Raw genomic sequence first — 57,671 nt, forward strand, 5'->3', positions numbered from 1 at the left:
TGACACCCATAATCCGGCAACAGGTGAGGTACTGGCGAAGGTCGCCAAAGCCTCGAAGGAGGATGTCGACCGCGCCGTTACTGCCGCGCGCAAGGCGTTTGATACAGGCAAATGGCCAAAGCTGACACCAGCCAGAAGGGCCCGGGTCCTAAATAAAATCGCCCAAATCATGAGGGAGCGTTTTAATGAATTAGTCGAGGCAGAGGTGTTGAATACAGGCAAAACCGTGGCAGCGGCCCAGGGGCAAATTAATCAGGCGATTGAGGACTTTGAGTTTTATGCCGGTGCCATCACCACTTTCGGCGGCCGCACGAATCCGGTTCCAAATGGATTTTTCAACTATACATTGAAGGAGCCTGTTGGTGTCTGTGCGCAAATTGTTCCATGGAACTACCCTTTAATGATGGCGGCATGGAAAGTAGCTCCTGCATTAGCTGCGGGGTGTACAATCGTGTTAAAACCGGCCAGCTATACTCCGATCACCGCCTTTATGCTCGCCGATATTTGCCATGAGGCAGGTGTACCTGCGGGTGTCGTGAATGTCGTGACGGGCAGCGGCGCGGAAATCGGACCTTATTTAACCGAACATCCAGGAGTAGATAAGGTAGCATTCACCGGTGAAACGGAAACCGGGAAGGACATCATGGCCAGGGCTTCTGGAACGTTGAAGCGTGTAACCTTGGAATTGGGAGGCAAATCGCCAAGCATTGTGTTTGCTGACTGCGATTTGGAGGCGGCGGTGATTGGGTCAATTTATGGAATCTTCTATAATACAGGTCAATCCTGCGAAGCACGTTCAAGGATTTTTGTACAGGAATCTATTTATGATGAATTTGTTGTCAAGCTGATTGAAAAAGCCAGAAAGCTTAAAGTAGGAGATCCCTTCCATAAGGATACCCATATGGGAGCGCTTATTTCGAAAAGCCATGAGGAAACGGTCGATGGCTATGTGAAGCTTGCTGTTGAAGAAGGAGGAGAGATTCTCTTTGGCGGCAAACGTCCTGAAGGACCGGAATTTGAAAAAGGCTACTGGTATGAGCCTACTATCATCGGTAATGTGTCAAACGATATGAGGATTGCGCAAGAAGAAGTATTTGGACCGGTAGTTGTCGTAATGAAATTCACCGATGAAGCAGAAGCGCTCGAACTCGCTAATGACTCCATTTTTGGGCTGGGTTCTGCTGTTTGGACGACCGACAATGGCAAAGCCCACCGAATCGCCGCTGGACTTCGAGCCGGAATCGTAATGGTCAACAGTCCGATTTCCGCCTTCCCGGGAACACCTTTTGGAGGGTATAAACAATCAGGCTATGGCAGGGAATTATCCCTGGAAACCCTTGAGTTATACAGCGAAACAAAGAGTGTTGTATCCTACATTGGCACTAAACCATTGAATATTTTTGGGATTTAAAATTATCAAAATCTTCAAATAATAGGAGGAAAAAACATGTCGCAAGTAGAATTAAGCACTAACACATTGACAGTGAAAAAGGAGAATGGAATCGCGGAAATCCATCTTCATGTAAATAAAACAAATGCCTATGATTTGGAATTTTACAAAGAACTGAACGCGGCAATTGATGATATCCGCTTTGATCAAGATATAAAAGTAGCAGTCTTGATGAGTGATATGCCTAAGTTTTTCTCGGCGGGTGCCAATATCAATTTCCTGAAGGCAGCAGAGCCGCGATTCAAAACACAATTTTGTTTATTCTGTAATGAAACCCTTGACAAAATCGCCCGCTCTCCACAGGTTTGGATTGCTTGTTTGGAAGGGCATACCGTCGGCGGAGGCCTGGAAATGGCATTGGCTTGTGACCTCCGTTTCATGGGCGACCAGGCTGGAAGAATTGGACTTCCGGAAGTCTCGCTTGGTGTGCTGGCCGGTACGGGAGGAACGCAGAGACTAGCCCGGCAGGTCGGACATTCAAAGGCGCTAGACCTGAATATCACTGGGGAAACCTTAACACCGCAAGAAGCCCTGCAAATTAAATTAGTTGATCGAGTATATCCTCAAGAAGAGACACGTGAAAAAACATTGGCCTACGCAAGAAAGATTGCAGAAAGCGCCACTTATGCCATCTCCAATATTAAGCTGTCTATCATGAATGGCAAGGAAATGCCATTAAATGCCGCCATCCGTTACGAAGGCGAACTACAAAATTTATTGTTCCGTTCCCAGGATGCAAAAGAAGGATTATCGGCATTCATTGAAAAACGACCACCGAAATGGACAGGTCAGTAATATAGAGCAGGAGCAGGACTGGTTCAGACAGCAAACGAGCCAGCCCTGTTTCCCCCTGTCAAAAGAAACGAAAGAAGAATTGACTCCACCTAGATTTTGGCTGCAGGATTGGTCCGGATAGACAAGTTTACTAATCTATTGGAGGATAAAAATGCTAAAATCAACTGAACAATTAAAAGGGATAAAGGACTACTATAACAGTGTCGACTATATTGTCGAAGAAAATGTAAGGAGGGGCCTTGGCAGTAAGGTTGCCATCTATAGTGGAGATGAGCAGGTTACATACGAGGAACTCTTGAAAAAAATCAATAAATTTGGAAACGCTCTCAAAGATTTGGGGATTGAACGGGAAAATCGCATTCTCCAAGTCCTAGATGATACGCCCGAATTTATTGCTTCATTTTATGGAGCGATAAAAGCCGGCGCCGTACCGATCCCTGTGAACCCGTCCATGAAGCCGCAGGATTATGAGTATTTCTTAAACCATAGCCGGGCAAAAGTTCTGCTGGTCGAAGAGCATGTCTGGAATACCATCAAGGACAATAGAGAGCGATTTATTTTCTTGAAGCATGTCATCGTGGTTTCAGAAACAGGATACCACAAGCCGGATGGAATGGATTATGTTGAATTTGTAGAGCCGGCTTCAACAGAACTGAAGGCTGCTCTGACTACATCGGAAGATCCCGCTTTTTGGCTTTACAGTTCAGGCAGTACAGGAAATCCAAAGGGTGTTGTTCATATCCAGCGCAGCATGGAAGTGGCCTATAAAAATTATGCTAAAAATATTCTCCAGATTAATGAAAATGACCGGACATTTTCCGCTTCGAAGCTTTATTTTGCCTATGGACTTGGCAATGGCAATTATTTTCCTTTAAGTGCCGGCGGCTCTACTGTTTTATTAAAGGAGCGGCCAACACCGGAGCTTATTTTTCAAACGATTGAAAAACAAAAGCCGACCATCTTTTTTGGTGTTCCGACATTGTACGGAGCTCTAATTCAATATGTAGAAAAAACAGGGGTCATTCCTGACCTATCATCTGTCAGGGTTTGTGTTTCCGCCGGAGAAGCCCTGCCGGCAAAATTTATTCAGCGTTGGAAGGAACTGTTTAATGTCGATATTCTCGATGGCATTGGATCGACCGAGGCATTGCATATTTTTCTATCCAATCAAATGGGTGAGGTAAAAGCGGGCAGTACAGGGAAGGTTGTTCCAGGATACAAAGCGAAAATTGTCAATGAGGAATCAAGGCCTGTCGGTGTAAATGAAATTGGCGACCTTGTGATATCCGGAGACAGCGTAAGCATCGGATATTTTTGTAATTTAGCAGAGAATCACCATAAATTTCATGGTGAATGGATGTATACCGGGGATAAATACTATCAGGATGAAGAGGGGTATTTCTGGTATTGCGGCCGCTCGGATGACATGCTTAAGGTGGGGGGGATTTGGGTTTCGCCGATAGAAATTGAGTCAACCCTCATCCGGCATGAGCAGGTAGTGGAAGTTGCGGTTGTCGAAGCGAAAAATAATAACAATCTGGTTCACCCGAAAGCGTTTATTGTTCTGAAGGAGGGTGTCGAACCAACAGACGCTTTAAAGGAAGAGCTTAAGCTATTCGTAAAACAAACGTTGGCGGCTTATAAATATCCCCGCGAAATTGAATTTATTTCAGAATTGCCTAAAACAACCACTGGGAAGGTACAGCGATTTAGGTTGAAACAGGTATAAATTTTATAAAGCTTAACGCAATAGGAATGTGTATACGGACTAAATACAGATCGATAATCTGGTTAATCCCTTTTAACATTCACAATGATCAAAGACAAAAAGGTAAAGGCGGCCAAATTGGCCGCCTTAGCTTATTTTTAGCTGATCGCAAGATGGTGGTAGGCAATATCCATGTTTTTCTTCAGCTCTTCAGGGCGGTCGTGGTAGACAATCCTGCCTTTGTTGATAATGTAGACATCGTCGGCAATACTTAAGGCTGTTGCGATGTTCTGCTCCACCAGGAGCATCGACATTCCGGTTTCTTTCAGTTTGACAATAACCTCCATTACCTCGCCGACCATTAATGGAGACAGTCCTTCTGTCGGTTCGTCCAGAAGGAGGATTTTCGGGTTGCGCATCAAGGCTCTGCCAATCGACAGCATCGATTGTTCGCCGCCGCTTAAATTCCCGGCATGTGATTTTTCCCGTTCTTTTAACCGAGGGAACAGCTTATAAACCTTTTCGAGGTCCCAGCCGCCTTGCTCCTGATTGGCAAACACCGTTAAATTTTCTTTGACGGATAAATTTGTAAAGATTCTTCTTCCTTGCGGGACAATACCGATTCCTTTCCTAGCAATCTGATGGCTTTTAAGATTGATCACATTTTCTCCCTCGAAGGAAATCTCTCCTTCTTTTTTCGTAACAAACCCGATGATGGAGTGAATGGCCGTGGTTTTCCCCATTCCGTTTCTTCCAAGCAGAACCGCTGCACTTCCTTTTTTCACCTCAAGATTGACACCTTGAAGGATATGGCTTGCTCCGTAGTAGCTATGAACATCTTTCAGGCTAAGCATTGGCGATTACCTCCTTGCCCATATAGATTTCTTTTACCTCCGGATTTTCCCTCACTTGTTCCGGGCTGCCATCGGCAATTAAAGTTCCGGCATGCAGAACAATGACCCTATCGGTATTGCCGAATAGCACATCCACATCATGCTCAATCATCATGATCGTCACTTCAACTGGCAGCTTATTAATCAATGAAATAATCTGGTCCGTCTCCACCTGTGACATGCCTGCTGTAGGTTCATCCAATAAAAGCAGCTTCGGGTTCCCGGCAATGGCCATAATCATTTCGATCTGGCGCTGTACTCCATACGATAAGTCCTTTACCTTCGTTTGGCTGTATTCTTCAAGTCCCCATTCATGCAGGAGGCTGCCTGCATGTTCAAACAGGAGCTGATAATTTCCCGGTGTTGCCTGTTTCCACCACTGCGTGTGCTTTTGGTTGATTCGCTGTAAAACGAGTAATATATTTTCTCTTACCGTTAAACCCATCATTAAATTATTTTTCTGAAATGTGCGGACGATGCCTTTTTGTGTCCGTTTATAATTTGGCATAGAATTGATACGATCCCCATAATAGTGAATCGTTCCTCCGGAGGGCTCAAGATCTCCGGCAATCATATTGAAAAGGGTCGACTTGCCGGCGCCGTTGGGGCCAATTAAGCCGACCCGTTCTCCCGCCGTTACATCCAGGCTCACGTGTTCAATGACTTTTATGCCGCCAAAATGTTTTGAAAGACCTTTGAGTGATAGAATTTTATCCTTCTCCATTGAATTCACCTATCCATCCATTTTAGTTTCCTGTTTGATTGGCTTTATGATTGGCTCGTCGGCATCCACTTCCAGTTTCTTCGGCTGAACAAAGAATTTCTTTAATGCATTTAAAATGCCAACCATTCCATCAGGTGCAAAGATGACAAAGATAATGAATACTGCTCCGATAATCATCATCCAATTTTCCATGTAGGAGCTGATGAGCGTTTCCAAAATGACAATAAAGGCAGCGCCAATGACAGGTCCCCATAATGTACCGGCCCCTCCGATTAAGACCATAATTAAAACAGATCCCGAGGCGGTCCAATAAACCTCTGCCGGTGAAATAAATCCATTGAAAATAACATATAAACTGCCGGAAAGTCCGCCAAGTGTACCGGCAATGATAAAGCTGATATTTTTATAAAGGGCGGTATTGTAGCCGATTGATTTCATTCGTTCTTCATTTTCCTTGATTCCGATCAAAACCGAACCTAACGGGGAATGCAGAAACCTGTTGATGAAGACTAATACAATCGTAAATACGACTAGGATAAAGTAGTAAACCCATACTTGATTGGAAAGAACGATATTTGCACCCAAGTCAATCGGAGCAATCCCGGTTAATCCGTTTGACCCGCCAGTGACGGTCCTCCATTGGTAGATAATCGAATAAACGATTTGCGAACATGCCAAAGTAAGCATAAGGAAATAAAAACCATTTGCTTTGGTCGAAAACAGACCAATGATGACCGCCAGTAGAAATGCCGCCAACAGGCCGGCCGCAATGCTCAGGAATGTGTTTGTACTTACATGTATTGCCGCGAGCCCGGCTGCATAGGCACCGGAACCAAAGAAAGCGGCATGGCCCAATGACACCATGCCAGTTTGCCCGACAAGGATATTTAAACTGAGGGCAAAAACGCCAAGAATGAAAATCTCCGTCAGCAAATTAACGTAAAATATGCTTAAAAAGAAAGGCACAAATACCATGATTAAAAACAGCAGCGGTCCTTTTACAGGCAGATTCCTCATCTATACTCTCCTTCCAATCAGACCTTGCGGGCGAACAACGAGCACGACTGCCATTAATGCAAAGGTAATAATCAAGCTAAGTTCCGGTACAAGGTAGCGGCTAAAGGTTTCCACAAATCCGACCAGGAGGCTGGCAATAAGGGTGCCTGACACCGAACCGAGTCCGCCTACTACGAGCACGACCAGTGATAGGATGAGGATTTGGAATTCCATTCCTGGAAACGCCCCAAGTATCGGTGACCCAATGACCCCGCCTACACCGGCAAACAGGCTTCCCAGGACAAATACGAACGTAAAGACAAGGTGAATGTTAACGCCGAGCCCTGCTGCCATTTCCTTATCCGACAAACCGGCCCTGATGACGGCACCCCATTTCGTTTTTTCTTGGAAAAACCACAGAAATATGGCAATTGCCAAGCCAATTACAATGAGAGCGATACGGTAGGCAGGAACAGAATACCCGGCAAGTTGAATCGACATATTCAGTGCTGGCGGCGGGTCAACTACTAACATGTTTTTTCCCCACAGGATCGCGAATAGATCGTGAAAAATGTAGGCAAGCCCAAAAGTTAAGAGCACCTGTGAAAGGTGACCCAGTTTATAGGTCGGGCGCAGTATAATCGTTTCCAGCATATACCCAAGTACGGCAATGATGAGTGGAACTGCCGCCAAGGCAGCCCAGAACGGCAAACCCGCCTTCATGATGAGCGAGTAGCCAAGATAAGAACCGAGAAGATAGAAGGAACCATGGGCAAGATTTAAAACTCCTAAGATTCCAAATACAATCGTGATTCCACAAGTAATAATAAATAGTAGAAATCCGTAACTGAACCCATTGATCAGTTGGAGCAGCAGGGTACTCATGTGTAACCTCCTTCAATTAGTGGTCATCCCAATCTTGAAAAGAAAGAGGCAATGAATTGATTGCCTCTTTCCATAGACATATAACAAGACATCATACTAGATATGAATATAGCTAACTATTTTAGTTGAGCGCTTACTTTCCGGGATCTACAACCTGCTCAATTGTATCAATCACCTTATTTTCTGTTTTTCCGTTGACAACGCTTGTTTTCACGATATAAAGGTTTTGAATCACGTTATGTGTTTCTTTATCAAAACTAATTGGACCCCTTGGACTTGTAATTTTGATAGAGGACATGGCATCCACAACTTTGGCGGAGTCGGAAATATCTCCATTTAGTTTCTTGATTGTTTCTGCGATAATCATCGCCGCATCGTATCCTTCTGCTGATTCAATACTAGGACGGCTGTTGTATTTCTTCTCATAGGCTTTGATAAACGCTTTATTTTCTGGTGTACTTATGCTGTAGTCCCAGAAAATCGAGGCGGTGATGCCATCTGGCGACATCCCTTGCTGCGGACGGACATCCTCAGCCGTAAGCCAGCCGGAGCCTATTAACGGAATTTTCCCTTTTAATCCGTATTGGTTGTATTGTTGGACAAACCTTACCGCGTCACTTCCCGCATAGAAAGCATATATGCCGTCAATGTCATCACGGTTCATTTTTGCAAGATAGGAGGAATAGTCATTGTTTCCAAGGGGCGGGTAAACCTCTTCGACAACCTTTCCGCCAGCTGCTGTATAGGCTGCTTTAAATGCCTCGGCCACTTCATGGCCGAATGCATAGTCAGCGGCAGTGACATAGATCTTTTTCCCGATATTTTTATAAGCCCATTCACCCATTGAATGGCCAATTTGCCAAGAACTGAATGAGGACCGCCAAATATAATCGCTTCTCTTGGCTCGTGTTAAATCGTTGCCTCCGGCATGTGAATTAATATAAGGAAGTTTTCGTTTATCCACTTCATCACGGATGGCGTAGGCAACGGCAGTGCTTACCGTTCCTGTTAAAATATTAATTTGGTCTTGGTCGGTTAATTTTCTGAGTTTTCTCAGTCCAACTTGAGGATCCGATTCATCATCTTCCTGGACAATTTCAATCTTTTTCCCGGCAACCTCCCAATTCTGCTGTTCAAAATACAATTTCATTCCATTTAGGAGATTCTCACCCAAAGAAGCATACACACCACTTGTTGGAAGGAGAGCGCCGATTTTGATGGTTCCTTTCTCTTCCGTGTTAGTTTTGGTATCTTTATCTTTTTCTTTTGTGGTTGTGTTAATGGCACCAGAGCTGCACGCGGAAAGTAATAGAACTAAGGCGATTAGTAAAAAAGCGTTTCTTTTAAAACTTTTCATTAACAGACCCCCCGTTTTTTTGGTGACGCTTTCAATACTCAAAAAACCATTCTCCCTTAAGATTTTGAATATTTCAAATATTATTATAGTGTCAATGTTACTAATTTACAATACATATTTTAAAAGTTAGTTACAAAAACATAATATAAATTCTGTTCTTGAAAATTCATAAAGCAAAAGTGTAATATATTGAGATTCCGAGAAATGTGGAGGAAATTTACATAAATAATGCGCTTTGATAGCGGATGCTGTTACAAATGGAATTTGAGAAGGAAGGGTAGATAAGTTATTTTATATTACGTTTTAATTTCGTTTGATAATAAAACGATTATGTATGTGGTGAATTGCAGTATTTGATAATAGAAAAAACCCCCCAAAAAGTTTTTGAGGAGTTTTTAACATCAATATTGATTAATAGGTTAGAAGATTGATCCTGCATGTATTCCAATCAATGTTTACTTATTTAAAACACAAAACGCAACACCATGATAGAGATGATTCCAGCTAAAACAGTTCCTAACAAACTGCGTGTAATAATGGCAATAAGAAAAGTGGGCAGCGCGGCGATTAGTTCAAGGTTATCTGTCAAAGGTGCCAATTTTCCGTTTGGCATGAGCAATTCTTGCCCCACTAAGGCTGCCATAACGGCAATCGGAACGTAGCTCAACCAGCGCATGGCCCATTCTGGCAGTTCTACACGACTTAAGATCGCAATGGGAAGCACTCTTGGAATGAATGTGACAAGGGCTGAGCCAAAAATAATTAAAAAGATAGACCATCTTACTTCCATTTTTCCACCGCCATCCCTATGGTTGAGGCAATGATTGTCGCCACAATAACCCCTACGCTTCCAGATGTCACTAAACTTACCCCTACCACAATCGCAACAGCACTAAGTGCAACAAGAACATCCTTCATCCATTTCCTTCGGCTGAACATCTGTAGGACAAGAAGGCCAATAAACATGCCCGGCAAGGCAAAATCAAGTCCGAATTTTTCCGGATCCGAAATCCACTCTCCGAAAAATGCTCCTGCAAGATTGGCAAGGAACCAATTTAAATAAGCCGTTATATTTAGGCCGTGCATCCATTTTTCGCTGAGCATTTTCTTACTTGCTGCTTCATTCATTGCTACACCAAATGTTTCATCTGTAAGTAAAGAACCGATTAATACATTCTTGAAGGGTGTAAGATGACGGAAATAAGGCGATATAGCCGCGCTCATCAACAGATGGCGGAGGTTAATAAAGAAAATAGTAAAGATAATCGCTAGCGCGGGACTATTAGCCCCAATCATCGCGGCAGCAATAAATTGACCAGAACCCGCATATAAAAGCAAGGAGATCAGCCCAATTTCAACAATCGAGAGTCCTGCGGTTTTTTCCACAACACCGGCCGCAAATCCAATGCTTAAGTAACCAAGTACAGTGGGCAGACAATCCCGTACACCGGCAAGGAAGCTGCTTTCTTCCCGCAAAATAGTGTTTTCACTAATGTTCATCATCCTTCACCCCCTGGTAAAAAATTATTTGTATAAAGATTACTTTACCATCCTGATTGTATGGCTTCAATGATATAATTGTATGCAATACAATTTTTCGAGGAGGGGGAATGATATGCCAGTTAATTCATTTGAAGATTACCCTATGTCGTGGAAGCCAGATAAAAAACAGCTTGTCACTCCATTGTATCAATCGATTGCTAGTTTGCTTGAATATGATATTCTCAATGGTTATCTCGCACCCAATACGAAGCTTCCTCCTCAGCGAGAACTGGCAGATTATCTTGATGTTAACCTCAGCACTGTCACAAGGGCCTTTAAAATCTGCGAAGTGAAAGGATTAATCTATGCCGTTACTGGAAGGGGAACCTTTGTTACTCCCAATATAAAAAATGCTATTTTCATGGCAGATAGTGACGAGAATAAGAATGTTATAGAGATGGGAATCATCAAGCCCCTTGATCACACAAACTCATTCGTCGCACAAGCGATTAAAAGCATTGCGGCTAAAGATTATCTGGAAAATTTATTAGATTACAGGCACCCGTTGGGAATGCCTTATCATCGAATGGCAGCCAAAAAGTGGATGCAGCGTTTTAACATGGATGTATCCATTGAAAATATTGCCATCACTTCAGGGGGGCAAAATTCGTTTTCGCTGATTTTGATGGCCTTGTTTCATCCGGGAGATAAAATTGCGGTAGATATCTATACATATCCTAATTTTATGGAATTAGCCAAGATGTTGAAAATTCAATTAATCCCTATTGAGGGGGATGAGCTAGGTATAAATCCGGAGAGATTAGATGCCGTCTGCAAAACAAATTCATTGCAGGGAATATATTTGAGTCCCTCCTGCAATAATCCTACAGCTGTCACAATGAATATGAATCGCAGAAAGGAAATAGCAGAGGTCATCAATAAACACGGGCTTATTTTAATAGAGGATGACGTATACTCTTTCCTGGCACCGGATGGCTATTTCCCTATTTCACATTTTGTGCCGGAAAAGTTTGTCTATATCCTGAGTATTGCTAAATCACTCAGCTCCGGCATTCGAGTTGCATTTGTCGCATACGCCAATCAGTTTACTGAAAAAATCACCTATGGAATCTTTAATCTGAACGTAAAAACATCGGCCTTAAATGCAGAAATTGTAACAGAATTAATTAATACAGGGGCTGCTGAACAAATCGTTAAGAAAAAGCGAAAAATTTCTCAAGAACGGAACCAGATATACCAGAAGTATTTTCAAATCAATCATCAATACGAAAACCCTATTAGTTATTTTCGCTGGATACCATTGCATAAAGAATGGCAGCTAAACCAGTTTGAGCATTTTGCTTTAACCCGGGGGATCCATGTTTATCATTCACATCGTTTCTTGGTCAAAAAAGAGGAATCTCCCCAATTTATTCGTATTTCACTAACATCTCCTAAAGACTCCGACGAATTGGAGAAAGGGCTTTGCATCCTAAAAAGATTTTTGCTGGAGTCGGATGAAGTTATGTACTAGAACAAGGTTTCATATAGAAACCTAGGGATTTAGATATTTCCGGGTAATTTACTAGTAATAATAAGGTGGCCTGAATAATGCGTATATCATATGATGAAATGAAAGGTGAGTTCAAAAGAGTTCTCATAAAAAGGGGAGTTGATACGAGAACTGCGGAAACCGCAGCATCCATAATAGCTGACAACAGCTGTGATGGGGTGTACTCTCATGGCTTAAACAGGTTTCCTTCCATTGTTAAAGCGATAGAAGACGGAGTTATTAAGCCGGGGATGCGGCCTGTGAAACTGAACAGTATCGGGGCCCTTGAACAATGGGATGGGCAGTTAGGTTTCGGTCCTATCAATGCGTCCATTGCCATGGACAGGGCTGTTGAATTGGCGAAAGATTATGGTTTAGGCTGTGTTGCACTAAAGAATACAACCCACTGGCTTCGTGGAGGCACCTACGGATTAAGAGCTGCCAACGCAGGGTGTATCGGGATTTGCATGACAAATACATTTCCTAATATGCCGCCATGGGGTGGTAATGAAGACCGTATCGGCAACAATCCTTTAATCATCTCGGTTCCCCATAAAGGTGGAAGACACTTGCTTTTGGATATGGCACAGTCTCAATTCTCATATGGTAAACTTCAAACCTATTCGTTAGCCGGAAAGAAATTGCCGGTTGTGGGAGGTTATACGGAGGATGGGGATCTTTCGGATGACCCGGATGCTATTATAAATGGAGGTAAAGTCCTTCCTGCAGGTTTTTGGAAGGGATCCGGTCTCTCCATAGCGATTGATATGGTCGTTTCCGCACTATCAGTTGGCAGATCTACTTTCGATTTGCGGATGGAACGACAGGATTCAGGAATTTCACAGGTATTTATCGCTATAAATCCTTCGCAATATGCAGGGGAGGAATATGCTGATTCATACATAGAAAAGATGTCTGCCTATATTAAAACCTCAACAAAGATGGCTGGTGCTACGGATATCCTTTATCCAGGCGAAAGGACCGCGAAGGAGCGTGCGGACAACCTTAGAGACGGTATTCCGGTAAATCAGAATATATGGGAAACAGTACTGAAATTGTAATTTCGCAAGTTTTAGTTTATCAAACTAGTCAGTCAAAACAAATTTGGTTAGCCATGCAATTAGAATATTGTATGGCTTTTTTGTGCGTGTTATTTAGACAGTGATGGAATTATTTAACTGGCTAAAATCCATGGAGTAGATGATATACATCCGGGGTTATGCTTCTCGTGAGCGCCGGAAAAGTGTCGTCCCGGTAAAAATAAGGGGTCTATTCTTCCCGTGAGCACCGGAAAAATATCGCCCCGGTAAAAATAAGGGGGTCTATTCTTCCCGTGAGTACCAGAAAAGTGTCGCCCCGGTAAAAATAAGGGGTCTATTCTTCCCGTGAGCACCGGAAAGTTGCCACCCCGGTAAAAATAAGGGGGTCTATTCTTCCCGTGAGCACCAGAAAAGTGCCACCCCGGTAAAAATAAGGGGTCTATTCTTCCCGAGAGCACCAGAAAAGTGTCGTCCCGGTAAAAATAAGGGGTCTATTCTTCCTTTGAGCACCGGAAAAGTGTAGTCCCGGTGAAAATAAGGGGTCTATTCTTCCCGATAGTACCGGAAAAGTAGTGACCCGGTAAAAATAAGGGGTCTATTCTTCCCGTGAGCACCGGAAAAGTGGCACCCCGGTAAAAATAAGGGGTCTATTCTTCCCGTGAGCACCGGAAAAGTGGCACCCCGGTAAAAATAAGGGGTCTATTCTTCCCGTGAGCACCGGAAAAGTGCCACCCCGGTAAAAATAAGAGGGCTATTCTTCCCGTGAGCACCGGAAAAGTGCCACCCCGGTAAAAATAAGGGGTCTATTCTTCCCGTGAGCACCGGAAAAGTGCCACCCCGGTAAAAATAAGGGGTCTATTCTTCCCGTGAGCACCAGAAAAGTGTAGTCCCGGTAAAAAATAAGGGGGTCTATTTTTCCCGTGATCATCGGAAAAGTGGCACCCCGGTAAAAATAAGGGGTCTATTCTTCCCGTAAGCACCGGAAAAATATCGCCCTGGTAAAAATAAGGGGGTCTATACTTCCCGTGAGCACCGGAAAAGTAGCTCACACATTAAGTACCTTCCCATAAAATAGTGCATACGATAATTTGTATTAATCTATGAAGGGATTGAATTTAATGTACTATAGCCCTTGGATGTATTCATATCCAAATCCATATCAACCTAATGCCCCAATATATAATAATTATACAGGACATCCTAATTACTGGAATATGCATGATCACGCAAGAAATCAGGCAAAAGATTATGGACGGAAACCTTTTGTAGTCAATATTAATGAGGCTGCGAGGCAGAACAATACCTATCGTACCGCTTTATGGACAGGGAATCATTTGCAAGTGACACTAATGAACATCAATGTTGGTGAAGACATTGGTTTAGAAATTCACCCTCACGTTGACCAATTCTTACGGATTGAACAAGGTCAGGGTATTGTGCAAATGGGGAAGACAAGAGAGCGTTTAGACTTTGTTCAAAACGTTTATGATGATTTTGCGATTATGATCCCTGCAGGCACCTGGCATAATGTAACCAATACAGGTAATATCCCTTTAAAACTTTATTCTATATACGCTCCTCCACAACACCCCGCCGGAACAGTTCATGTAACTAAAGCTCAGGCTTTAGCTGCGGAATAATACAAACCCCGTCCACAGTAACTGTAGCAGTCCGTCCAATTTCTCAATTTACTACTGAGAAATTGGCTTTTTTTATTATTGTAATTTCCTTATCGTTGTAACTCCGCCCTTTCCTGCTCCGATTCCCATCTATAAAAAAGGGTGAACGAGGAGAATAATATTAAGTGATAGATTGGAAAAACTAATTGGAAAGGAGTGAATAAAATGAGTGATCCAAAAAACCATATGCCTCTTGCAGAATTAACCTCAAGCGAGGTATCTAACCTTTGGTCATCCTATTTAAAGAGCAGTATGGAACTTAGACTTTTTGAATATTTTTATGCAAGTACTCAAAGTAACGAAACAAAACAAGTAATCGAAAAAATGTTAAATCAAACTGAAAATAGCATAAATGAACTCAAGGAGATTTTTATCAAAGATAATCTCACTATTCCTCTTGGTTTTACGGATGAAGACGTAAGGGTTGGCGTACCCAAGGTATTTTCCGATACATTTATTTTATTTTTTTGTTTTGATCTTACATACCTAGCGATGAGTACATATCCAATTGCATTATCAGATTGCACTAGAAACGATGTCCGAGAACATTTCCAAAAAAACATTGCCTTTTTTGTAAAAATCCAGAATGAACTTTTAGACTTGATGTTATCACAAGGAGTATATTTGAGCCCTCCACAAGTAGCAATCGATAACGAGGTAGAAATAGCTGATTCTATGATATATCTTAATGGGTTTTTTGGTGGATCTAGACCTTTAAATGCTCCTGAAATTGCAAATCTATCCAGAATTGTTCATCGAGCACAGTTTTCAAAAATGGTATTTGTCACGTTTAGTAAATTAGCGAAAACAAAAGACTTAAAACAACATTTTAGTAAAGGCAGAGATGGACTCCAAAAAGTGTTAGATTCACTTCAAGAAATTCTTGAAAAAGAAAATATTCCAATATCAGCATCAGGGGACTATAAAATTTCCGATGTAGAGATGCCTCCATTTTCCGATAAGTTAATGTTGTTTTTTACGAATACATGTCTGGGAATATTCTGTTTTGCCATGATAAGTCAGGCTATGACTTCCAGTTTAAGAACGGATATTGTTTCTAAATTGGATAAAATATCTGAGGATATGAAGAAGTATTATGGTCAAGGTCTACTTTTAGCAATAAAAGAAAAATGGTTTGAACAACCTCCTCAAGTAGTAAATAGAAAAGTCTAGTTAATAGGTTACTTTAGCTAAACTGGCATAACATGAATGTTTGATGGGGATTTTTAACAACAGGCGCAATTCTGGAGCAAGAATTACGCCTGTTTAATGCAGCTATAAATTTTAAAAACAGATCCGTTTGCTTTCTCCACTTCATTAACCGGCTTTTCGATAAAGTTATCTCAAAATTAAAACTATTATTGACAATTGAAAACTAGGATGCTAACATTTCTATAAACCTAAGATGAGGGAGTAAAACTGTTAAACGGTCTCTCAGCGAATCCGGGATGGTGGAAGCCGGACAGATGCAGTCACAGCAAATGGGCCTCAGAGGGCGAAGTGAACGAGATTTTTTTAGTAGCTTAGACGCAGGAGCCAGCGTTACAGGGCTAAGGGTGTGAGAGCACTCTACAAAGTGGGTATGTATGATACATATCAAACAAGGTGGTACCGCAGGTTAACACTTGTCCTTGAATTATTATTTAATAATTTAAGGACAGGTGTTTTTTATTTTTTTAAGAACTTATACAGCCGCAAGTGTTGAAAGGAGCAGGTGCCAATGGATGATAAATTTACGCTATTTAACTTAAAAGTAGAGGTTGTCGGTACTGATCAACCAATGGTATGCAGGCATAAGGAAGGTGACTATTTCTTAGTGATTGGGGAAGACCTAATCTTCCCAGAAACGAATTCATTTTCCATGTATGCTTTAAGCGCTATTTTGCCATTACTGCCGGCAAAGCAGCGGCCATTACACGCGAATGACTGGATGTTGTCTGATAGTTTAATAGCCTGTCCAGATCCAAACTGTGGGGCCAGATTTAAAATAACTCGCATCGGAACGAAAGAATTTAGTCATGCTGAATGCACAATAGAACCTATACATAAAGGAGATCAACCATAATGGCAGAACGATTCGAACTAGCAAAAGATTATACAATCAGCAGAGTGATCAACGGCTGTTGGCAGCTATCGGAAGGCCATAGCTTACAAACAAAATTAGATATGCAAGATGCCATGAAGGCCTTCCATATGCTTGCTGAAAGAGGATTTACGACATTTGATTGTGCAGATATCTATACGGGAACTGAAGAATTCCTTGGTGAATTTTTAACGGAACTAAAAGCTGGAAGCACCCTTTCACCGCATGATATTCAAATTCATACCAAGTACGTACCGGATATCAATTTGCTCAGTGAGGTCGATTACAACTACACAGAAAAAATAATTGACCGAAGCCTCCAACGTCAGAAACGAGAAGTCTTGGATCTTGTGCAGTTTCATTGGTGGGATTACGATGTGCCTGGCTTTGTTGAGACAGCGGGAGATCTGTTGAAACTGAAAGAAAAAGGAAAGATCCGTAATATTGCTGTTACGAACTTTGATACGAAGCATTTGAGCGAGCTTGTTGATGCTGGTATTCCTATTGTGTCATGTCAAAATCAATACTCGGTTTTTGACAGACGTCCAGAAAAAGAATTACTAGAGTATTGTAAAAGCAAAGGAATTTCCTTGCTGTGCTACGGTACATTATCAGGAGGGTTGTTAGCGGAAAAATGGATTGGCCAAACTACTATTCAACCTGAAACACGCTCACATGTTAAATATTTTCAGGTGATTGAGGATACCTTGGGTTGGGATGGCTATCAGGAATTATTGTTAATGCTGCAAAGAATCGCTAAAAAGTATTCTGTCAAGGCTTCTCAGATTGCTACAAAATATATATTAAGTCAACAAGGAGTCGGGGCATCTATTATTGGAGTGAGAAATAGCCGGCATGTGGAGTCCAATGCGCAAATATTTACGTTCGAACTGGATCACTCCGATATCGAAGAAATCAAACAATTCTTAGACCACTATCCAATCTTAGATGGTGAACCTTTTGAGTTAGAGCGTACGATTGGTTCAAAATATCGCAATATTATGAAGATGAATTTAAACGAAGAATAAGTGAGAGAGTATGTTTAGTCTAGAATAGAGAGTTTAGTAGAGGAGAGGGAGTTTAGATATGAATCAGAGACTTGAATTTAGAGGTGGATGGGGTACTGCGTTTATTCCAGTCGGGATTTTTCTATTTTTCTGCGTATTGTATTTTATCGTCTTTAAAGCGTTTGAAATGTACGCTCTCGCAATGGGCGCTTTCGTCGCACTGATGGTCGGTGCCATGTTTGTGAAAAAAGGTAACTACGATCGCTTCTGGGATTCAGTCTATGACGGCGTAAAGGAAGCCGTTCCGATTGCCATCCTGCTGTTTGTCATCGGGATGTTCTCGGAGTTGATCAAAAGCACGAACATTTCATCAGGTTTCGTATGGCTTGCCGACTTGCTGGGCGTGGATGGGGGATTATTCACGGCGTTTACCTTCTTAGCCGTTTGTGTCATTTCTACTGCCACTGGGTCATCCATAGGCACCATGTTTACCTGCTTCCCTATTTTCTACCCGGCAGGAGTATTGTTGGGAGGCGACCCTGCCGTTCTTGCCGGCGCAGTCGTCAGTGCTTCTATTTTTGGCGATAACCTAGCGCCAATATCAGATACCACCATCATCTCTGCAGGAACGCAAGCATACACAAAAAAAGAAGGTTTTGCTGATGTGGGCGGCTGTGTTGCCAGCCGGCTGAAGTATTCCTTAGTCGCAGGTTCTATCTCTTTTGTTCTGTTCTGGATCTTCGGGGGCGGCGGCACGGTAGGTGATGGCGCTTCGGAAATTCTTACGAAAAACATGAATCCGACCACACTGGTGATGCTGGTTCCGGTAGTCGTCATGTTAATTGCAGCCATCAAAACTCGCAATATCTATATAGCGATTACAATCGGTATCATTTTAGGGACGATAACAGGTCTAGCATTTAATCTCTTAACTTTCGACAATGTGATATCTGTTAAGGATGGGGCCCCAAGAGGATTCCTAACGGGCGGGATCAGCAGCATGATGGCAACCGTCACGTTGGTTATTTCGGTCTACGGCATTATGGGTGTCCTTAACGGTGCGGGAGTGCTTGAAAAAGTCACCAACGGCATCCTTAACAGTAAAATGGGCAAGACGGCTCGCGGTGCTGAGATCGCTATGATGTTGGGTATTTCATTTACAACTTTGATCTTCGGTGGTGTGACCAGTGCATCGATGACGACGTTTGGAAAAGTACAGAATGAGATTGGCAAACGTGTTGGTCTGCATCCATACCGTCGTGCCTACCTGCTGGATGGTTTTGCGAACGCGATTGTGCTAGTTATTCCTTTTTTAAGTGTGTTTGTATTCATCGGTGCATTGCTTTCAAAAGGGTATGATTTTGTTGCGCCGCTATCACTAACACAAGTCAGCAGCGGCATGATCTATTGCATAGTCCTGTTCTTAGTTCTACTGTCCTCTGTATTAACGGGATGGGGCCGGGAATATGAAGGGCATGGTGGGAAAGTGGTAAGAAATTCTCAAGAAAATACAAACCAAAGTGCGTCAATGTAGAGGGTGAAACCCAACATCGCACAATGTGGTAATAAAAAAGAGGGCGGCTCATTTCTTCAAAAAAGTATAAGTGGACTTCCACACCTTTCCTTTCATAAAATATAAACACGCGATTAGCAGAGCTAACCGCGTGTTTTTCTTAAATATTTTCCTGTTTCAAGCCATCGATAATGTTTTCTTTTCTTATCTTGGAGATCGAATACAGCATGGCAGACCCGACAATCAAGAAAATGACGACGATCACAAATAGGATATTCATCCACGGCAGGCTAAACCCATATTCAAAGGTGTTGCCGAGGGAGCGATGTATCCCAAACATGATAAGTACACTAAGGGGCAGTCCATAGGACAAGGCCTTCACCCCATAAAAGATACTCTCATAATGAATCATCTTATTAAATCCTTTCGGTGTCATGCCAACGGAACGCAGCATTGCAAATTCACGTTTCCGAAGCGAAATGCTTGTTGAGATGGTGTTGAAGATATTAGCAATCGAGATGAAGGAAATCAGGGTGATGAACCCATAGGTAAAGACCGACATAAGCATAATCATTTGTTCATCCTGCTGGCGCCGCTGATATACATTGTATACATGGATGCTTGTATTGTTCATGTCTTCAATGGCTGCTTGTGTAGCCATTGGGTCAGAACTATTTAAATATACATAGGAGTACACTTGCTTAGGGTCAATACCTAATTGCTCTATTGTTGTTTCAGGAACAACCAGATTAACACCGCCTAGTGAAGCCGAATGGACGCCCACAGGGACTTGGTCTGTTAGGGCACCAATTTCAACAGTGCTCACAAACTCCCGTTTTGGTTGCTCTTCTTCTTCAGAATCCCCAGGTGGGAGGGCCAATAAGTCAATCTTACTGCCAACTTTTGACTCAATCGAGTTTGTTTCGATATATTTCCCGGTTGCCGGGTCCTGGTAAGAAATTTGGTCAACGACAATCGCAGTTGGCGTGTCTTGTCGTGTAAAATCCCCAGCACTCACACCGATACTTTCCGCATATTCATTAAAACTTTCTTGATCTAAACCATTTAGTACAACATAATAAGGGTATTTTCCATCCTCAAGAGCTGCATCGTTCTCTTGGATTTGTTTTTTCAATAGTGCTGGAAGGTCTTCCGTTTTAATCAGTGTTTCAACTTGCGCTACCTCCATGATGGTGGATTTCGTAACGTAATCGAGCTTCGTAAACGATGCTAACTCTTCCTTCTCTAATACACTGCCGGAAAGTTGAATATCGTACTTTAGCTCATCTTGCGTCATTTCCAATGATTTTTTCAGGTTGTCGGTGAAATAACTCACCGATAAAAATAGGACAATACTAATCACTAACGAAAACACGGTGGCCAAGTATCGCTTTTTATTGCGTTTGACATTCTTTAATCCGATTTCGGCCTCCAGCCCGAAGATTTTTCGGACAAGCTTTGATGTTTTCACCGTTTTCCCCGAAAGCTTAATATCCTGAGTTTGGCGGATCGCGTCAATAGCCGAAATCTTGGAGGCTTTCTGCGCAGGGATATAGGTTGAAATAAAGATCGTCAGAATCGAAATGCCACAGGCAATAAGAATCGAAGCCGGCGTGACCACTAACTCCAGCTTTTCAGAAACATTGAGTGCATCGTGGATAAAGGTATTGATAAACACAAAAGTGACTCCAATCCCCACGAGACCGGCAAGAATCCCAATCGGGATACTGATGGCACCAATCACCGCTCCTTCAAAAAAGACCGAATTCCGTTTCTGCTTTTTCGTGGCTCCAACGCTTGAGAGCATGCCTAAATGTCTGGCACGCTCGGAAACACTAATTCCGAACGCATTATAAATCAGGGCCACGGAGCCAATAATAATCACGCCCATAATGATGCCGGATAGTGAAAACAGCGTCATCCGCAAGGAATCATTATTCGTGACTCCATAGTAGCGGAGCAACTCACTATTAAAATTCACCTTTTTAATTCCATGCTTTTTGGCTAAAGTTTTTGCATGGTCAAAAAGGGAACCTTTTACTTTCGTCAATACAACATTGGCGTCAACAGACTGATTTTTACTTAACGACGTTTCGTCCACATAGCCAATGACCGTGTAACCTGGTGACCAAGCCGGTTCCCAGGAAGGGGGAGTAATTGTTCCAACAATGGTTAATTCTCTGGTTTGGGTGGGTTTCAGTTCTTCGAGTACCTTGTCACCATCCCGTTGGAGGGGGTCTTTTTGAGCTAGCGTGGTTCCTTCTAATTTATGAAATCGCTCCCCAATGTCAACCGTGAGTTTGTCCCCGATTTTGTAATTGACCTTGGCGTTGCTTCTGATTGCTTCTGAAATCGCAATCTCGTGTTCATTTTGAGGAAGTCTGCCTGCGCTGACCTTTATTGGGAATTGCTCCATGCCGATCTTATTATAGTTTTTAAAAAATAAATACGGTTTGTATTCATTGTGTGATTCTTCTAGGGCTGCATAGCCGGTGCTAGAAAGGGCAACGGTTTTGGTGTCACTGTCTTTTTCAATTTCTTTTAATTGGTTTAAACTGACGTCCTTATATTGAACATGCCACTCGCCATTTTGGGCAATTTCCTGCCGAATCAATAAGTCTAAAAAAGAAAACCCAAGTGTTGCCACTGCGGTGATCATCGCCACCGAAATAATAACGCCGATGACCGTCACGAGTGAGCGGCGTTTGTTCTCCTTTAAGTGCCTGATGGTCACTTTGTTGATAATATTCATTACCGGATCACCTCATCCTTGGCGACCTTGCCATCCTCAATCGAAATGATCCGGTCAGCTTGAAGGGCGATGCGCTCATCATGGGTGATGACAATCAAGGTTTGATTGTAGGTTTTATTAAACAGTTTGAGCAATTCCATGATTTCTTCACTATTTTTACTATCGAGATTTCCCGTCGGCTCGTCGGCAAGCATAATCGCTGGATTGCTGATGAGCGCTCGTCCAATCGAGACACGCTGCTGCTGGCCGCCTGAAAGCTGGTTGGGCAAGTGGGAGAGCCGGTCGTTCAAACCTAAAATGGTAACAATCTTGTTAAACTGATTAGAGTCCACTTTTTGTTCATCTAACAGCATGGGCAGCGTCATATTTTCCTCAACGGTCAAGATCGGAATTAAATTATAAAATTGATAAATCAAGCCAATCTGCCGTCGTCTAAAAATGGCCAGCTGTGTTTCATTCAAGTCATAAATATCAGTTTGATCAATGAGCACCTTTCCGCTCGTTGGCCGGTCAACACCGCCAAGCAAATGAAGCAGCGTCGATTTCCCCGAGCCAGATGGGCCGATAATGCAAACAAACTCCCCCTTTTTTACGGAAAAGGACACATCATCAAGCGCTTTAACGGCCGTTTCGCCTTTGCCATACACCTTTGATAGATTTTTAACTTCTACTATATTCATGAAAAAACCCCCATACCTTCATTGTCTGAGGTTAGTATATCGAGTCAGTATGACTTTAAAGTGACTCTTAAGTGACAATTTATTCACTTTGGGAGGGAAGGGGGGCCAGCAAAAGTAAGATAAGCGGAGATTTTCCGGTTAGCTACAAAATGAAGCTCGTTTCGGGGTATATAAGCGGATGTTTTCCGCTTATGCAAAGAAAAATCCCCTATTTTCAAGTTTTTCGAGCCAATAAGCGAAATTTCTCCGTCTATTTTGGCTATTTTTAATAATAAATACTGATTAAGCGAAATTTCTCCGCCTATTTATCAACTGCCAGATCCCTAAAAAAGAAAAAGACGTATGCCAATTCATACGTCATTAATAAGAAAGCGCCCGAGAACGATATTAAATCACCTGCTTGTAAAATTTCATCTGAAACGTGGTCCCAACGCCCTTGTTGCTTTTTACGACAATATCGCCTTGCTGACTTGTTACGATACTGTGCGCCATCGCAAGGCCAATCCCGACACTATCGTCACTCGCATTTTTGCCTTTGTAAAACCGTTTGAAAATGTAAGGGAGATCTTCCTTAGCAATTCCTTTCCCGTTGTCAGAAATCGTAATTTCAGTGAAAAGGGCATTTTCCGAAAAAGAAATGTTGATTTCGCCGCCTTCGGATGTGTGCTCAACACAGTTTTTAATGATATTAATAAGCGCTTCTGCAGTCCAGTTGAAATCACCGATAAAGCTTGCCTGCTCATCACTTGTGACGGATAAAGTCTGCATTTTTATATCCATTGGAATCAATAAAGGCTCGACTGCTTTTTGAACGAGGGGAGCAACCAAGACCTTTTCTTTTTTAAAAGAAATCGTTCCGGCATCGATTTTTGAAAGCTTTAATAAGGAGGAAACAAGCCATTCCATACGTTCCAGCTGAACTTGGAAATTCCGGGTGAATTCTGCCCGCTTGGTATCATCCAACCGTTTATCACATAACAAATCACCCATGACCATCATCGAAGTGAGAGGGGTTTTTAATTGGTGAGAGATGTCGGAAATCGCATTGGTCAATTTCGCTTTGTCCTCCTGTAAAACTGCCCTTTGTTCAGATAGCTTGGTGGTCACTTTATAAATTTGACTTTTTAATATGCTCAACTCACCTTCATAGTTATCACGGACGTCCAACTGAAAGTGGCCATTGCTGATTTGCTGCAGATATCCAGAAAGTTTATCGATTTCTTTATACCGCCATTTGGTGAAAATCAGCATACAGCTAATCAGTAAGACCGATACGGCGAGTACCAAAAATGCCGCGGGCACGGAAACGAAAATGGCTGTCAAACTAAAGCCTATCACACTAATCAACAGCAGAATGCCTAGGAGTATTTGAACTTCTCGATTGCGAAGCAACTCACTCACCGACCTTATAGCCCATGCCTCTTACTGTTTTAATCAGCGTTGGGTTCTGCGGATCGTCTTCTAACTTTTCTCGCAATCTCTTAATATAGACGGTCAAGGTGTTGTCATTGACAAAATCACCGGCAACATCCCAAATGCGGTCGAGCAGCTGGGCTCTGGTGAGGACCTGTCCAATGTGATTCGCGAAAATAAGAAAGAGTCGATATTCTAAGGCTGTCAACAGAATTTCTTTTCCCTGTTTATATACTTTTCCTTCTAAGGTGTTAATTTGAATAGACTCGATGTCAATGGTGTTTTTCGGCTGGGGCTGACGATGGTAACGGCGGAGGACCGTCTTCATTCTGGAAACTAGTTCACGGATTCGGAACGGTTTGGTAATATAATCATCCGCTCCTATATCCAGACCCATGACAACATTCACTTCATCATCATAAGCGGTTAAAAAGATGACCGGGATATCGCGATGTTTTTTCACGAGCTCACATAAGTCATAACCGCTCCCATCCGGTAAATTCAGGTCAAATAAACATAAATCGATTTCTTCGATGTGGTTCTGAATGATGTCTGTTGCGGAAGCGGCATTAGGACAAAGCACGGTTTCGAAGTCCTCTTGTTTTAAGGAAAACTCCAGTCCAGAAGCGATGGTGCGATCATCCTCGACTAATAAAATTTTCATACTGTCCATCCTAACATTATGGTTATTCTTTTATCTTATTGGAAGAGCGTGTTTCCGTCAAAAAAGCGGCATGTTCCAGGAGGCAGAGGATTAATGTTATGTGAACTTATTTACGGATATTACTTTTTAAAATATGGTAAGTAATTATTTAACTCCGTTGATTTCTCAGTATTCTGATATCAAAGATAAGGAAAAAATACCCAATTATGATCTTTCCGTTCGTCTGATACTAAATCGCTTACAGGCTCTCCGTTCGATCCGGTTAGATCTCCTATTGTTGAAGTAAAACTATCTAGGGATGCATCGGGAACCGGATTACCTAATGGATCTAATAAAGTGTTCTGATTTTCATTTCGTGCTATTAACGATAAAAATACAATAAATTACATGTTATTTACAGTAAATCAATATTTTTTCAGTATTATTAATTTGTGCAAGAGGAAAATTGTGTGAAAATGTTATATTTTGTTCCATTTGGAGGTGTGCATCAATTATCATTTTTTCCCCTATTAATGTGGGAAACACGACCGTTTCTAACTTAGAGAAAATTATAGTCCGTCTATAAGAAGATTTAAAGGTACTTTGTTTGATAAAGATGTACATTATTACGATTTAATACTCCATCATTAAGTACTCTGTTTCTTGAAATTGAACTAATCTATCATTTGAGAGGGGAAAACTAATGAAAAACGATAAACACCATGCAGGAGAAAAATCGTTACACGATAATCTTTTAAATAAGGCGATGGATCGACGGACCTTTTTGGAGGGGACAACTAAAGTTGCTGGAATGACTTTAGGATTAACTCTAGTAAACTCGCTAACAAGTTTATCTGTGAGTGCAGCGTCTAGCTCTTCTGTTTTTAATTCACTTGGCAATAAGCCAGATTTAGTTTTTCCGGTAATCAGTGATGTACATATTAATTATAATAGTAATGGCACTTTGGAAAAATTTGTTACTACTTTAGAACAGTTAAATAAAGTTGTTCCTAAGCAAGATGCTTTTGTGGTAGTTGGAGATTTAACGGATTATGGAATTGCCTCAGAATATGATAAGTTTATGTCTGCTTATAATGTGAGAAAACAGCCCCAAGCGGTTTCTATGTTTGCAATCGGAAACCATGACTATTGGAATGGCTTATCGGCAGCAAATGCTCAAAAACGATTCTGTGAAAAAACGGGGATGGAATCTATTTACTATCATAAGGTAATTAAAGGTTATCATTTTATTGTTCTTTATACTGAAGATGGTAACACAGAGGGTACCTTCTCAGTAAAACAAATTGAGTGGCTAGGAGAGCAGTTAAGGATAGCAAATGAGGATGATCCGAAAAAACCTATTTTTGTCTTCCACCATCAGCCAATTAAAGGGACCATCTATGGAAGCGAATGGGGCTTCAATCAAAATAGAGATCTTTTTTACGATACGTTGAAAGAATATCCACAAGTTATCTCTTTTTCTGGTCATACCCACTATCCGTTAGATGACCCTAGAATCATACACCAAAAAGATTTTACTTCTATTGGAACTTCAACGGGTGCCTATTTGTGGCTTGATAGCGGAAGAATCCAAGGAGAAGTGCCTGAAGATGCCGGCATCCTTAATCAAGCCTTGATTGTAGAGGTTCATAATAACAAAGTAATTATTAAACGCCGTGATATTCATAACGATGACTGGACAGGTGAACCATTTGAAATCAGCTATCCTGCTAATAAGCATAATTTTAAATACACAGAAGATAGAGACAAAAAGTCACCTTTCTTTACAAATGATGCGATGCTTTCCATTGTGAATGAAAAAACGACTGCTACCGGTTTAGCCATAATGTTTACTCAAGCTAAAGACAATCTTCTTGTACATGACTATAAAATAGTAGCTAGAAATGTTGAAACAAACGAAGTAGCGAAAGAATTTCTTGCTTTCTCAGAGTTCTATAAAGATCCTGTACCAAATCCATTAACATTGCCAATTGACGAATTGATGCCAAACACAACATATGAGATTGAAGTGCATGCTCTTGATGCATACGAAAATGTAAGTAATAACTCTTTAAAAGTATTAGGAAAAACGATGGACGGTGTAGTAGAAGACGTAACGATTAGCTTATCTAAAAATGTTTTAAATGGAGTAGAAGATACGGTTGAAGTTACGGTAAAAAATGCTAGAAATCCAAAAAGTGATTGGATCGGTTTATATGAAATAAATGACACACCGGGGCCAATCGCGTCAATATGGTGGATGTATACTCAAGTAACAGATGGAACCTTAAAATTTACTTACAATCCAAAGAATAATATATATCCAGGAAGATACAAGGAAGGTTCAACGTATAAATTGGTTTATTTCTATGGCAGCGGTTATGATGCTGTTGCATCAGCAACATTCACCGTTGGTAGTAAAGAAAACTAAAAAATGAACATCCTATAAGATTTGGCTGTTGATAAAAATAGAATCATTTATTAAGGAGGAGACACCATGTTTCAAAATATCGGCGTTCCAGGATTAATATTAATTCTTATCATTGCTTTAATCATATTCGGCCCATCTAAGTTACCTGAAATTGGACGTGCTTTCGGTAACACACTTAGAGAATTTAAACACTCTGCTAAGGATCTAGTGTCAGACGAAAAGGAAGAAAAGGAGAAAGCAAAGTAAATTCAACGGAGATGTAAGTAGTAAGCTTACATCTTCTTATTTTTTCAGAAAGGAGAAACTGTATGCCTATTCAAAATATGCTTTTGACAGAGCACCTCGAGGAACTTAGGAAACGGATTATCTATACTTTAATTGCTTTCATCATTTTTTTAGTTGGATCATTCATATATGTACAGGATATTTACAAATGGCTTATTCGTGATCTTAACCATAAATTGGCTGTATTAGGGCCAAGTGAAATTCTTTGGGTATACTTTATGATTTCAGGTGTGATCGCGATTGCTCTTACCATTCCAATTGCCGCTTATCAAACATGGAGATTTGTAAAACCAGCGCTCTCTGAAAAAGAACGAAAAACGACGATTTCATACATTCCAGGATTGTTTATCCTTTTTATCGCTGGTTTGTCTTTCGGTTATTTCGTTGTATATCCAACAGTTCTTAAATTTTTATTGTCCTTGTCTGAAGGGCAATTTGAAACGCTATTTACATCTGAAAAGTATTTCAAATTCATGATTAATTTGACACTACCGTTTGGATTTTTGTTCGAAATTCCACTTGTGGTTATGTTCCTAACTTCTATTGGGATCATTAACCCTAGGATTCTTTCGAAAGCGCGGAAGATATCGTATTTTTTAATTGTCCTAACATCTGTTTTGATTACACCGCCTGATTTCATATCAGATATATTAGTGACAGTACCTCTCATAGTTTTATACGAAATTAGTATTAACTTGTCAAAAATTATCTATCGAAAGAAACTTAAGCAGCAATCGGATAACGAAATGGAATTAGAGCAAGTGTCTTAATGAAAATCGACTACTTTTCTCGTCTTAACAGGTTAAAAACGCGCTTGGACAGTAAATCCAAGCGCGGCCTTTCAATATATTAAGTATGTAAGAATTTAACACATACTGGTTCAGGTACTATTACATCAGACTGTAAAAGTGTTAGTTTCCCCCCCATTATTTATCACTCCCCTAACTACTAACTGGCCGTTCATCGCCTGAGGTGGCACGAGATTGATTAATATAATTAATGATAGATAGAATTAGTCATATTTGCAAAGATAAAACTCGGAGCCGTTATGGCCTCAAGAATAGTTAAACCAGATAAAAAGTTGTAGTTTTATAAATATGTTGTTAAGGACGATTTCTAATTCGAAATCGGCCTTTTCATTTTTCAATAGAAGGGGTATAAAACTCTTTCCAACTTTGGAAAAATATTATCAATATTGCCAAAGTGGTAAGTTCGATCATTCCTTTGTTTTGCAGTACACCTTCGCAAAAATGAAAATAAATCAAGAATTTTACAATTAAAAATGTAGATTTAATAAGGTTTACAGAGTTGGCATAACTTTTGCATATACTGGTAATAGGAAGAAATAAAAACGCGGCATTTCAGATTAACTAAAATTAGGAGGCGTCATTTCATGAACTATTCGTCAAAATTAGTAAAAGTAAATAAAGATCCAGGGCATGGCTCACACATCTCCCCTGTTTATTTGACCTCAACATTTGTTTTTGAAAATGCAGAAGTAGGAGCACAACGTTTCGCAGGAGAAGATCCAGGATTTATGTATTCACGCCTGGGTAATCCAAATGTAAGAGAACTGGAAGAGAAGGTAGCGGAATTGGAATATGGTGAAGGTTGTTTAGCTTTCTCATCCGGAATGGCTGCCATAACGGGTTGCCTTTTTGGTGTTTTGCAGGCTGGCGATCACGTTGTTGCACACACAGCGTTGTATGGGGCGACACACGCGTTTCTATCCAAAACGGTAAAAAAGTTTGGCATTGATGTAACATTTGTACCATTTAAGACAGGGGAAGAGCTTGAACCACACATTACAGATAGAACAAAAGTGGTCTACTTTGAAACCCCTTCTAATCCTACGCTTTCTTTAGTGGACATGAAGAGTGTAGCGGCGGTCGCTAAGCAAAAGGGGATCTTGACTGTTGTTGATAATACGTTTTTGTCCCCATATTTACAAAATCCTATTCAATGTGGCATTGATATTGTCGTCCACAGTGCAACAAAATACTTGTCGGGTCATGGATACCTTATTGGCGGACTTGTGATTTCCAGCAAGGAAATAATTGAACCGATGCGAAAAGAAGTGCAGAAGACGATGGGAGCCAATTTGTCCCCTATGGATGCCTGGCTTCTCTATCAAGGGATACGTACATTGCACATTCGCATGGATCGCTCACAAGAAAATGCACAAATTTTGGCGGAACGCCTGGAAAAACATAAGGCTATAGAAAAGGTTTACTTTCCAGGATTAGCTAGTTTTGAAGATGAAAAAATCATGGAGAAACAAATGAAAGGTCCTGGAGCAATGATTTCTTTTGTCTTGAAGGGGGGATACGAGGCTGGGGTTAAACTTATGAATTCAGTAAAACTGAGCACTTTAGCAGTTTCCCTAGGGGATGTAGGTACATTAATTCAACATCCAGCTTCGATGACACATGCAATCATCCCTAAGGAAGAAAGAGAAAAAGCAGGTCTCGATGATGGACTCGTTCGTTTTTCGGTTGGAATTGAAGATGTAGAAGATATATGGAAGGATCTCGAAATGGCATTAAAATAACCGTGCCGTTTAAGGATTTCATTAAGCGTTAAGGGTAAATATGATCTAGAAAAATCCAACTAGATAAAGAGGGGAATAAAATGTTAAACCCATTGGCTTTAGAATTAATCATGGAAGCCCGACCAGAAAACCTCTCTTCATGATCAAGATGATACATCTTTACTGATTGAGGGTCTGACCCCGTTTTTATTGGTTCTATTGTCCTCTGTATTAACGGGATGGGGACGGGAATATGAAGGACCTGGAGGGAAAGTGGTTATAAATCCGCAAAATAGTAAAACAAGCACGAAGTCCCGCTCTTGTAATATGAATATCCCAAAAGTTAGTCTGGCAGGGCAAGCAAAAGCTTGTCCTGTTTATTCCAGCCTTTTTAAATCAACTTGCAGTCTAAATATATTTTTTGAAACCTGAATTAGTTATAACTTTTATCCCCGTGTTGCTTTCTCCAGCCCCAGTAATTGTTTTTGACACAGCTTTTGGTGAACTAAAAACTGTCCTGCCGAAGTTTACAACCCCGCTTGAAATGGTACCAATATGAATGCCGTTTTTGTTAACAATCAAGTTGATTCCCCCTAAATTGCTTTAAATCATTATATGTAAAAGCTGGTATGATGGTACAGATAATTTGATCATTAGTGTCCCGGTAGGGCTTGACTACCCCACATGAAAAAAACAAGGAATGTTGTGCAGGCTGCCGCCATTTTTTACGCACTTCATTCCTTGGTTTTTTTTATTTCCGGAATTTAAGAAATCACGAAGGGAAAAAAACTGGTTTTATCACTTTAGTTATTACTCTTAATTGGCATATCGATTACACTGGGGTCAATATAATTTGTAAAACTTGCGCCGGTATTTGTGATCACTGCTCCCCCAGTGTTAAATACTCCGGAACCACCTTCGGTTTTAGATGCCGTCTTTGGTGTGATAAACACGAGGTCACCAAATTGGACATCACCATCTCCACCGATATTATCTATTGTTACTGCTCCATTAATAATTGCAGGCATTTTGGCCGCCACCCTTTTCAATATTTGTTATATTCCCGGAATTTAAGGATTCCTAATCACAAATTGTGATAACCGGTTTAATTGCTTTAATTATTTCCAACCACTGGCATGTCAATTACGTTGGGGTCAATAAAATTCGTAGCACTTGCAATGGTATTTGTTACTATGAATACTCCTGTGTTAAATCCCCCGGCACCGGCAGGAGTCTTAGAGGCAACCTTTGGTGAGTTGAACAAGCTATCACCAAATTGGACATCACCATTTCCAGTGATATTATTTATTATTATTGGTCCAGCAATAATCGCAGGCATTTTGACAGCATCCTTTTCATTTAAGTAACCTGTTTTAGCATGCTATGCGTTTATCCCAGTTCTTGTGCTTTTTTATTTTAGGCTTTTTTCTTTTGAAATCTAAGAACCTCTTAATGGGCCATATTTCTACAAGTATTAGATTAAAGGACCTTTTCCGGAATAAGGACTAGTTCCTTTGTTACGTGAAAGGCGGCCACCCCGTTTAGAGACTAAAAATAAATTATGGAAAGGGGAAGCCCCTCTCCATAGTGTATTTTTAGTGTAGTTACTGCCATATAGGCAATATTATAAAACTTTATCCTTCTGCCTCAACCCGATTTCCACTTCTAATTCACCTGATGCAACTTTATCCAAGTGCCACCACCATTCTTCAAGCGGTTCTGCGGAAAGAAAGAAATCATAGACCTTTCCTATATGCTCCACCATTCGTTCTACATTTTCGAGCAGCTTTAAATCATATCTCATTAGAAGAAATCGCTCTTGCTGTGTCATTTTTGAGGAATCCTTGTAAAGTCTGCTGCGGCGGTGCAGCATATCAATTGTTTCAAATAAGCAAAATTTCCTTTTGCTTACTTCAATATTCCCCTTTAATGACAAAAAAAGAGCCCCGAATGGTTCCAGCTAGTTTAGACTTCTGCCTTGCAAATTTAAACTTCCCTTCCAACTCCTTGGGTACCTTCATCCCCTCCGAAAGCTTAAAACCAACGGCACGCTTTTTAGGGTTATCAACCGTATACAGGACGTTGACGGAAAGACCATCTTCGTAAAAGACGTAGGTCCAATCGATATTTTCCACTTGAAAACGCGACGTTTCTAAAGGTTTGGCCGCAAACTCAAGATCACGTTCTTTTTTCAAAATTTGGTTCACATAGTCAAGAGTCTCCTGACTTTCGCTAGCTGGTACAACCGTAAATTCATGCTTGTATTTGTTCATAAAGTATCGGGCTTCATTCGCACGTAAACCGGCAAGTGCTTCTGCTACGGGTGAAGCTTCTAAACCATCGGTAGACACATTTTTAAAATCAACGGTATAAGCCATTTCCATTCCTCCCTTTATTTCCTTACAACAGGAATCCACATTTCACCAAATACGAGGCCGTTTCGCTGCCCCATCTCAACCGTTGTATTTGGACCGCCCACATAGGCAAAATTCGTTGCTGCTGGCAAGACTTGACCAAAGGCTATGCCAGTCAGCCTGTTGCTCAACTCTTCAGCTGTTTTCGCTTCTCCTTTAACAACGAGGTAGTCGCCTTTAGGAAATTGGATTATTCTGGTTGCTTCTGGTAATGTTGTCTCTGTTATGACGCCAGCATAATGCATCATCTTGTTATTGACTGCTTCGTTCACAGCAAAAATGTAGTCATTTGCGGCTACTTCTTTTAACGTGTCAAGCCTTCCATCCTGTTTGACTGCCTCCCAAAAGTCTGCCTTTTCCTTGGTAATGCCTGCATAATCTGTGTAATGGCTCTCAAGCTCCGTCCCAAAACCTAAAACGGTAAAGCTGTCTTTTTCTTCTAGGATATAATCTGCCATATTCAAAACCTTCCTTTTTTTAAAATTGATCAAATGATTTGTTTTTCCACTTGATGAGTTTATAATAGCCTTAAATCATGTCAAAAATTGATACTGTTTAGGGGGCCCCGATGAAAAAAGTTGGACGGATTAATACCATCATGCGGTATATCAACAACCGCGCCCACTTTACCATTTCTGAAATCATGCAGGAATTTAATATCTCTCGGTCGACAGCGATTAGAGATATCAGAGAAATTGAAGCCATGGGGATGCCGCTTGTTGCTGAAGTCGGAAGGGATGGGGGGTAATTTGTCATGAACAACTCTGTCTTGCCCACTGTACGCTTTACTAAGTCCCATTCAATATAATGTTTCTGAAATTCTAGGAAGCAAGTAAGAAACCCTTCAAACTAGTTTGGTTTGAAGGGTTTCTTTTATTAATGGTATATAGCTATAAAAGTTTCGGAGGATAAATTCAGCTAGATCTTTTCTATTATTCTCCATTTCTATGTAGTAGAAAGTTCGTCATTTAATTCTTAGTTAAGAACATTATTATTAAAAATAAAGAACTTTTTGTGTACTACAATTGGATAAATAAGGTAAAATCAAGAGGTACATAATTTTCAAATGAAAGTGTGGGAGAGAATTGGTTTTTTTTAGAAAAAGGAGAAGTTTGTTCGCTAAGTTGACAACGTTGATTCTACTATTTTCATTACTAACACCGGTTTCCAACGGAGTGGCTGCGGGTGACGTGACACCTCCAAAGCTAACTAGTTTAGTGTTATCCGGAACAAGTGCTACTCAAGGCGAATCCATCACGCTTAGTGCAGAAATACTCGAAGAGGAATCAGGGGTGGATGTTGCCTATGCCTATTATGATGGCCCAACCGGTTATTCAAGGACTGTTTCTTTGAGGTTTAACCCTGAGCCAGTCACAACCCGTAATTTGTCGATTTCTTATCGACATTATACGAGTCGTGACTGGCACTCTTTTTGATTAGGAGTAAGTGAATTCAGCGTCTCAAGAGCGCTCTAGAACGGTAACGAGCATGCGGTGGACGACCTCGTGATCACGCGGATCGTGCAGGCGATAGTCTTCACCCGGCAGCGTGTACCACTCCTCGGCGCCAACATATGTGATAGCGAGCGTGAGGGTACCGTCGTCATCGCAGGTGGTACGCAATTCAAGCTCACCGCTGATCACACCGACCTCATTGGTCATGACACCATGGGTTGCGGTGAAGATTGACGTCTTCTTTTCCATGCGAGTAACTCCCTTCTGTGGTTGGATAGTTGTGCTGCGAGTACTACAAACGGTCGGTTGATTGTACTTGAAGAAGCAATAACCGACTTAGTAGGAACAGGTGTTAAGCATGCTCTGCAGCGCAGTCTTCTCCGACGACTGCAGGCTTAGGCCCCAACGGTACTTGGTGTTGATCCACCACTTCGCGTACGCGCAGCGGGCGCCGGAACGCGGTGGTTGCCACGTCGATGGATCCTGGTCTCCCTTAGAACGGTTGATACTGGCGGTCACTGCGATCAGCTGCGTGCCGTTGAGGTCGTTGGCGAAGTCCTGACGCTTTTGCGTGGTCCAGCTGCTGGCTCCGGAACGCCACGCCTCGGCTAAAGGGACGATGTGGTCAATGTCCACTTCGGACGGTGAGTACACGGTGACGCCGTCGTAGTAGCTGTACCACTTGCCAGACGTAACAGGGCAATTTCCGCTGTAGTAGTCGGCGTCACGCTTGAGCACTACCTGACGGGTGTCGCAGCCACCGCCTTGGCTGATCCAGTGCGGGAACAAGTCGCGAGTGTAGCCGGTCATGGATCCTTCGGATTTGACGGTCAGAGAGTTCAGCTGGGATTGGGCGGTGGACAAGGACGGTGTTCCGGGCGGTTGCGCCGAGGCAGTTGACAAGTCAAGTTGAAAAACAGCAAACGCCATAACCAACCCCAAGACAAACAACATCGATTTCTTCAACATAGAGATACCCCCTATATGTAATTTTTTATATTAACATCTATGTTCATTAATAGTGAATGCGATGTTAATACTAAGGTAAAGATTGAAACCAAAGCGAAATGGGGCACGATAACGATTCATTCGTTTTAGGGCATCTTTGTGAAAAGCAACATAGAATGAGTAATCTGTATCATTGTTAAGTAGTGTTCAATGAAAAAAGGCAATAAATTGAACTTTCCTCTACTTGCAATGATAGTACATGAATGATTTTCCTTAAAGTTAAAAATTTGTAAATAATCTAAAAATTACAAAGAAATAAGGCAAGTTCCTGTCGCTACCCGCATTTTGTCGAATTCTCCTCGATAAGATTCGGGTGGTGACAGGCACTCTTTTGATGCTTTACAGGCATGGCAAAAATGAAAATAAATAAAGAATTTTACTATTAAAAATGTAGATTTAATAAGGCTTACAGAGTTGGCATAACTTTTGCATATACTTCTAATTAGGAAGAAATAAAAACGGTAGCGTTTCAGATTTAACTAAAATTAGGAGCCGTAATAATCATGAACTATTCATCAAAACTGGTAAAAGTAAATAAAGATCCAGGGCATTGCTCACACATCTCCCCTGTTTATATGACTTCAACATTTGTTTTTGATAATGCAGAAGTAGGTTCTTCATTATTTTCAATAGAAAACTATCAAGAAAATATATGAATGTATTTGAAAAGTAGATAGATATTCATCGTATGTATAGATAGGTCGAATAGGAAAATAAATAAGGTTAATGTTAGAATATAAATTGCATTAAATATCTTGAATTAAAGGGAAATCGGAATCTCGAACTGGAATATATTTTCCATTCGCTTAAATTTACGAAGCGTAAATAAGTTTTAGGAAATAGATAACTATAACTCTGTCCGTCAAAGTAAGAGTTAGATTAAGCGGGAGGACACCATGAAAATATGAATACAGCAGCGGTAGAACTTGTTAATATCAGTAAAATATTTGATTCAGGACATGCTGTAAAGAATCTAAATTTAACTCTAGCAAAAGGAAAAATTACAACCATTATTGGACCATCCGGATGTGGAAAATCAACCACTCTAAAAATGATTAATAAACTTATAGAACCGGATGAAGGAACAATCTTTATTAATGGGAAAGATATAAGTCGAATGGATTCAGTTAACCTTCGGAGAAATATTGGATATGTTATTCAACAGATTGGTCTATTTCCACTTATGACCATTGAAGAAAATATATCGATTGTTCCTATATTAAAGGGTGTAAAAAAGGTAGAAATAAAGGAAAGAGTAACTGAACTATTAAATTTAATTGGTCTTGATCCTGAACAATATCGTTATCGTTATCCAAGTGAAATTAGTGGTGGCCAGCAACAACGGATTGGTGTAGCAAGAGCACTCTGTGCAGACCCATCCATTATATTAATGGATGAACCGTTTAGTGCTCTTGATCCAATAAGCCGTGTTCAGTTACAAGATGAGCTAATTTCTTTACAAAAAAAATTGAAAAAGACCATTATCTTTGTTACTCATGATATGGAGGAAGCATTAAAAATATCAGATCACATGGTAGTTCTTAAAGATGGAGTATTAATTCAAAGTAGTCCTCCAATTGATTTACTGCGTCAGCCCAAAAATGAATTTGTTCGTGAATTTATTGGGGTTAAATACTTTCAAGATTCTTTTATTCTTCCAATGAGCTCACTGGATGATCATGAGGGTGCATCAAGATGATGAAATGGATAGAAATTTTATCAAAAACCGGGGAACACCTTTATTTATCATTTACAGCTCTCTTTATTGCGTGTTTGATTGCTATTCCTTTAGGAATCTATTTTGCAAATCATGACCGTCTCGCTACACCGGTGATTAGAGTTGTACAGGTCATCCAAACTATCCCAAGTCTAGCTTTACTAGGTTTTATGGTTCCCATTTTTGGGATTGGGACACTTCCGGCGATCATTGCCTTAATCCTCTACTCTTTATTACCGGTTTTACAAAATACGTTTACTGGAATTCGAGAAGTAGACAAGTCTCTTATTGAAATTGGAACTGGAATGGGAATGACAAAGAGACAAATTCTTTGGTTAGTCCAATTACCTATGGCGCGCAGCGTTATTATGGCCGGAGTTCGAATGGCTGCCGTTCAAACCATAAGTGTTGCCACGATTGCCACTTTTATTGGAGCTGGCGGGTTAGGCGATTTGATTATGAGAGGAATTGGTATGCTTGATACAGCTATGATTTTAACTGGAGCGATCCCAACCGCTTTGCTAGCCATTATTTTAGATCGATTGCTTCTTTATCTTGATGATAAATTAACACCTAAAGGATTACGTAAAAAAAGAAAAAAACAAATTTCAGGAGAGTTAAAGTGAAAACAATGAAAAGATTAAATTCAAAATTTATTCGTAAAATGATGATGGCATTAACCAGCTTAACCTTGCTTTTTAGCATTGTTGGATGTAGTAATCAATCAGATACCGTTACGATTGGCGGAAAAGATTTTGCTGAACAGGAAATCCTTGCAAACATGATGAAACTATTAATTGAAAATGAGACAGATTTAAATGTTCAATTAAAGACTGGACTTGCCGCCAATATTACTTGGGCAGCTTTAAAAAAAGGGGATATTGATGGCTATGTAGAGTACACTGGAACTGGATTAATTAATATTTTAAATCATAAACCTGTAACGGATGCAGAAGAAGCGTATAACATAGTAGCTGAAGAATTTCCTAAAGAGTTCGGAATTACATGGTTAAAACCGCTGGGATTTAATAATACTTATGTCGTGACAATGCGTAAAGATCAAGCAGAAGAACTAGGTATTAAGACGGTCTCCGATTTAGCAGCGAAATCTGATCAATTAATTTTTGGTACTGGACAAGAATGGCTTGGACGCGAGGATGGTTTCCCAGCCTTTGAAAAGATATATAATGTAAACTTTAAAAAGGTTGTCACAATGGATTATGGATTATGGTATCCTTCGGTTCTAAATAAAGAGATTGATGTGATTATTCCTTATTCTACTGACGGTAAACTTGCAGCCTATGATTTAGTTCTTCTTAAAGATGATAAACATTTATTCCCTCCTTACGATGCTGTACCTATTTTTAAAGATGAAGTCCTTAAAAAGCATCCTGAATTGAAAGAAGCAGTAAATAAATTAGCTAACCAAATTGATGAAACAGAAATGCAAAAATTGAATGCAAAAGTTGAAATTGACAAAGAAGATGCAGCAAAAGTAGCAGAAGAATGGTTAAAAGAAAAAGGGCTTCTTAAATAGATTGATATAAAAAGAAGATGAGCATTTGCTTATCTTCTTTTTATTGGCTAATGGAAATTAGCATTAGAGTGATTTGCCTAATTTAATCTAATTGACTCCACTCCATCCATCCACCATCGAATAAACTAATATTTTGCCACCCCAATAAATGAGCAATAAAAAATGCTTCACTTGCTCTCCAGCCTGTGCCGCAATAAAAAATAATTTTTTTCTCTGAAATAATTCCTGATTCTTTCCATAGTTTTCCTATTTCTTCAAGGTTTTTGAGTACCCCGTTTTTTTTCTCAAAATCCTCCATATGATAGGGATCGGATCCAGCATAGCCCCATACTGCATTTGGAATACGACCCATTTCTTTCATATAAACATACCCGGTGTTTTTACCAGAATATTCATTCCAGCTGCGAACATCAACCACTATGCTGTCTTGATTCTGTAAATTTTTTTCAACGTCCTTCCTTGTGGAAAGATAGTTTGATTTTGGTTGTAAAAGTTTAAAAGTACCTTTGCTATCTTGTTGTATATTCGAAGGGTGTTCTTCAGTGCTAAATCCAAGAGCATTCCATGCATCGATTCCCCCATTCAGCAAACGAACATCTTCTAAACCTGCATACATGAATGTCCATGCCGCCCGGGTAGCAGCCATTATTTTTTTTCCGTAAACAATAACAGTGGTTTCATTGCTGATTCCTAATTCATTTATGACCTTTGTTAGATTGATATCTTGTATCAAATATAAGTTTCTTAAGCTCCACTGGTGAAAGTAACTTATGTTGATTTTTAAATTGCACGTAGTACTCACCTCTAAATAGTAGCTTTAACGTAATACATATCCTCACCTTCATGATAAACAGAAATTGTGGAACATTCAAATGTGATCTAGCAGGAAAACCGCTTTTCTTTTTATGAAAGGCACTGTTAAAGAATACTGTTTTTTATCCAAAGAAAAAAGACCGTTTAGAGCGTTTTTTTTAAGTATGTCTTCTTGAAGTAAATCACCCTTTAGATAAAGTCTAATACTTCACAATTTTGCTCCGATACAAACTAGGGTAGAAGTCCACCTTTAGGTCCCAACAAGATAAGGTTGACAGGGTTTCTTCATTCAAAATCAAACTTCCCTATAAAGGTCCTTCGTTAAGATTTAAAACAAGTTGAATAAAATTAGCCCACTATCTTTGCTTCCAGACACAACATTTTATGATACTTTACTATGAAATAGGCTTTTTAAACAGTAACAGCCACCTAAAAGTAGCATATTTTGTTGAAGAGAGTACACGTAGTAACTCTAAATTACACTTAACTGACAAAATTTTTTCGTTCAAATCTCTTGTTAGAAGTCAGTTTAACCTAATTATTAAATAAACAGAGGAGGTACAAATGCTAAATTTTCAAAATGAACTTCAAACTTTAGGAATGGATAATTTCCAAGTTGGTCATTTAATTCCTATAGGTCCTCAGAGCCAGGATCCGAGAATATTTGGCGGTATGCGTTGCGGTGGCATGATGTGCGGCGGTATGCGTTGCGGTGGCATGATGTGTGGTGGTATGCGTTGTGGTGGCATGATGTGTGGCGGTATGCGTTGTGGTGGCATGATGTGTGGCGGTATGGGTTTCGGCGGCATGATGTGCGGCGGTATGGGTTTCGGCGGCATGATGTGTGGCGGCATGATGTGTAGCGGCATGATGTTTATTTAGTTGTTTTAGCTGTTTTGGAGGTTAGTAAATCTCATCAAAAAAATGTTTTTTTATGAAAAGAAGTGTCCCTGCATGGGCACTTCTTTGTTGCTATATCATATTGGAAATATTATATAGGAAATTAATACAGTGAACATTGTAACGACTAGGAATTCCTCCTTTCACTAAACTGCTACGTTACTTGAAGAAGAAAAAAAGCTTTGCTCCTTTTTTTCAAGCCTGTTTTATATAAATATTGGTAATTTAATAAACTAGGCATCCATCCAATCATATTTAGATGAACACTCATAATTTACTGTAACTTTGAATGAGAGGATGATATTAATGGTTTACTACATATTGTTGCATCACTATAATCCATGGTATAAACCAATTGTCGTTCCATTTATTCCCCCATCACCGATATCACCAGTTGTTATTTCCCATCGAAATTTGAACGAGTATGGTTTAAAATACCCTTATTAATGTTCGCTGCGAAATTTGGTTAAAACAGTACCTGGATAGTCATGAAGACCGGGATTCTGCTGTTTTTGTCACGGAACAGGATCCCCATCAAGTGAGTATTGCCCAGATGCGATACATTATCAAACGGATTTCCCACCGTGCTGGCATCAATAAAGACATACATCCGCACCAACTAAGGCACAGCTATGCAACCCACCTGTCGAATAATGGAGTATATTTGGATGTTATTCAAAGCTTATTAGGTCATGAATAAAGTGAAACGATCAGGATTTATGCCCAACTAAGCGGAAGAATAAGACAGGAACTGTATAAGAAATATTTTTAACTAATAAACAAGAATAAGCAACGCATCATGGATTGCGTTGCTTTGTTTCACTCTTGCACCCTTTAGTTACCTTATCAGAAGGAATGACAGAAGCAGAGGTAGAAGAAGAACTGGATTCCTGGGTACTGAAAGAGGTATTAGACGGTGGTTTTGGGAACAAGCCATACCGCTGTGAATGCGGCACCCCATTAAGATATCAGTATATCGTTTTACATACGAAAGAGAAGAAAATCTATAAATTAGGAGAAACTTGCCTAGAAAACTACACCAACTTATCCCCGGAAATCATAAACGATATCAAAAAGGGATTCCATAACATCGATTTAGAAAGAGATGAAAAAAATTAAACCGGATCCTTATCTGTAGAATAATTTAAGATGAGAAAAAACTTTAACAGTATTCAATACTATTAGAGTTTTTTGTTTGCAATTATTATTCTACTGGCATTGTGACAGTTGTTTTTGGCTTTTCTAAGTTAGTCCGTTTTTTGTGTAAGGCTGACTCCTGCCTGTTTTCAAAATAACAATTCTAACAATACTTCTCAAGTATCGGTTATATTTATTTTGGAGTCAATGGCAAGGGAAGTGAACAAACTAAAAAATACCAAATGATTTTTCAATAAGAAAGGTGGGTAGAAAAATGGTTTCGAAAAGGCAAAAAGACATCGTATTGTCTTTAATGAAGGAGAAAGAACCTGTTACAGCTGAATGGATGGCAAAAGAACTTGGTGTGAGTGACAGAACCATTCGCACCGAGATCAAAGAACTTCAATCACAATGTTCTTCGTTAGGAATCATGATTGAATCGGTTCGAGGAAAAGGATATCTATTACATATAACGGGTTATGAAGTATTTGAAAAGGAGTTTAATGCGAATGCGAATGATGGGATAGATGAAAGTCAATCTCATTTTTCTGAACAGGAAAATAGGGTTTCGTATTTATTAAAAAGATTTTTATTAGAAAAGGAACCGATAAAATTAGAAAGTCTTGAGGAAGAACTATTTGTTTCCAAGCCTAAGCTTCAAAATGACTTAAAAGCCGTCCGTGAAATATTGGAGCGTTATCACTTGAAGTTAGTTTCCAGACCGCATTATGGTACGCAGGTCGAAGGCGACGAATATATGAAACGGCTATGCTTTTCAAATTATATTTTAAGCCGGAATAGCAGCATAAACATTGACAGTCATTCTTTTCAAATATTGGACGAAAAACTATTTGAAAAGATAAAAGAAATCATCATAAAAAAAGTGAATCAATACAAAATTGAGATATCTGACATAGCACTCGAAAATTTGGCAACCCATATCTCCATTGGATGCAAAAGGATTGAAGAAGGATTTGTCATTGAAAACCTCGAACACGATTTAGAAGGAAAATACCCCTTTGAAAAAATAGTAGCTAATGAAATTGTAAAAGAAGTAGAGGAGTTTACCGGCTTAAACTTTCCAAAAACAGAGATTAATTATATTATTGTTCATTTGTTGGGGACAAAATTAATTCATAAGAATACGTTGAATGAATTTAGTAAATTTGATGAGTTAGACACCATCATTCATTGCATGACGGAAAGGTTGAAAACTGAATTAAATTGGGATTTTCATGACGACTCCGAATTCATTCAAGCGCTGACTTTGCACATTCGGCCGGCAATGAACAGGTTGCGGTACAATATGAACATTCGGAATCCATTATTAGATGAAATTAAAAGGAAATATCCTAGCGCCTTTGAGGGGGCAGCCATTGCGAGCAGATGTATCGACGAATATTTGGGGATTGAGGTAGGAGAACACGAAATTGCCTATATTGCCTTACATATTGGTGTGGCATTAGAAAGAATGAAGACAAGGCAGAAAAAGGCAAAACGGGTCATTATAGTGTGTGCTTCTGGTGTCGGGAGTGCAAGGCTGCTATTTTATCGTTTGCAAAATGAATTTAAAGATGAAATCGAGATAGTGGCTACAACCAACTATTATCAATTAAAAGAATACGACCTATCCTCCCTTGATTTTATTATTAGTACAATTCCAATAAAAGTAGATATAGGCGTTCCAGTACAAGTCGTCAATACCTTTTTGGGCGAAGGGGATATTGCAAATATCCGGAAGGGCTTATCGTCTGTAAAAGAGGGCGAGGAACGGAGCTTTATAGATGAGTCCAGAGTTTTTATTCATAAAGACTTTGAGGATAAGGAAAGCGTCATCCGTTTTATGTGTGAAGAATTATACAAACAAAATCTCGTCTCCAAAGATTATGTGAATTTGGTGTTGGAAAGGGAGGCGCTCGCTCCAACAAGCTTTGGGAATCTTGTTGCCATCCCTCATCCACTTACACCGGAAACAGAGGAAACATTTTGGACCGTGTGTACATTAAAGAAGCCGATCGAATGGACAGATAAACAGATGGTTCAATTTATCTGCTTGCTAAATATAAGAAAAGAACCCGAGGGTGATCTGGAAAAAATGTATCAAAGGCTCATTGCTTTAATTGAAAACAGTACAAAGGTCCAAAAAATTCTAAAGAGTAAATCAGCTGAAGAAATTATAAAGATTTTAAATAAATCTTAACTGATAGGAATTAATCTTAACGAAGAAGCCATTTAATAGAAATAGATTGGGGGTATTCCAAAAGGAGTACCCCTTTTTAAGGTTATGGGCATATTATCAGAGGATAATGAGTTTACATAACTTTTAGTGTCCATCCATTTTTCCGTTACGTAACGGAAAAATCCTTTCTGTAAAATTAAACGCTTTCAACATAAACTATAAACATAAAGTGATTGAATCACTCTTAAAACAGTCGCCAAATTGAACTGTTTAGATTAATTGGCTCATTGTTTTTTAAAAATAACTTTTATAGATAATAGGAGGAATAAATCGATGAATATTTTACTATGTTGTGCTGCGGGGATGAGTACAAGTCTGCTTGTGACCAAGATGGAGAAAGCAGCCCAAGAGCAAGGTTTAGAGGGGAAAATCTGGGCAGTTCCAGCCAATCAGGTCAACCTACACATTGACAACGCTGATGTCCTTCTTTTAGGACCGCAAGTTAGATTCCTGCTTCCAAAAATGAAACAGTTAGGTGAAGAAAAAGGCATTCCAGTCGATGCGATCAATCCAGTCCACTACGGTACGTGCAATGGCCCGGAAGTTCTAAAAACAGCTATAAATTTAGTAAATAACAAATAATAAAAAAAGGGGAAAAATAAAATGGGTAAATTCAACAGCATTCTTGAAGAAAAAGTTATGCCTGTTGCAGCAAAGATTGGTGCGCAAAGGCACTTATTGGCTCTTCGTGATGGGCTCATTGCGACGATGCCATTCATTGTTATTGGTTCATTTTTCTTAATCATAGCTAACTTGCCAATTCCAGGTTATGCAGATTGGATGGCTTCTATTTTTGGTCCAACATGGGCTGCTAAATTAAGTTATCCAGTAGATGCAACGTTCAATATCATGTCACTTATTGCGGCGTTCGCGGTAGCTTACCGATTAGCGGAAAGCTATAAGCTTGACGCGATGAGTGCAGCTACTATATCAGTTGCTGCTTTCTTATTAACAACACCATTTAGTTTCTCATTTACTCCAGCTGGAGCTACAGAAGGAGTTTTGGTAACTGGTGCTATTTCAAAAGCTTTCTTAAGCAGTAAAGGTTTGTTTGTTGCGTTACTTTTTGCTATTTTATCAACTGAAATTTATCGTTGGGTCGTCAAGAAAGATATTGTGATTAAAATGCCAGAAGGTGTACCTCCAAGTGTTGGCCGATCATTTGCAGCATTAATTCCTGGATTTATTGTTCTTTTAGTAGTTTGGGTCATCCGTTTACTTGTTGAAATGACACCTTATGCAAGTATCAACGGCTTAGTTACGACCCTTTTAGGTGACCCGCTGAAATTGGTAGGTCTTACTCTAGGAGGAACGATAGTAGCCGAATTATTCGTAACGATACTATGGTCTACTGGATTACACGGTACAAACATCGTTAAAAGTGTAATGGAACCAATTTGGTTTGGTGCAATGGGTGACAATATGACAGCTTATCAAGCGGGCCAACCACTACCACACATTGTTACACAACAATTCTGGGATAATTTCATCCACATCGGTGGAACGGGCGTAACATTTGGTTTGGTTCTCTCGATGGTAATGTTTGCCAAATCCCAACAAATGAAAAGTCTTGGTCGTTTGGCATTTGCTCCTAGTATCTTTAACATTAACGAACCATTAATCTTTGGTATGCCGATCGTGTTAAACCCAATCATGATCATTCCATTCGTTGTTACATCCATCGTTACTGTTATTGTCACGTTCCTTGGAATGGATATGGGCTTGGTCGCAAAACCAGTTGGTATTGCAGTACCTTGGACCATGCCGCCAATTATCTCAGGATACCTTGCCAGTGGCGGACATATTTCAGGTGCCATCATGAATGTAGTTAACATTGTTATTTCATTCTTAATTTATCTTCCATTCTTCAAAATATATGATAACGCGAAGAAGAAAGAAGAAGACGCGATGAACGCAGGTAAAACGAAAGAAAATATTGCGTAATAAAGTGACGGGGCATTAGTTTGACTAGTGCCTGTCTCATTCCAATTAATATGACAATAAAGGTCATTCGCCTTCTGACAGTATCGGAAAATTTTTTTGGATGAGATAGTAGAAAATCACAGCTCTATTTACCTAACCGTGGATATTTCTAGATTTTCATATTAATCTAAAATTGGCAGGAGAGGGGAATTTCCTTTTCAAGTAAATCAAATGAAAGGCTGTTAATTATGAATAAAGAAGAACTTTACAATCTTGCATTTCAATTAATCCTTCATGCAGGCAATGCAAGAAGCTTGGCGATGGAAGCAATGTATGTAGCTAAAGAAGGCAAATTTGATGAAGCGGAAGCGAAACTAACCGAAGCAGATGCAGCCTTCAATGAAGCACATCATTTTCAAACGGAATTAATCCAAAAAGAAGCGGGCGGAGCGAAATTCGATCTTCCTCTTATTATGGTTCATGCCCAAGACCATTTGATGACTTCGATGACGCTTAAAGATTTGGCAAGAGAAATCATCGATTTGCATAAACTAATCAAAAAGGATTAAAGCAAAATCCTCCCAGGACAATTAAAAGTTAAACATTGTTGGCAGCCTTGCAAAACGCATGGTTGAAAAAGTAAATTGTAACTGAAAAAATGTCTGTCATTCTTTAATTGCCCAACTTATTTTGGGCTTTTTTCATTCATAATGATTTCACATACTCATTTTACAATGATCGTAAGGAGAGAAAATTATATTTGAACCCATAGTCTTCATTTTAGAAAGGAAATGAACTTTAATGAAAAAAACATTCCCAGAAAATTTTTTATGGGGTGGAGCTACAGCTGCAAACCAATATGAAGGTGGATACAATGAAGGCGGAAGAGGGCTTGCAACAAGCGACTTCATAACGAATGGTTCTGCAGACCGTCCAAGAAAAATTACAATCAGGTTAAAAGATGGAACAAAAACAATGGTAAACCGACGACCTACGGGGGACCCCAAAATAGATACTATACCAGAAGGCACATCAGGCTATATTGATGAAAATGTTTATTATCCAAGCCATAATGCAGTTGATTTTTACCACCATTACAAAGAAGATATTGCCCTTTTTGGAGAAATGGGTTTTAAGTGTTTCCGGCTATCTCTTAGTTGGTCCCGTATTTTCCCAAAGGGTGGAATTGAAGGGGAACAACCAAATGAGGAAGGGTTAAAATTTTATGAAGATGTTTTTAAAGAGTGCAAAAAATATAATATCGAACCATTAGTCACTCTTTATCATTTTGAAACCCCTGCTTATTTGGCGGAACATTTTAATGGGTGGGGCGGTCGTGAGACGATTGATTGTTTCTTAAGAATGTGCAAAGAAGTCTTTACTAGATATAAAGATTTAGTTAAGTATTGGATCACCATTAATGAAATTAATGTATTAAATGGTTACGCCTTTATGGGAACCAGGGAGGCTACCGCGCAGGTACGTTATCAGGCAAAGCATCATATGTTTGTTGCGAGTGCCCTTGCCAATAAGCTTTGTCACGAGATCATTCCAGATGCAAAGATTGGCTGTATGGTTGCCTTAAGCTGCATTTACCCGAAAGATTGTAAGCCGGAAAATGCATTTGGAGCTTTGGATTATCGAAGAGGAGCTTTGATATATTCAGATATTATGATGAGGGGATATTATCCATCTTACTCAGGCCACTTCTTTGAAGAGATGGGGGTAACCATAAAAAAAGAACCAGGGGACGACGAAATAATCAAGGCGTATCCTTCGGATTTTTTAGCGTTTAGTTATTACCGCAGTAGTGTATACCATACTGAAATCGTTCAGAATACCGATACCGGCGGACAAATGGGGGATGTAAATCCATTCGTAGAAAAAACGGAGTGGGGTTGGACGATTGACCCAGTTGGGCTAAGATACACCCTATCTGAACTTTATGACCGGTATCAAAAACCTCTCTTTATTGTTGAAAACGGAATGGGAACCATTGATAAACCGGATGAAAATGGATATGTGGAGGATGATTATCGGATTCAATATTTCCGAGATCATATTGTAGAAATGAAAAAGGCGGTTACTTTAGACGGTGTTGACTTGATGGGCTATACACCATGGGGTTGTATTGATTTAGTCTCAGCAGGGACAGGAGAAATGAAAAAACGATATGGTTTTATTTATGTAGATATGGACGACGAAGGAAATGGAACATTAAAAAGAACAAAGAAAAAATCATTTGATTGGTACAAGAAAGTGATTGCAACTAACGGCGAAGACCTTAGTTTTTAGATTAAATAAATATCTAGATTAACAAAAAATAGAGGCTGACCCAAAAGAGTCGTATTCATCGACCTTTTGGGTCAGTCTCTTTTGATAGCCTATTCAACTAGTATTAGGACTTATATACCAAAACTCTCCATTTAAGAGATGGTCATCGCACAAGAAAAGGTCCTAAGTATCAATGCAGGAACTTTGATCAAACCTGTATCAATTACTTTTTTTGCATTATTCAACTGGTATTTCCTTTGTGAATGTTGGACTTTTTCTCTCTTTTTCTTTTTTACGTTTTACCTTTATTTCCTCAGGCGCTTTACTGTAGTATCTCCCCTTCGTATAGACAGCTATTGCAACAGTGAGGAATGAGGCTAGTATGGCTGCAAAGAAAGTTGCTGTATTTTGCAGGAACGTTCCCATGTACCCTAATCCAGCAATCGTTCCAAGAACACTTGAGATAATTAATGGTGCAACCCCAACTGGATTCCATTTATATAATTTTTCCTGTCTCGCTTCATATTCTTTCGGTCCAATTTTCAACAACTTCTTCACGACTAATGCATCTGTAACTAAAATAGCAGCCCATGCCATTAAGAGAACCCCTTGGAATGTCATTGCACTACCTAAATAATCTAATATACCGCCAAGCATGAGCGCAATTGATACGACTGCTGAGACAACAACCCAAAAGTGACGATCAGGTTTGAAATGGAATACATTCTCGAAAAAATTGGACAATGACAGGGAAGCACTATAAATATTTGTAACGTTAATACGTAATTGTGTTAACAACGTAAAAGCGACTCCACCTAGTCCAAGAATGGTGACAATATAAACCCCCGGATTCGATTCAGCTAACCGGACACCAAACCATATTCCAAGTAAGCCCATGACACCAAAACAGAAAATTTGCGGAATAAATCCGATCATAATGGATCCAAGTTTAATATCTTTTGGTTTAAGGAAACGCGCATAATCTGACGCAATTAAGGCGGTTAATCCCATAATCCCGTGCTGCATTCCGATACATAATAGTAAACCTGTTCCACCTATCTGTACACCTTCTGGCATATAAGTCCAAAAGTGACCATCAAATTGAGACGGTATATTGGCTGCGACAATGATGATAGCAATTAAAAATATAAAAAAGATCGGTAATGACCATTTTTGTAATTTATCTAATTGTTTAATACCAAACCAATTTAGCGGGATGACAATGGACCCAAAAACGATAATTAAAAGCCAGAGTGGAATTGCGGGGAAAAATGCATGAACTGCGGAAACGAGAATCATACCTTCAAAGGCGCAATACATAATGAAATTCGATGCGTATATTAATGAAGTTAACGAAGCACCAATGTAGCCAAACCCTTGCCTAGACATAAGGTTTACATTCATTCCTGACTTCGCGGATAAATAGGCAATCACTGTACCTAAGATTCCAGCAATCACGATGGCATAAATAGCTGAAATAATAGCATTCATTGCACCATACTGAAGGGCCATAACACTGCCTGTTTGAAAATAAAAGATCGCAGTGGCAATACCGAACGTTATGTTGGTTACGCTAAACCAACCCATATTCCGTTTTTCTGCCGGAACCTTATCAAATGTATAATCGTCTTTTTCTTCTTCTTGGAGACCTTTAGTTTGATCTACACTCATGTAATCATCCTTTCATGATGCTCCTAACATCCTACCTCCTTCTTGCATTTTAATTTCACATTCAATCTAGCACCCTTTCAAGATTGAATGCTTGTTTCAGGGGGCAATAGAATGTGTTTTTTTGAGCAAATTATTATTTTAGAAAAAGTAAATATATCCGATTTCGCAGACTGCGTTTGTCTGCAACTATATTATTATATACACAATCAGTTTACATAATCAAGTGTCAAGGGGGAAAAGGGACTTAATAAGCCCTTTAAAAAAGAGGGTTTTACCTCAAGTTAACATGTTAAACCTATGCATTTTTTTTGAATAAAAATGCGATAGTCATAAAGCCTCGATTTTTGGTGCCCACATGAAGGATACCGTAGTTGCTTAATGAATAATAAGATGACCGCGCATATGAAACTGCTTCTGTAACTAAGAGGATTCCAAACGATAGAGAATAAGCGCCCAATGGTCCTTGACCGTCAAATTTAGCAGCCTGATTTTCGATAATTTTTAGTTGTGAATTTTGCAGCACATAATGGTCAACACTTCAGTCTTAAATGTGGATATATATCATCCATCATAAACTTCCCTTTTTTTCTCTTCTTCCTCGAAGATTTCGTCAGTTACTTTTTCTATTTGAATATTGTTAGGGCGGAGAAAATTTATGGTTTCGTGCTCTTCTTCAAATTGCTGAACAATACCTACCATGGTTGGATATTTTTGAATTTGCTCTTCATAGCATGATTGAAAGTCTTCGCCCACAACGTGGATTTCCTTTTTGTGGACACCAATTTCATTAACTTCTATATATGAAATAATAAATTCTTTCATAATTTCCTCCTTAAGAAACAAATTTTTTATTAGGGAAAATTTATATATATAGAGCACTTAGGGAAGCCTATTATTCATTTATATCTAATCCAGATAAATTTAAAGAAAGTTCATCTAATACTAAAAATACACAACCGAAAACGGTTCTGTAATCGATAAAATCCCCTTTAACTTCAACATTTATCTCAATAATATTCCTTTTATTATGTATGTATTGTTCTTCAATCTGATTAAAATTAATACTTGTAACAGATACACTAATTTCCTCTAAGGATTTTTTTAGCTCTCTTTCAAATATTGAATAATTATAGTTTTCGCTAAAGAAAATACGAATAGTAAATTTCATTTTCAAATCCTCCGTCTACTTTTGATTTTCCAAAATATTCCTTACCCAACTTTTTTTCGAAAACTTGTGTATCTTTTATCCCATTTAATTTATTTAACTAGACTGTATCGTTAGCAAATAAAAAAAAGCGATCCTCTAGGTATCGCATATTTTACATTATTGCACCCGTTTGTGAACAAAATGAGTTGTTTTCTTTCAAATTCTGTCAACTGTTGACTTTGAATTAACTATTAGCCTGTACCAATAATATGAATAAATCCCAATGAGAAAAATACTACGGTTTTTCTCTGTTTTCGTTTTTGTCGTTCTTCCATTCGGAATAGCTGGAATTCATTCTTCTTCCATTAACCTGCCCCGTTACAAAAAAATGGCCTTTCTTTTTTATTGGAAGCAAAGTATCAAAAGTTTAAGTACTTCTCACCCTCCTTTTTGCTTCCTAGACGAATCTGTGTTAACGGTACCGCTCTTCTTTAAATGGATTTGCTGTCATCGAATAGCCAAGCTCTTCCCAAAAACCAGCCTCGTCTACTTTCATAAACTCAATCCCTGAAACCCACTTTGAACCTTTCCATAGATAAAATACTTCTGGTGGAATAAACCTTAGTGGATAACCATGTTTTGAATCAATATCTTGCCAATCATGATTTTTATCCTTCCAACGGTATACAAACAAAGAATCGTCCCCTAATAAAGGCTCTAGCGGCAGGTTTGCAGAATAACCAAATCTGTCCCCATTGTAGTAACCGTAAATTTTAATGTATTTTACACCTTCATTAATTTCAACAAATTTCAAAAACTCTCTAAGTGCAATTCCTTCAAAAGTTGTATCAAACTTAGACCAGGTGGTAACACAATGCATGTTAACGTTTGATATGGTCTTTGAAAGCTCCATAATTTCCTTATAGGATAAGAACTTTTCTTCCTTCACCTCACCAAAAAGTCTGAAATTCCATGTGATTTCATTAAACTCGGGAATATCCCCTGTGTGCAGTATTGGCCATTTTTCTGTTTCGAATTGGCCAGGTGGAAGCTGCTTTTTCATCATACACCATCCCTTTTTCATCTTAAACGTTAATTAAATCACAGTGCTTAGTATAGTATGCTTCAAAATAATGAAAGCAAATCGTAGCCAAATCCTTTACTTGGGTTTCCCTAAAACTTGGAACTTTTATTTTCCTATAAATTTCCTATTTTACTATTGGAGCATTAGCGCAATAAGAAAACGGGATTGACGTAGCACCAATGTGCACGCAGGATTGCTAAGAAAGTGGTAGTAGTTACTGTGGAATTAATCGATGAAATCCTCATAAATGCGGGATTTTACATTATGACCGCGCTGTTGTTAAAAAAGGGTCATTTACTCGTGAAGTAATTGTCTGTAAATAAGTCTTTAATCATTTATAAAATGGTTGCCCCAAATGTGAGGACAACCTGTTTTTTTAGGCAAGTGCCTGTCACTACCCGCTATTTACGTTCATGAAAGAATAATTCTCTGTAGCTAATGGGAGTTCATCTTCAACACGAATAATCATTGGCGACCACTGTTTTCAGTAAAAAACTTTTCTATTTCTTCAGCTTATTTCTGGAAGTGTGGAATATAGCTATTAGCTTGAAAATTTTTCAAAAAAACTACATCTTAACCAGGTACAGTGAACCGTACCAAAGTAAATGAGGTTTTTTATACAAAATGACATTTAAATAATTAAAATCATTCGCTAAATAATTTCATTAAAAGAATTGAAAAAAATAATGAGATAATGTTCTTCGACAGTGTGACAGATCCATATTCGTCCTAACTTTTTTCGTACAAGTTACGTGATCTTACACAATTTTGTTTTGAATCTACATGTATTTATTAGAAATCTCACGCTTTAAAAAAACTGTATTACATGGGAACTTTCTCTACCAGCTATGAAGTCTAATAGTTGGGTTCCCTCTTTCGTTAATGCTTTGAGCTCCTCACTAGGAAGTTTTTTAAAGAGCTCAATCATGAGCCTCAACGACCCTTTTTCTTTCTGAACTTTCCATGTTCCTGAGACGAAGCCATCAATGAGAATGGTTGGCTTAATGATTCCGTTTTTAGTGAAAACTTTGTTACGGTATTCATCTTCAATGATTCGTTTTCTATCAGCATAGGATAGCAAAATGTTATCGAAGCCTCCAAGAAACCGTGGTGGAGGAAGGATGTTCTGATCAGGTCTCGGTGCATCAGGAATGTCGAAGAGCTCATTTCCTTGGTCATCGTGGAAAATGGTGAGTTGAGGTCGAAGTTGTTCTACCTTTTCTTTGAGTTTAGTGAGGCCGGACCAAACTTGTATGTCCTGAATGGTAGCAGGACCAAATACGGCTAGATAACGAAGGATCAAGTCGTTTATTGTCAAATTTAGGAATGGTAGATTGCCTAACCATGCTTCGGAGGATGTATGGATCGCCTGACCGCTCATGCCCCATAGTCCACGCGGTGGTAATTGAACGAGTGGAACAAAAGTCCGAATGACAGCTGCTAGAGCAGCCGAGTCAACATCTGGCCATTTTGCATTTAATTGCTTTCCAAGTTCACTAAAAGTAAGAGGGTTCGTTTCAATTAAGGAGCGGCCAGTATCGACAACGGCCTGAACGTCCAAACCATTAAGGGCTTTACCAAAAGAACTTTTTAAGACGCTTTCTTGGACAGGCTGAACTAAAGGGCGCAAACTCAAGCTATCCTGAGATGACACTAAGTGGATGGTGGACCGCATTAAGGAAAGGCGGACAACCTTTTTATCTTGGATGAGACTGGAAAGATCTTCTGGACGAAATTCCTCAATTCTTGTCCAAAGAGTAAAATAGGGGGCATTCGGGTCCTGAGCCTGTATTCCAACAAGACGCTTAATAGCCTCTAATACCGGCAAATTTACACGAGTTAGCAACATTTGCCTTGCAAGTAAAGCTCGGTTCAAGGCCCGAGTGCTAAGGACTGGAGGCATTCCCAACAAATGATCTTTCTTTTGAGCGATATTATTTTTTTCCATTGGTGAAGCCTCCTAATTCCTACATCTAATTTTGTTAAAACAAGGGTCTAGAAAATTCAATGATCTAAAGTAGCTTAGAAACTATCACCTTTTATAAAGATATAGTCCATAATCTTGCATTACCGATGAATATCCTAGTTGTCTTAGCATTGTGGAAATATTACCACGGTGGTAGTTGCCATGAGTAACAACGTGGAGGACAGACTCAGAAATAGACGTTTCCAATAAACCTGCATATGGATTATTAACGACAATGACCTGGTCCATATTTTCTTGATTGACTAGAAATGATTTGTTTTTGAGGGATAAGTTGTCATAGAGGATTTCCATTTCTTCAATCTCTTTTGATTCAATCTGTTTTTGCAATTGATTTGCCGAGGCAAGGGCTTCATTCATAGATTGACCGGCGATAATATCAAACCATGCTTGCTCAACGAGATAAATATGGGTTAATACTTGTGAAATAGATGAAAAGCCACTTTGTATTTCATGATGATAAATGTCCTTTGGAAGCTTTTTTAAGTGATTAATAATTTCCTTATTTGCCCAAACATTGTAATCATACATATCTTGTACGGGATTCCTTTTCAATAAAATATCCTCCTTGCTCCATTATGGTTAATGATATAATATGGAATATTGTACCATTTACTGAAGTGCAGGTATATTGTTTCTTGGATATTATTTAATCAATTTCAGGTTAAACTTTTCAGATTTTGCTTTATAGCTTCTCATATTAATCTTTAAAAGGTAAGTGATTAAAATTATTCTTAACGTAAATTACATTTTATCCTCGATTTCAATGTTAATTATGTCTGTTTCACTTGGATTTAAAGAGAGAATACTTAGATTGGTTGATGTGCTTTTTGATACAGGCTGTTCTACCACAATTTTTGATACGGATGAAGTTGAAAAAATCATTGACTTTAAAGAAAAAGTGGCTTTTAAAAATAGAAAAATTACGAATTTCTTCTCATACCGAAGAACCTTATTTAGATGTATCTCGGTGAACCGTACCATAAGTAAATGAGGTTTTTAGAATAGAAAATTAGCTTCATTATTAAAAGAGAAAGGAATTTCATCAAAAGAGAGGGTCAGTTAATAAAGGAGAAATAAGATCAAATGCAGAAATAAGAATTAGATAGTTGGAATAATTGGTCGCTTTGTAATGATGTAGCTATCTACCAAATTTTATTTAAGAGGAAAGTTATGAAAAAGCTCCAGTTCGAAATAAACGATTACTCCGTTTTATTTAATAATGAGAAAATACGATTATTACCTAAAGAATACCACCTTCTTAAATGTTTATATGAAAATATGAATCAAACGCTATCAAGGCAAAGCTTACTAGATAAGGTTTGGGCAATGGAGGATCCTACAGACCGTACGATCGACGATCATGTGTACCGGTTGCGAAAAAAGTTATCTTTTTTAGATAATATTTTAATAGAAACGGTTCGAGGTGTCGGGTATCGATTAACATTGAAACAAAATCATCAAGATAATCCCCTCTATCATGATAAAGAGTTTAGAGAAAGTATGGATGTCTTATATAATAAATACATTCTTTACGGGCAAGCAAACGGGTTAAAAACCATTGTGATGCAACATGAAGCATTAGACATTCCCATTGAAGTACATAAGAAAATATACCTTCATTTTGTACAGGGAGATTTTCAATGGTTTGTGACAAGCTCAGATATTCCTCTTTCGCAAAAACTTTTTTATCTCCTGCATATTTATTGGATGATCCAATTTAATATTGATAAAACTTATGCATATGTTCAAAAGGCACTTCGATTAAAAATGATTCCATTCCAACAACAGCAGGAGTTAGAAGAATTGGCCATGATCGGCATAAACATCGATAAGGGTAACTTTGAAGATGCTAAAAAGAAAATCAATTTAGTGCGTTCACAAATTGAACAGGGTGCAGTCCATGAAAGTATATTAACGTACCTAAAGATTCAAGAAATTAAAAATAAATTGTTAACAAGAAACTTTCATTCCGTTGAAACCCATATGGCAGAAGGTGATCAACTCTTTGAAAAGTATCCTTTTTTGCGGGAAAAGGGGAGGTTTCTAATGTTAAAGGGGTTTACCAAATGGATGAAAGGATATGAGAAAGAGGCCCTTCAACAAATGGATGAAGGTTTCATGATCTTATTGTCTTCTAAGTTTGTTCCCCATATCATAAATGGAGTAAGAGATATCATTTTACTAAGCAATCATTTAGCCATCGATCTTCCACACGATTATAAAAATAAATGGGAAAGTTTCTCGGAAAAGTACGATTTTCCAAGATTAACAGTAAAGATTGAACAATTATTAAATAAATGCCTCTGATATTCCTCTGACATTTCATTGCTATCCTTTTCTTACCGAAAAATTCAAGGTAAGAAAGGGATGTTTTTTTTGAAAAAATCACAAACATTTTCCTTATTAAAACGAAAAGATTTTCGATTGTTGTTTTCCGTTCAGGTATTTTCAAGTTTTGGAACTTGGCTTGATTTACTTGCGATTAATGCCCTCATTTCCTTTCAGTGGGGATTAGACTTACGGGCGAACGCTGCATCAGTCATCGTCATGTTTCTCCCTTATATTGTCATCGGGCCATTGTCGTCAGTTTGGATTGACCGATGGGATCAAAAGAAGGTCATGATGGTTTCTACTTTGTTTCGTGTCATGGTGATTTTGGGTTTCTTTGTTACACCTAACATATGGGTACTACTTGCCCTAATTTTCCTGAAATCATCTTTGGCTTCTGTTTTTGAACCAGCTCGACAATCTTCTACTCGAAAAGTAGTTCCTAATGAGTACATGGCAGAAGCTTCTGCCCTGAGTCAGATTGTGGTGAATGTGACCAAGATTGTTGCCCCCTTAATAGGTGGAGGGCTGCTGGTTCTGACAAAACCACAAATGATATTTTTGATAGAAGGAATCATGTATGGTATGGCACTGATGTTGATTTTCAAACTTCCAGCCTTTGAAAAGGGGGGACAAGAAAATTGTATTGCCAAAGCTTCCTACTGGGTGGATTTTAAAGAAGGTTTTTCGCTTATTCGATCTAACCGACTTTTATTATCAGCTATTTCGATTACATCCATTTCCATGTTTATCATCTTTCTTTATGATAGTTTTTTTGCTCCGTTATCCTTGTCTTTGGGACTAGATAAAACAGGTTATGGATTAATCAGCAGTGCCCTTGGAGCGGGTTCTGTCACGGGATCTTTCTTATGCGGCACATATACTAATTGGAGAAAAAATCCGCTGAGGTTTATGTCCATAGGCAGGATCATATCTGGAGTATTCATGCTTTTAGTTGGATTGGGCTGCTATGGTTTTGTTCATGGGAACCTTCTATTTTGGATGATTGTTTTTGCCATGATCGGCTGTGTTGGAACGGCTCTATTTGTTCCCTATGGTTTTATTCTAACCAGCGAAACTCCATCGAATATGCTAGGGAGAGTTAGTGCTTTTTCAACAGCCGTTCAAAGTGCCTCAAGTCTTCTTGCCCCAGTGATAGGATCGCTCCTCGGGAAATGGCTTGGCTTAGCTAGTGTATTTACCGTTTCTGCCGTTACGTTTATCTTATTAGGCAGCGTTTCTTTGTTTATTACAAACAATAAGAAAAGTTATGAAAAGAAAAATTTAGTGAAAGAACAAGCATAATAAAAGTAAGGGTTCTTTAAGGTACATGGAGAGCCCTTTTTTTCTGTTATCTCTCAATTAGATATGAAACGAAATAACATGGCCACCCACTTGACATGATCTATTTTTATTAAAAATTTCATATGGCACCTTATTTTAGGGTGAGTCCCTCACGGCACTAATGCTCTGTTTCGATATTTTCCTTGGGGGGGGCCTTTTTAAGATCTAACCTCATCAAACGTACCTGATACCCTAGCCAAAGAAATAGGTGCTAAAACAGCAGTCTTAAATCCATTAGAAGGACTAACGAAAGAAGAACAAAAACAGGGACTGGTCTAGGCGTTATGAAAAAAATCTAGAGGCATTAAAATTATCAATAAAGTGAAAAATAGGGACGGTTTTCGTGGTTCTGAGGCATAAGAACCGTCCCTATGTGTCTTACTTGGCTGCCTGCTTAACGATTACGATTTTGTTTTCTGCTGCCAGCATTATCATTCGGGGAGTCGCCAGTGCCATTCTTGCTTTTGCTGTTTGGCGTGCCATAAACTTGATTATCGCTGGTCACCTTTGCTCCCGCTAAGAAGTTATCTTTTGTGTCCATTGCCTTCATCTCCTAAGAAATAATTTTTAAAAAGTCCTAGTTATTATTTGTTCTGAAAAGAAGAAACATACAAAATAACGTCTTTTCCATCACCCATATTTTCCTCCATAAGAATAGGTTGCAAAAAAGGAATTTTTCTAAAAGGGAGGATCGCATCCGCGTCACTGCAAACCACGATCCATTTATTCATCGGCTATAATAGACTTAAACGGGTGCAAGGTTCTATTTTGTAGGTACATACATGGTAAGATCAAC

At 39.4% G+C, this 57,671-nt stretch carries 54 protein-coding genes and 5 pseudogenes (1 of these 59 only partly in view); 32 read left to right on the forward strand and 27 right to left on the reverse strand.

What is annotated here, in order from left to right; all coding sequences use genetic code 11:
- The 3 genes from QNN06_RS03270 to QNN06_RS03280 all read left to right on the forward strand — a co-directional run.
- Positions 1–1,411, forward strand: the 3' portion of a protein-coding gene (locus QNN06_RS03270; RefSeq protein WP_213118806.1) for an aldehyde dehydrogenase family protein. It extends 83 nt beyond the left edge of the window; 1,411 of the gene's 1,494 nt are visible here — the last part of the coding sequence; the start codon falls outside the window, past its left edge; it ends in the stop codon at positions 1,409–1,411.
- 36 nt (positions 1,412–1,447) lie between these two features.
- Positions 1,448–2,245 (forward strand): enoyl-CoA hydratase/isomerase family protein, encoded by a 798-nt coding sequence (locus tag QNN06_RS03275; protein WP_284036966.1) that lies wholly within the window; start codon positions 1,448–1,450, stop codon positions 2,243–2,245.
- 151 nt (positions 2,246–2,396) lie between these two features.
- Positions 2,397–3,974 (forward strand): benzoate-CoA ligase family protein, encoded by a 1,578-nt coding sequence (locus tag QNN06_RS03280; protein WP_284036967.1) that lies wholly within the window; start codon positions 2,397–2,399, stop codon positions 3,972–3,974.
- Positions 3,975–4,111: 137 nt separating this feature from the next.
- Here the strand turns inward: QNN06_RS03280 and QNN06_RS03285 are convergent, their stop codons facing one another.
- The 7 genes from QNN06_RS03285 to QNN06_RS03315 form a co-directional block, all read right to left on the reverse strand.
- A complete protein-coding gene (locus QNN06_RS03285) occupies positions 4,112–4,807 on the reverse strand; it encodes an ABC transporter ATP-binding protein (RefSeq protein WP_284036968.1) in 696 nt (231 codons plus the stop codon).
- On the reverse strand, positions 4,800–5,570 hold the full coding sequence (locus tag QNN06_RS03290; RefSeq protein WP_213118802.1) for an ABC transporter ATP-binding protein: 771 nt from the start codon (positions 5,568–5,570) through the stop codon (positions 4,800–4,802). The genes QNN06_RS03285 and QNN06_RS03290 overlap by 8 nt, the downstream gene beginning before the upstream one ends.
- Positions 5,571–5,579: 9 nt before the next feature.
- Positions 5,580–6,587 carry a branched-chain amino acid ABC transporter permease gene (locus QNN06_RS03295; protein WP_217033209.1) on the reverse strand — a complete coding sequence of 336 codons (1,008 nt, stop codon included), beginning with the start codon at positions 6,585–6,587 and terminating at the stop codon, positions 5,580–5,582.
- The gene (locus QNN06_RS03300) at positions 6,588–7,451 is read right to left on the reverse strand and encodes a branched-chain amino acid ABC transporter permease (RefSeq protein ID WP_213118800.1); all 864 of its coding nucleotides are present in this window, start codon (positions 7,449–7,451) and stop codon (positions 6,588–6,590) included.
- 133 nt (positions 7,452–7,584) lie between these two features.
- Positions 7,585–8,808: an ABC transporter substrate-binding protein gene (locus QNN06_RS03305; RefSeq protein WP_213118799.1), complete on the reverse strand. Its 1,224-nt coding sequence runs from the start codon at positions 8,806–8,808 to the stop codon at positions 7,585–7,587.
- A 463-nt stretch (positions 8,809–9,271) separates the two neighbouring features.
- Complete coding sequence (locus QNN06_RS03310) at positions 9,272–9,598, reverse strand: AzlD domain-containing protein (protein ID WP_213118798.1); 327 nt, start codon at positions 9,596–9,598, stop codon at positions 9,272–9,274.
- On the reverse strand, positions 9,589–10,308 hold the full coding sequence (locus tag QNN06_RS03315) for an AzlC family ABC transporter permease (RefSeq protein ID WP_213118797.1): 720 nt from the start codon (positions 10,306–10,308) through the stop codon (positions 9,589–9,591). Before QNN06_RS03315 ends, QNN06_RS03310 begins: the two co-directional genes overlap by 10 nt.
- 115 nt (positions 10,309–10,423) lie before the next feature.
- On the opposite strand from QNN06_RS03315, the gene QNN06_RS03320 reads away from it, so the two are divergent.
- The 7 genes from QNN06_RS03320 (at position 10,424) to QNN06_RS03350 (ending at position 19,185) form a co-directional block, all read left to right on the forward strand.
- Positions 10,424–11,824 (forward strand): aminotransferase-like domain-containing protein, encoded by a 1,401-nt coding sequence (locus QNN06_RS03320; protein WP_284036969.1) that lies wholly within the window; start codon positions 10,424–10,426, stop codon positions 11,822–11,824.
- 77 nt (positions 11,825–11,901) lie between these two features.
- Positions 11,902–12,903, forward strand: coding sequence for a 3-dehydro-L-gulonate 2-dehydrogenase (gene yiaK, locus QNN06_RS03325; protein ID WP_284036970.1), 1,002 nt, complete (start codon positions 11,902–11,904; stop codon positions 12,901–12,903).
- A 1,097-nt stretch (positions 12,904–14,000) separates the two neighbouring features.
- Positions 14,001–14,522 (forward strand): cupin domain-containing protein, encoded by a 522-nt coding sequence (locus QNN06_RS03330; RefSeq protein ID WP_284036971.1) that lies wholly within the window; start codon positions 14,001–14,003, stop codon positions 14,520–14,522.
- 204 nt (positions 14,523–14,726) lie between these two features.
- Positions 14,727–15,734, forward strand: a complete 1,008-nt coding sequence (locus QNN06_RS03335; RefSeq protein WP_284036972.1) for a DUF3231 family protein — start codon at positions 14,727–14,729, stop codon at positions 15,732–15,734.
- A gap of 547 nt (positions 15,735–16,281) precedes the next feature.
- Positions 16,282–16,626: a TIGR04076 family protein gene (locus QNN06_RS03340; RefSeq protein WP_213118794.1), complete on the forward strand. Its 345-nt coding sequence runs from the start codon at positions 16,282–16,284 to the stop codon at positions 16,624–16,626.
- Entirely contained in the window at positions 16,626–17,672 is a 1,047-nt protein-coding gene (locus QNN06_RS03345) for an aldo/keto reductase (protein WP_217033215.1), read from the forward strand. Before QNN06_RS03340 ends, QNN06_RS03345 begins: the two co-directional genes overlap by 1 nt.
- 58 nt (positions 17,673–17,730) lie before the next feature.
- Positions 17,731–19,185, forward strand: a complete 1,455-nt coding sequence (locus QNN06_RS03350; protein ID WP_284036973.1) for a Na+/H+ antiporter NhaC family protein — start codon at positions 17,731–17,733, stop codon at positions 19,183–19,185.
- 139 nt (positions 19,186–19,324) lie between these two features.
- Here the strand turns inward: QNN06_RS03350 and QNN06_RS03355 are convergent, their stop codons facing one another.
- The 4 genes from QNN06_RS03355 to QNN06_RS03370 form a co-directional block, all read right to left on the reverse strand.
- Positions 19,325–21,916, reverse strand: a complete 2,592-nt coding sequence (locus QNN06_RS03355; RefSeq protein WP_284036974.1) for an FtsX-like permease family protein — start codon at positions 21,914–21,916, stop codon at positions 19,325–19,327.
- Positions 21,916–22,596 (reverse strand): ABC transporter ATP-binding protein, encoded by a 681-nt coding sequence (locus QNN06_RS03360; protein ID WP_213118790.1) that lies wholly within the window; start codon positions 22,594–22,596, stop codon positions 21,916–21,918. The genes QNN06_RS03355 and QNN06_RS03360 overlap by 1 nt, the downstream gene beginning before the upstream one ends.
- A gap of 387 nt (positions 22,597–22,983) precedes the next feature.
- Positions 22,984–23,988 carry a sensor histidine kinase gene (locus tag QNN06_RS03365; protein ID WP_284036975.1) on the reverse strand — a complete coding sequence of 335 codons (1,005 nt, stop codon included), beginning with the start codon at positions 23,986–23,988 and terminating at the stop codon, positions 22,984–22,986.
- A gap of 1 nt (position 23,989) precedes the next feature.
- A complete protein-coding gene (locus QNN06_RS03370; RefSeq protein WP_284036976.1) occupies positions 23,990–24,673 on the reverse strand; it encodes a response regulator transcription factor in 684 nt (227 codons plus the stop codon).
- Positions 24,674–25,355: 682 nt separating this feature from the next.
- On the opposite strand from QNN06_RS03370, the gene QNN06_RS03375 reads away from it, so the two are divergent.
- The 4 genes from QNN06_RS03375 (at position 25,356) to QNN06_RS03390 (ending at position 29,919) form a co-directional block, all read left to right on the forward strand.
- Entirely contained in the window at positions 25,356–27,083 is a 1,728-nt protein-coding gene (locus QNN06_RS03375) for a metallophosphoesterase family protein (protein ID WP_284036977.1), read from the forward strand.
- 66 nt (positions 27,084–27,149) lie between these two features.
- A complete protein-coding gene (locus QNN06_RS03380; protein WP_217033224.1) occupies positions 27,150–27,329 on the forward strand; it encodes a twin-arginine translocase TatA/TatE family subunit in 180 nt (59 codons plus the stop codon).
- Positions 27,330–27,391: 62 nt separating this feature from the next.
- Entirely contained in the window at positions 27,392–28,138 is a 747-nt protein-coding gene (gene tatC, locus QNN06_RS03385) for a twin-arginine translocase subunit TatC (RefSeq protein WP_217033226.1), read from the forward strand.
- Positions 28,139–28,761: 623 nt separating this feature from the next.
- Entirely contained in the window at positions 28,762–29,919 is a 1,158-nt protein-coding gene (locus tag QNN06_RS03390; protein WP_284036978.1) for a trans-sulfuration enzyme family protein, read from the forward strand.
- Positions 29,920–30,306: 387 nt separating this feature from the next.
- Here the strand turns inward: QNN06_RS03390 and QNN06_RS03395 are convergent, their stop codons facing one another.
- The 6 genes from QNN06_RS03395 to QNN06_RS03420 form a co-directional block, all read right to left on the reverse strand.
- Complete coding sequence (locus tag QNN06_RS03395) at positions 30,307–30,480, reverse strand: spore germination protein (RefSeq protein WP_213118783.1); 174 nt, start codon at positions 30,478–30,480, stop codon at positions 30,307–30,309.
- Positions 30,481–30,701: 221 nt separating this feature from the next.
- Positions 30,702–30,926, reverse strand: coding sequence for a spore germination protein (locus QNN06_RS03400; RefSeq protein WP_213118782.1), 225 nt, complete (start codon positions 30,924–30,926; stop codon positions 30,702–30,704).
- 86 nt (positions 30,927–31,012) lie between these two features.
- A complete protein-coding gene (locus QNN06_RS03405) occupies positions 31,013–31,237 on the reverse strand; it encodes a spore germination protein (RefSeq protein ID WP_213118781.1) in 225 nt (74 codons plus the stop codon).
- 285 nt (positions 31,238–31,522) lie between these two features.
- A complete protein-coding gene (locus QNN06_RS03410) occupies positions 31,523–31,834 on the reverse strand; it encodes a hypothetical protein (protein ID WP_284036979.1) in 312 nt (103 codons plus the stop codon).
- Complete coding sequence (locus QNN06_RS03415) at positions 31,812–32,276, reverse strand: phage tail protein (RefSeq protein ID WP_284036980.1); 465 nt, start codon at positions 32,274–32,276, stop codon at positions 31,812–31,814. The genes QNN06_RS03410 and QNN06_RS03415 overlap by 23 nt, the downstream gene beginning before the upstream one ends.
- A gap of 14 nt (positions 32,277–32,290) precedes the next feature.
- Complete coding sequence (locus QNN06_RS03420) at positions 32,291–32,770, reverse strand: GyrI-like domain-containing protein (protein ID WP_213118778.1); 480 nt, start codon at positions 32,768–32,770, stop codon at positions 32,291–32,293.
- Positions 32,771–32,880: 110 nt separating this feature from the next.
- Between QNN06_RS03420 and QNN06_RS03425 the strand changes: the two are divergent.
- Both QNN06_RS03425 and QNN06_RS03430 read left to right on the forward strand, forming a co-directional pair.
- Positions 32,881–33,057 (forward strand): annotated as a pseudogene (locus QNN06_RS03425) (HTH domain-containing protein); the annotation flags it as partial.
- Positions 33,058–33,424: 367 nt separating this feature from the next.
- The gene (locus tag QNN06_RS03430; protein ID WP_217033229.1) at positions 33,425–33,748 is read left to right on the forward strand and encodes a hypothetical protein; all 324 of its coding nucleotides are present in this window, start codon (positions 33,425–33,427) and stop codon (positions 33,746–33,748) included.
- A 24-nt stretch (positions 33,749–33,772) separates the two neighbouring features.
- Here QNN06_RS03430 and QNN06_RS03435 read toward each other — a convergent pair whose 3' ends face one another.
- Positions 33,773–34,015 (reverse strand): hypothetical protein, encoded by a 243-nt coding sequence (locus QNN06_RS03435; protein WP_213118776.1) that lies wholly within the window; start codon positions 34,013–34,015, stop codon positions 33,773–33,775.
- An 87-nt stretch (positions 34,016–34,102) separates the two neighbouring features.
- Complete coding sequence (locus QNN06_RS03440; RefSeq protein ID WP_213118775.1) at positions 34,103–34,735, reverse strand: HNH endonuclease family protein; 633 nt, start codon at positions 34,733–34,735, stop codon at positions 34,103–34,105.
- 542 nt (positions 34,736–35,277) lie between these two features.
- On the opposite strand from QNN06_RS03440, the gene QNN06_RS03445 reads away from it, so the two are divergent.
- From QNN06_RS03445 to QNN06_RS03460, 4 genes and pseudogenes are all read left to right on the forward strand, one after another.
- Entirely contained in the window at positions 35,278–35,430 is a 153-nt protein-coding gene (locus QNN06_RS03445) for a hypothetical protein (RefSeq protein ID WP_213118774.1), read from the forward strand.
- Positions 35,431–35,678: 248 nt separating this feature from the next.
- Positions 35,679–36,401: pseudogene (locus QNN06_RS03450) on the forward strand (ABC transporter ATP-binding protein); the annotation flags it as partial.
- Between the two features lie 68 nt (positions 36,402–36,469).
- The gene (locus QNN06_RS03455) at positions 36,470–37,117 is read left to right on the forward strand and encodes an ABC transporter permease (RefSeq protein WP_213118772.1); all 648 of its coding nucleotides are present in this window, start codon (positions 36,470–36,472) and stop codon (positions 37,115–37,117) included.
- Positions 37,118–37,122: 5 nt separating this feature from the next.
- A complete protein-coding gene (locus tag QNN06_RS03460) occupies positions 37,123–38,028 on the forward strand; it encodes an ABC transporter substrate-binding protein (protein ID WP_249366765.1) in 906 nt (301 codons plus the stop codon).
- Between the two features lie 82 nt (positions 38,029–38,110).
- Here QNN06_RS03460 and QNN06_RS03465 read toward each other — a convergent pair whose 3' ends face one another.
- Positions 38,111–38,761: a sulfurtransferase gene (locus QNN06_RS03465; protein WP_284036981.1), complete on the reverse strand. Its 651-nt coding sequence runs from the start codon at positions 38,759–38,761 to the stop codon at positions 38,111–38,113.
- A gap of 644 nt (positions 38,762–39,405) precedes the next feature.
- On the opposite strand from QNN06_RS03465, the gene QNN06_RS03470 reads away from it, so the two are divergent.
- The 8 genes and pseudogenes from QNN06_RS03470 (at position 39,406) to QNN06_RS03505 (ending at position 47,335) form a co-directional block, all read left to right on the forward strand.
- Complete coding sequence (locus QNN06_RS03470; protein WP_213118769.1) at positions 39,406–39,723, forward strand: heterocycloanthracin/sonorensin family bacteriocin; 318 nt, start codon at positions 39,406–39,408, stop codon at positions 39,721–39,723.
- Positions 39,724–40,186: 463 nt separating this feature from the next.
- Positions 40,187–40,513, forward strand: a pseudogene (locus QNN06_RS03475) (tyrosine-type recombinase/integrase); the annotation flags it as partial.
- A gap of 83 nt (positions 40,514–40,596) precedes the next feature.
- Positions 40,597–40,860, forward strand: coding sequence for a hypothetical protein (locus QNN06_RS03480; RefSeq protein WP_217033235.1), 264 nt, complete (start codon positions 40,597–40,599; stop codon positions 40,858–40,860).
- A 292-nt stretch (positions 40,861–41,152) separates the two neighbouring features.
- On the forward strand, positions 41,153–43,078 hold the full coding sequence (locus tag QNN06_RS03485; protein ID WP_284036982.1) for a BglG family transcription antiterminator: 1,926 nt from the start codon (positions 41,153–41,155) through the stop codon (positions 43,076–43,078).
- A 312-nt stretch (positions 43,079–43,390) separates the two neighbouring features.
- On the forward strand, positions 43,391–43,699 hold the full coding sequence (locus tag QNN06_RS03490) for a PTS sugar transporter subunit IIB (RefSeq protein ID WP_213118766.1): 309 nt from the start codon (positions 43,391–43,393) through the stop codon (positions 43,697–43,699).
- A gap of 21 nt (positions 43,700–43,720) precedes the next feature.
- The gene (gene celB, locus QNN06_RS03495) at positions 43,721–45,061 is read left to right on the forward strand and encodes a PTS cellobiose transporter subunit IIC (RefSeq protein WP_213118765.1); all 1,341 of its coding nucleotides are present in this window, start codon (positions 43,721–43,723) and stop codon (positions 45,059–45,061) included.
- Positions 45,062–45,288: 227 nt separating this feature from the next.
- Positions 45,289–45,609, forward strand: a complete 321-nt coding sequence (locus QNN06_RS03500; RefSeq protein ID WP_213118764.1) for a PTS sugar transporter subunit IIA — start codon at positions 45,289–45,291, stop codon at positions 45,607–45,609.
- A gap of 232 nt (positions 45,610–45,841) precedes the next feature.
- Positions 45,842–47,335, forward strand: coding sequence for a family 1 glycosylhydrolase (locus QNN06_RS03505; protein ID WP_284036983.1), 1,494 nt, complete (start codon positions 45,842–45,844; stop codon positions 47,333–47,335).
- A 216-nt stretch (positions 47,336–47,551) separates the two neighbouring features.
- Here QNN06_RS03505 and QNN06_RS03510 read toward each other — a convergent pair whose 3' ends face one another.
- From QNN06_RS03510 to QNN06_RS03530, 4 genes are all read right to left on the reverse strand, one after another.
- A complete protein-coding gene (locus QNN06_RS03510) occupies positions 47,552–48,985 on the reverse strand; it encodes a purine-cytosine permease family protein (RefSeq protein ID WP_217033242.1) in 1,434 nt (477 codons plus the stop codon).
- A gap of 561 nt (positions 48,986–49,546) precedes the next feature.
- Positions 49,547–49,807, reverse strand: coding sequence for a hypothetical protein (locus QNN06_RS03520; protein ID WP_284036984.1), 261 nt, complete (start codon positions 49,805–49,807; stop codon positions 49,547–49,549).
- Positions 49,808–49,877: 70 nt separating this feature from the next.
- Positions 49,878–50,153, reverse strand: a complete 276-nt coding sequence (locus QNN06_RS03525; RefSeq protein WP_284036985.1) for a hypothetical protein — start codon at positions 50,151–50,153, stop codon at positions 49,878–49,880.
- A gap of 451 nt (positions 50,154–50,604) precedes the next feature.
- Positions 50,605–51,195: a molybdopterin-dependent oxidoreductase gene (locus tag QNN06_RS03530; RefSeq protein ID WP_284036986.1), complete on the reverse strand. Its 591-nt coding sequence runs from the start codon at positions 51,193–51,195 to the stop codon at positions 50,605–50,607.
- Positions 51,196–51,399: 204 nt separating this feature from the next.
- Between QNN06_RS03530 and QNN06_RS03535 the strand changes: the two are divergent.
- A pseudogene (locus QNN06_RS03535) lies at positions 51,400–51,539 on the forward strand (RNA methyltransferase); the annotation flags it as partial.
- A gap of 485 nt (positions 51,540–52,024) precedes the next feature.
- Here QNN06_RS03535 and QNN06_RS03540 read toward each other — a convergent pair.
- Entirely contained in the window at positions 52,025–53,164 is a 1,140-nt protein-coding gene (locus tag QNN06_RS03540) for a winged helix DNA-binding domain-containing protein (RefSeq protein ID WP_254124445.1), read from the reverse strand.
- An 84-nt stretch (positions 53,165–53,248) separates the two neighbouring features.
- Positions 53,249–53,731, reverse strand: a complete 483-nt coding sequence (locus tag QNN06_RS03545) for a DinB family protein (RefSeq protein ID WP_284037883.1) — start codon at positions 53,729–53,731, stop codon at positions 53,249–53,251.
- Positions 53,732–54,373: 642 nt separating this feature from the next.
- Between QNN06_RS03545 and QNN06_RS03550 the strand changes: the two genes are divergently transcribed.
- From QNN06_RS03550 to QNN06_RS03560, 3 genes and pseudogenes are all read left to right on the forward strand, one after another.
- The gene (locus QNN06_RS03550; protein ID WP_284036987.1) at positions 54,374–55,510 is read left to right on the forward strand and encodes a winged helix-turn-helix domain-containing protein; all 1,137 of its coding nucleotides are present in this window, start codon (positions 54,374–54,376) and stop codon (positions 55,508–55,510) included.
- Positions 55,511–55,579: 69 nt separating this feature from the next.
- Entirely contained in the window at positions 55,580–56,836 is a 1,257-nt protein-coding gene (locus QNN06_RS03555; protein ID WP_284036988.1) for an MFS transporter, read from the forward strand.
- A 201-nt stretch (positions 56,837–57,037) separates the two neighbouring features.
- Positions 57,038–57,200 (forward strand): annotated as a pseudogene (locus QNN06_RS03560) (zinc ABC transporter substrate-binding protein); the annotation flags it as partial.
- 69 nt (positions 57,201–57,269) lie between these two features.
- Here QNN06_RS03560 and QNN06_RS03565 read toward each other — a convergent pair.
- The gene (locus tag QNN06_RS03565) at positions 57,270–57,416 is read right to left on the reverse strand and encodes a hypothetical protein (RefSeq protein WP_213118756.1); all 147 of its coding nucleotides are present in this window, start codon (positions 57,414–57,416) and stop codon (positions 57,270–57,272) included.
- Positions 57,417–57,671: the final 255 nt, after the last annotated feature.

The organism is Neobacillus sp. 114, from assembly GCF_030127045.1.
GTDB lineage: Bacteria > Bacillota > Bacilli > Bacillales > Cytobacillaceae > Neobacillus > Neobacillus rhizophilus.

Bases quoted from the DNA above. Each gene is read 5' to 3' on its own strand.
- QNN06_RS03275 (WP_284036966.1), top strand. From the start codon at position 1,448: ATGTCGCAAGTAGAATTAAGCACTAACACATTGACAGTGAAAAAGGAG.
- QNN06_RS03280 (WP_284036967.1), top strand. From the start codon at position 2,397: ATGCTAAAATCAACTGAACAATTAAAAGGGATAAAGGACTACTATAAC.
- QNN06_RS03285 (WP_284036968.1), bottom strand. From the start codon at position 4,807: ATGCTTAGCCTGAAAGATGTTCATAGCTACTACGGAGCAAGCCATATC.
- QNN06_RS03290 (WP_213118802.1), bottom strand. From the start codon at position 5,570: ATGGAGAAGGATAAAATTCTATCACTCAAAGGTCTTTCAAAACATTTT.
- QNN06_RS03295 (WP_217033209.1), bottom strand. From the start codon at position 6,587: ATGAGGAATCTGCCTGTAAAAGGACCGCTGCTGTTTTTAATCATGGTA.
- QNN06_RS03300 (WP_213118800.1), bottom strand. From the start codon at position 7,451: ATGAGTACCCTGCTGCTCCAACTGATCAATGGGTTCAGTTACGGATTT.
- QNN06_RS03305 (WP_213118799.1), bottom strand. From the start codon at position 8,808: ATGAAAAGTTTTAAAAGAAACGCTTTTTTACTAATCGCCTTAGTTCTA.
- QNN06_RS03310 (WP_213118798.1), bottom strand. From the start codon at position 9,598: ATGGAAGTAAGATGGTCTATCTTTTTAATTATTTTTGGCTCAGCCCTT.
- QNN06_RS03315 (WP_213118797.1), bottom strand. From the start codon at position 10,308: ATGAACATTAGTGAAAACACTATTTTGCGGGAAGAAAGCAGCTTCCTT.
- QNN06_RS03320 (WP_284036969.1), top strand. From the start codon at position 10,424: ATGCCAGTTAATTCATTTGAAGATTACCCTATGTCGTGGAAGCCAGAT.
- yiaK (WP_284036970.1), top strand. From the start codon at position 11,902: ATGCGTATATCATATGATGAAATGAAAGGTGAGTTCAAAAGAGTTCTC.
- QNN06_RS03330 (WP_284036971.1), top strand. From the start codon at position 14,001: ATGTACTATAGCCCTTGGATGTATTCATATCCAAATCCATATCAACCT.
- QNN06_RS03335 (WP_284036972.1), top strand. From the start codon at position 14,727: ATGAGTGATCCAAAAAACCATATGCCTCTTGCAGAATTAACCTCAAGC.
- QNN06_RS03340 (WP_213118794.1), top strand. From the start codon at position 16,282: ATGGATGATAAATTTACGCTATTTAACTTAAAAGTAGAGGTTGTCGGT.
- QNN06_RS03345 (WP_217033215.1), top strand. From the start codon at position 16,626: ATGGCAGAACGATTCGAACTAGCAAAAGATTATACAATCAGCAGAGTG.
- QNN06_RS03350 (WP_284036973.1), top strand. From the start codon at position 17,731: ATGAATCAGAGACTTGAATTTAGAGGTGGATGGGGTACTGCGTTTATT.
- QNN06_RS03355 (WP_284036974.1), bottom strand. From the start codon at position 21,916: ATGAATATTATCAACAAAGTGACCATCAGGCACTTAAAGGAGAACAAA.
- QNN06_RS03360 (WP_213118790.1), bottom strand. From the start codon at position 22,596: ATGAATATAGTAGAAGTTAAAAATCTATCAAAGGTGTATGGCAAAGGC.
- QNN06_RS03370 (WP_284036976.1), bottom strand. From the start codon at position 24,673: ATGAAAATTTTATTAGTCGAGGATGATCGCACCATCGCTTCTGGACTG.
- QNN06_RS03375 (WP_284036977.1), top strand. From the start codon at position 25,356: ATGAAAAACGATAAACACCATGCAGGAGAAAAATCGTTACACGATAAT.
- QNN06_RS03380 (WP_217033224.1), top strand. From the start codon at position 27,150: ATGTTTCAAAATATCGGCGTTCCAGGATTAATATTAATTCTTATCATT.
- tatC (WP_217033226.1), top strand. From the start codon at position 27,392: ATGCCTATTCAAAATATGCTTTTGACAGAGCACCTCGAGGAACTTAGG.
- QNN06_RS03390 (WP_284036978.1), top strand. From the start codon at position 28,762: ATGAACTATTCGTCAAAATTAGTAAAAGTAAATAAAGATCCAGGGCAT.
- QNN06_RS03400 (WP_213118782.1), bottom strand. From the start codon at position 30,926: ATGCCTGCAATTATTAATGGAGCAGTAACAATAGATAATATCGGTGGA.
- QNN06_RS03405 (WP_213118781.1), bottom strand. From the start codon at position 31,237: ATGCCTGCGATTATTGCTGGACCAATAATAATAAATAATATCACTGGA.
- QNN06_RS03415 (WP_284036980.1), bottom strand. From the start codon at position 32,276: ATGGCTTATACCGTTGATTTTAAAAATGTGTCTACCGATGGTTTAGAA.
- QNN06_RS03420 (WP_213118778.1), bottom strand. From the start codon at position 32,770: ATGGCAGATTATATCCTAGAAGAAAAAGACAGCTTTACCGTTTTAGGT.
- QNN06_RS03435 (WP_213118776.1), bottom strand. From the start codon at position 34,015: ATGGAAAAGAAGACGTCAATCTTCACCGCAACCCATGGTGTCATGACC.
- QNN06_RS03440 (WP_213118775.1), bottom strand. From the start codon at position 34,735: ATGTTGAAGAAATCGATGTTGTTTGTCTTGGGGTTGGTTATGGCGTTT.
- QNN06_RS03445 (WP_213118774.1), top strand. From the start codon at position 35,278: ATGAACTATTCATCAAAACTGGTAAAAGTAAATAAAGATCCAGGGCAT.
- QNN06_RS03455 (WP_213118772.1), top strand. From the start codon at position 36,470: ATGATGAAATGGATAGAAATTTTATCAAAAACCGGGGAACACCTTTAT.
- QNN06_RS03460 (WP_249366765.1), top strand. From the start codon at position 37,123: ATGAAAAGATTAAATTCAAAATTTATTCGTAAAATGATGATGGCATTA.
- QNN06_RS03470 (WP_213118769.1), top strand. From the start codon at position 39,406: ATGCTAAATTTTCAAAATGAACTTCAAACTTTAGGAATGGATAATTTC.
- QNN06_RS03480 (WP_217033235.1), top strand. From the start codon at position 40,597: ATGACAGAAGCAGAGGTAGAAGAAGAACTGGATTCCTGGGTACTGAAA.
- QNN06_RS03485 (WP_284036982.1), top strand. From the start codon at position 41,153: ATGGTTTCGAAAAGGCAAAAAGACATCGTATTGTCTTTAATGAAGGAG.
- QNN06_RS03490 (WP_213118766.1), top strand. From the start codon at position 43,391: ATGAATATTTTACTATGTTGTGCTGCGGGGATGAGTACAAGTCTGCTT.
- celB (WP_213118765.1), top strand. From the start codon at position 43,721: ATGGGTAAATTCAACAGCATTCTTGAAGAAAAAGTTATGCCTGTTGCA.
- QNN06_RS03500 (WP_213118764.1), top strand. From the start codon at position 45,289: ATGAATAAAGAAGAACTTTACAATCTTGCATTTCAATTAATCCTTCAT.
- QNN06_RS03505 (WP_284036983.1), top strand. From the start codon at position 45,842: ATGAAAAAAACATTCCCAGAAAATTTTTTATGGGGTGGAGCTACAGCT.
- QNN06_RS03510 (WP_217033242.1), bottom strand. From the start codon at position 48,985: ATGAGTGTAGATCAAACTAAAGGTCTCCAAGAAGAAGAAAAAGACGAT.
- QNN06_RS03520 (WP_284036984.1), bottom strand. From the start codon at position 49,807: ATGAAAGAATTTATTATTTCATATATAGAAGTTAATGAAATTGGTGTC.
- QNN06_RS03525 (WP_284036985.1), bottom strand. From the start codon at position 50,153: ATGAAATTTACTATTCGTATTTTCTTTAGCGAAAACTATAATTATTCA.
- QNN06_RS03530 (WP_284036986.1), bottom strand. From the start codon at position 51,195: ATGAAAAAGCAGCTTCCACCTGGCCAATTCGAAACAGAAAAATGGCCA.
- QNN06_RS03540 (WP_254124445.1), bottom strand. From the start codon at position 53,164: ATGGAAAAAAATAATATCGCTCAAAAGAAAGATCATTTGTTGGGAATG.
- QNN06_RS03545 (WP_284037883.1), bottom strand. From the start codon at position 53,731: ATGTATGATTACAATGTTTGGGCAAATAAGGAAATTATTAATCACTTA.
- QNN06_RS03550 (WP_284036987.1), top strand. From the start codon at position 54,374: ATGAAAAAGCTCCAGTTCGAAATAAACGATTACTCCGTTTTATTTAAT.
- QNN06_RS03565 (WP_213118756.1), bottom strand. From the start codon at position 57,416: ATGGACACAAAAGATAACTTCTTAGCGGGAGCAAAGGTGACCAGCGAT.